This is a genomic window from Bradyrhizobium hereditatis, from assembly GCF_020329435.1.
GTDB lineage: Bacteria > Pseudomonadota > Alphaproteobacteria > Rhizobiales > Xanthobacteraceae > Bradyrhizobium > Bradyrhizobium hereditatis.
The window spans coordinates 55,968-113,343 of record NZ_JAGKJK010000016.1 but is presented as its reverse complement, the minus strand read 5'-3'; the positions used below and the strand labels follow the sequence as shown (position 1 = coordinate 113,343).

Below are 57,376 nucleotides of genomic sequence, written 5' to 3'. Positions count from 1 at the left end.
CGGGATAATCCACCCAGTGATAGAGACAGCGGCGCTTCAGCGCGTCGTGGATCTCGCGGGTGCGGTTCGAGGTGATGATGACGATCGGCGGCTGCGGCGCCTTGATGGTGCCGAACTCGGGGATCGTGACCTGGAAGTCACTGAGGATTTCGAGGAGATACGCCTCGAACGCCTCGTCGGCACGGTCGAGTTCGTCGATCAAGAGCACCGGCGCACCGGCGACGTCAGGCTCCAGCGCCTGCAGCAACGGGCGCTTGATCAGAAAACGCTCGGCAAAGATATCCGAGGACAGTTGCTCGCGATCGGTGTCGCCGGCGGCTTCCGCCAGCCGGATCGCGATCATCTGCGCGGCGCTGCTCCACTCGTAGACGGCGGAGGCGACGTCGAGGCCCTCATAGCATTGCAGGCGGATCAGCTTGCGCCCAAGCGCGGCCGACAGGACCTTTGCGATTTCGGTCTTGCCGACGCCCGCCTCGCCTTCGAGAAACAGCGGCCGGCCCATGCGCAGCGACAGATAGGCCACCGTCGCCAGCGACCGCTCGGCGAAATAGCCGCGCGCGTTCAGGAGTTCGAGCATTCCATCGACGGATTTGGGCAGCGCCGATGTACTCATGGGATAGCCAATCTTGATGGGCCGGAATTCGGCAAATCTACTTCGCCGTCGCCGCTTCGACCGCGCGTCGCGTCAACACGCCGATCAGGTGCGCGCGGTATTCGGCGCTGCCGTGCAGGTCGCTGTTGAGCCCTTCGGGCGAGGCCGTAATGCCGTCCAGCACTTTGTGCGAGAAGCGCTTCTTCAAGGCCTCCTCGAACGCGGTGGCACGGAACACACCTTCCGAGCCCGCGCCGGTCACCGCCACCCGCACGTCCGACGGCCGCTTGGCGACGAACACGCCGACCAACGCATAACGGGATGCTTGGTTGCGGAATTTGACGTAGGCCGCCTTCTTCGGCAGCGGGAACATCACCTTGGTGATGATCTCGTCGCTCTCAAGCGCGGTCGAGAACAGGCCCTGGAAGAACTCTTCCGCCTTGAGGCGGCGCTTGTTGGTGACGATGGTGGCGCCGAGCGCGAGCACGGCAGCGGGGTAATCCGCGGTCGGGTCGTTGTTGGCGAGCGAGCCACCGATCGTGCCCTTGTGGCGCACCGCAGGATCGCCGATTCCGCCCGCGAGTTCGGCGAGCGCCGGGATCGCTTCGCGCACGGTCGCCGAGTTGGCGACGTCAGCATGCGTGGCTGTCGCGCCGATCACCAGCGAACGGCCCTTCATCTCGATGGCGTTTAAGCCTTCGATATGGGAGAGATCGATCAGATGCGGCGGGCTGGCGAGGCGCTGCTTCATGACCGGCACCAGCGTGTGGCCACCGGCGATCACCTTGGCGTCCTCGTTCTTCACCAGGAGATTGGCGGCCTGCCGCACGGTCGCCGGACGATGATATTTGAATTCGTACATGAGAACTTCCTGATCGCGGGTCGCGATGAAAATCGACTAAGCGAACTTTGCGGTTAAGCGGATTTGGCCATCGCCTTGGCGCCGGCGGCGATCGAGGTGACGATGTTCTGATAACCGGTGCACCGGCACAGATTGCCTTCAAGCTCTTCGCGAATGACCTCGTCGGAGAGATCGTGGCCCTTGCGATTGACCAGATCGACGGCGGTCATGATCATGCCCGGGGTGCAGAAGCCACACTGCAAACCATGATGCTCGCGGAAGGCTTCCTGCATCGGGTGCAGCGGCGCGCCGTCGGCAGCCAGTCCCTCGATGGTGCGGACCTCGTGGCCGTCGGCCATCACCGCGAGCGTGGTGCAGGACTTCACCGCCTTGCCATCGAGATGCACGACGCAGGCGCCACACTGCGAGGTGTCGCAGCCGACATGGGTGCCCGTCAGGCGGAGATTTTCCCGCAGAAACTGGACCAGCAGGGTGCGGGGATCGATATTGGCGTTTACGGCATTACCGTTCACGATCAAGGAAATCTTGGCCATCAGCACTCTCTTAGCTGCACTGCCGCATATCGGCGGCGCAGGCGTTTATAGTCATTCCAAAGGTCATAATATGGGCCCTCCCGATAATGAGCAACCTCAGGAGCCCCTCGCCTGGGGCATGGCCTGAGTGACTTGACGGGCCGGATCGGCGGGGCCGGCGCGACGGGAATCAGCCTTGGCCAGGTCGATATCAGCCTTGCACGGCCTTGCCGAAATTGGCGAAGAATTCGTCAGCCAGCTTCTTGGCCGCGCCGTTGATCAGGCGCTGTCCGAGCTGGGCGAGCTTGCCACCGATCTGCGCCTCGACATTGTAGCTGAGCAGCGTGCCGCCATCCTTTTCGGTCAGCGCGACCGTGGCGCCCCCTTTGGCAAAGCCGGCGACACCGCCCTCGCCTTCGCCCGTGATCTTGTAGCCGTTGGGCGGGTCGAGATCGCTCAGCATGACCTTGCCCCTGAAGCGGGCGGAGACCGGCCCGACCTTCATCTTGGCGACGGCGCGGAAGCCGTGCTCGTCGGTCTTTTCCAGCTCCTCGCAGCCGGGAATGCAGGCCTTCAAGACTTCCGGATCGTTCAGCTTGGCCCACACGGCCTCGCGCGACGCCGCCAGCTGGACTTCGCCGTTCATCGTCATGGCCATGGGACTGCCCTCCTGGATCACTCTAACCTGGTCTCTCCAAGTAAAGCACGCCCGCGGCAAAAGGAAGGGCGATAAAGCAATTCAAATTCGCACCTGCAACACGTGCAAAGGCGACAAGGGCATTGGCATGGATAGGCCGGGATGGTTAGGTCGCACAGATGAGCACGTCCCTATCCCCTTTGTTTGCCCCGATGCTGTCAAGCGCCGCGATGCGCGCGGTATGCAATGATACCGCATGCCTGCAGAACATGCTGGATTTCGAGGCCGCGCTCGCGCGCGCTGAGGCCGCGGCCGGAGTGATTCCGGCCAGCGCGGCGATGCCGATCACGAATGCGTGCAAGGCCGAATCATTCGAACTCGCCGCGCTGGCCGAGGCGGCAACCAAATCCGGCAATCTGGCGATCCCCCTCGTCAAGGCGCTGACGTCTGATGTCGCCAAGGCGCATGCCGACGCGGCGCGCTATGTGCATTGGGGCGCGACCAGCCAGGACGTGATCGACACCGGCGCCATGCTCGGCCTTCGCGCCGGTATCGATGTGCTGCTCGCCGACATCGATCACGCGATCGCAGGCTTTGCCGGGCTGGCGCGCGGGCACCGCGATACCCCGGTGGTCGCCCGCACCTGGCTGCAGCATGCGCTGCCGATGCCGTTCGGATTGAAGCTCGCCGAATATGCCGCAGCGCTGCACCGCTCGAAGCTGCGGCTCAAGCGGTTGCGCAGCGAGACGCTGGCGCTGCAGTTCGGCGGCGCCGCCGGCACACTCGCCGCGCTCGGCGACAAGGGACTGCAAGTCGCGCAAAGGCTGGCCGAAGAGCTGAAGCTGCCCTTGCCCGACGCGCCCTGGCACACCCACCGCGACCGTATCGCGGAGGCGGCGTCGGTATTCGCAATTCTTGCCGGCACCTGCGGCAAGATCGCGCGCGACATTTCGCTGATGATGCAGACCGATGTCGGTGAGGCCTTTGAGCCGTCGGGCGAAGGCCGCGGCGGCTCCTCGACCATGCCGCACAAGCGCAACCCCGTCGCGGCCGCCAGCGCGCTCGCCGCAGCCACCATGGCGCCGAATCTCGCGGCCACCATCCTTGCCGCACAAGTGCAGGAGCATGAGCGCAGCGCTGGTCCGTGGCACGCGGAATGGCCGACGCTGCCGACGCTGATGCTCGTCACCTCGGGCGCGCTCGCCGCAATCGTCGACATCGCGGAGGGGCTGGAAGTCGACGCCGCGCGCATGCGCCAGAATCTCGACGCGACCCATGGGCTGATCATGGCGGAAGCGGTGGCGATGCGGCTCGCTGAAAAGATCGGCAAGAGCGATGCGCATCATCTGGTGGAGACGGCGAGCAAGCAGGCGGTCAAGGACAAGAAGCATCTGCGCGACGTGCTGTGCGCGGATGCCAAGGTCATCGCCGAGCTCGGCAACGAGGAAATCGCAAAACTGTTCGAGCCGATGGCCTATCAGGGCGCTTCGCAAGCGCTGATCGACCGTTTGCTTGCTTCACTGGACAACGGTTGATGTCATTGCCGGGCTTGACCCGGCAATCCATCCATCCTGAAATGACTCTTTCTTGGATGGATGCGCGGATCAAGTCCGCGCATGACAGTGGAGGTTTTGGAACATGCCGATGATCAACGCCGACGGGTGCCTGCTCAACGTATCCGTCGAAGGCCGCGACGGCGGACCGACGCTGATGCTGTCGAATTCGCTGGGCTCCACCATGCAGATGTGGGAGCCGCAGATGAAAGCGCTGACGCAAGTGTTCCGCGTCATCCGCTACGACCGGCGCGGCCACGGCAAGTCGAGCGTGCCGCCCGGCCCCTACTCGCTGGAACGCTTCGGCCGCGACGTGCTGGCGATCCTCGACGATCTCAACATTGCGAAAGCGCATTGGTGCGGACTGTCGATGGGCGGCATGGTCGGGCAATGGCTCGGGGCCAACGCGCCCGACAGGTTTGGCAAAATCATCCTGGCCAACACCACCTGCTATTACCCGGATCCGACGCGCTGGAACGACCGCATCAAGGCGGTGAAGGAAGGCGGCATCGCCGCGGTGGCCGATGCCGTGCTGGCGGGTTGGCTAACCGCCGATTTTCGCGAGCGGCAGCCGCAGGTCGCCGCCAACATGAAGGCGATGATGCTGACGACGCCAGTCGAGGGTTACATCGCCTGCTGCGAGGCGCTGTCGACGCTCGACCAGCGCGAGCTGTTGCCCAAGATCAAGAGCCCGACGCTCGTCATCGCCGGACGTCACGACATGTCGACCACGATCGCGGACGGAGAATTCATGCGCAGCCGGATTCCCGGCGCGAGCATGACCATCCTCGACGCCGCGCATATTTCCAATGTCGAGCAGCCGCACGCCTTCACCGAGGCGGTGATCGGTTTTCTGACGCAACGCTGACAACCAAGGACGTCATTGCGAGGAGCGCAAGCGACGAAGCAATCCATTCTATCCCGAGTGGCGATATGGATTGCTTCGCTTCGCTCGCAATGACGGGAGGAGACACTGATGGACGACAACAAGCGCCGCGACGACGGCATGGCTCAGCGCCGCAAGGTGCTCGGCAATGAATGGGTCGACAAGTCGATCAAGAATCGCAACGCGTTCAACACCGATTTTCAGGACCTGATCACCCGTTACGCCTGGGGTGACATCTGGACCCGGCCGCATTTCGACCACCGCACCCGCCGCGTGCTCGTGATCGGCACCATGGTGGCGCTGGGACAGTGGGATGAATTCCGCCTGCATGTCCGCGCGGCGCTGGCGGAAGGCGGCTTCACGCCTGATGACATCAAGGAAATCCTGCTGCAGCAGGCGATCTATTGCGGCGTGCCGGCGGCCAACCATGCAGTCAAGGAAGCGAATGCGATCATCGCGGAACTCGGTCTGATGAAGGGGTAGCTGGGCCACGCGCGTGTCCCGGACGCGGCGCGGCATGAAATGACGCGACGCAGAGCCGGGACCCAGGTGGCCGCATCGGGGTGCCTGTATGGGGGTCCCGGCTCTGCGTCGCACCGCCAAGCGGCGCTGCGCCGCGTCCGGGACACGAAGCGTGCACAAAAGAAAAGTCCCGCCCTTTCGACGGGACCTCTTAAGTCTCTATCCGACCAGTCCGGCTAGCGGTCCTGGCTCGGGTTTTGTCCCTGACGGCCTGGATCCTGCTGCTGCTGGCCCGGCTTCTGGCCGCCGCCTTGCTGCTGCTGACCAGGCTTCTGACCCGGATTCTGGTTCTGCTGACCCGGGTTCTGGTTCATCTTGTTCATCGAGGGACCTCCGTTGTTTAGACGCAGTCGGACTTAACGAAGCCCCGCCGGGATGGTTGCGACGGAACAGCGGTTCCGCTTGCGATGATCGCAAGGCAAAGGCGTGGCCGGACCGTGGCACTGGAACCACTGTCGCAAACTAGCTCTGTACAAGCCGATTAAGCCGCACCTGGCGCTGTTGCCGCCCCCGGTTCCCACCTGTTAGAAAAACGACACGACGCGTCGTCATGGGCTGCCGGAGCTCTCGCCGCGTCCTCAAACAAAAAACGGCAGCGCATGGATTATTTCGCTCAGCAACTGATCAATGGCCTTGTGCTCGGCTCGATCTACGGCCTGATCGCCATCGGCTATACGATGGTCTACGGCATCGTCGGCATGATCAATTTCGCCCATGGCGATATTTTCATGATAGGCGGTTTCATCGCCCTGATCACCTTCCTGATCCTGGTCTCGTTCGGGCTCACCGCCATCCCGCTGATCCTGCTGGTCGTGCTGCTGGTGTCGATGGCGATCACTGCGCTCTATGGCTGGACGGTGGAGCGCATCGCCTACCGGCCGCTGCGGCATTCCTTCCGCCTCGCGCCGATGCTCTCCGCGATCGGTATGTCGTTCGTACTGACAAATTATTCCCAGGTAGCACAGGGTGCGCGCGTCAAGCCGGTGCCGCCGATCATCACCGGCGGCTACACGCTACATGAGGGCGCCGAAGGCTTCATCGTGCAGCTTTCCAACATCCAGATCATCGTCGTCGTCACCACCGTGGTGCTGCTCGCGCTGTTCACCTGGCTGGTATCGAGCACGCGGCTCGGCCGCGACATGCGCGCCTGCGAGCAGGACCAGACCATGGCGGCGCTGCTCGGCGTCGACGTCGACCGCACGATTTCCATGACCTTCGTGATCGGGGCGGCGCTCGCCGCGGTGGCCGGCATGATGTACCTGCTCTATTACGGGCTGGTCGACTTCTTCATGGGCTTCGTCGCCGGCATCAAGGCGTTTACCGCCGCTGTCCTCGGCGGCATCGGCTCCCTGCCCGGCGCGATGCTGGGCGGTCTTCTGATCGGGCTGATCGAGACGCTGTGGTCGGCCTATTTCTCCGTCGAATACAAGGACGTTGCGGCGTTCTCGATTTTGATCGTGGTCTTGATCTTCCTTCCGACCGGTCTGCTCGGCCGGCCCGAAGTCGAAAAAGTCTGACGGGCTGCCGCGTGACCGCGACCCCCGCCGCCCAAACCTCGCGCACCCCTGGCGCCGCTTTCATCCTCAAGAAATCGTTGATCAGCGCGCTGGTCGCGCTGGTACTCTTCTCGCTGATGATCGGCATTCGCACCGAAGCCGGTCCCGACGGACAACTGACCTACTGGACGCGTTTTGGCGACCTCGCCGTCATGGTGGCGGCCGTGTTCGGCGGCAGCATCCTTATCGAATTGCTGCGGCAATGGTGGGGCCCGGTCGATGCCGGCAAGGTGATGCCGGCACCGGTGCAAAACGCGCTGTCGCTCGCCGGGCGGCTGCTGCCCCCGGCCCTGTTGGTGTTCACGTTCCTGGTGCCGGTACTGTTCTACGACGAGCGCTACATTCTCGACCTCGCCATCCTCGTGCTCACCTATGTGATGCTCGGATGGGGACTGAACGTGGTGGTGGGCCTCGCCGGCCTGCTCGACCTCGGCTATGTCGCGTTCTACGCGGTCGGCGCCTACTCCTACGCGCTGCTTGCCACCAATTTCGGGCTGTCGTTCTGGATCTGCCTGCCGCTCGCCGGCATTCTAGCGGCGTTCTGGGGTGTGCTGCTCGGCTTTCCCGTACTGCGGCTGCGCGGCGACTATCTCGCTATCGTGACGCTCGCTTTCGGCGAGATCATCCGCCTTGTCCTGATCAACTGGCAGACGCTGACAGGCGGACCGAACGGGGTCACCGGCATTCCCCGCCCGACGCTGTTCGGCATTCCCCTTACGCCTGCCGACGACGGGCTGGCGGCGCTGCTCGGCATCGAATTTTCGCCGACCCATCGCATTGTATTTTTGTTTTACATCATCCTGGCGCTGGCGCTGCTCACCAACTGGGTCACGATCCGCCTGCGCCGCCTGCCCATCGGCCGCGCCTGGGAGGCGTTGCGCGAAGACGAGGTTGCCTGCCGCGCACTTGGCATCAACACTACCACGACCAAGCTCACGGCATTTGCGACGGGGGCGATGTTCGGTGGTTTAGCCGGCGCGTTCTTCGCGACCAGGCAAGGCTTCATTAGCCCGGAGTCCTTCACCTTCCATGAATCGGCGCTGGTGCTGGCGATCGTGGTGCTGGGCGGCATGGGCTCGCAGCTCGGCGTGGCGCTGGCCGCGCTCACCATGATCGGCGGCTTCGAGCTGTTCCGCGGGCTCGACCAGTACCGCATGCTGGTGTTCGGCATGGCGATGGTGCTGCTCATGATCTGGCGGCCGCGCGGCCTGGTCGGCCATCGCGCACCAACCGTGTTCCTCGCGCGCAAAGAGGCGATCTCGTCCGACCTCGTGAAGGAGGGCCACGGATGAGCGGCGCTCCCATCCTCACCGTCGATCGGCTGGCGATGCGCTTCGGCGGCATCGTCGCCGTCAACGACCTCTCCTTCGACGCCGAGCGGCGCAAGATTACCGCGCTGATCGGGCCGAATGGCGCCGGAAAGACCACGGTCTTCAACTGCATTACCGGCTTCTACAAGCCGACCTCGGGCGCCATCTGCCTGACGCATGATGACGGCAAAGCCGTCCAGCTCGAACGGCTGAACGATTTCCGGATTGCCAAATTGGCCCGGGTCGCGCGCACCTTCCAGAACATCCGCCTGTTTCCCGGCATGACGGCGCTGGAGAATTTGATGGTGGCGCAGCACAATGCGCTGATGCGCGCCTCTGGCTTGACGTTCCTTGGACTGATCGGCGCGCCGTCTTGGCGCAACGCCGAACAGGCCGCAATCGATCTGTCGCGGACCTGGCTCGACCGTATCGGTCTCTTGGATCGCGCCGACGATGCCGCCGGCAATTTGCCCTATGGCGACCAGCGGCGCCTGGAGATCGCGCGCGCGATGTGCACCCAGCCCGCGCTACTCTGCCTGGACGAGCCGGCCGCCGGCCTGAACGCGCGCGAGAGCGCGGCCTTGAGCGAACTGTTGCTTTCGATCCGCGCCGACCATGGCACTTCGATCCTCCTGATCGAGCACGACATGAGCGTGGTGATGGAAATCTCCGACCATGTCGTGGTGATGGACCACGGGTTGAAGATTGCCGAGGGCACGCCAAGAGAGATCCGCGACGATCCCAAGGTGATCGCCGCCTATCTCGGCAGCGACGAGGAGGAAGCGATCGCGGTGATGGAGAGCGGCACGTGAGCGTGTCACGCGATAAACCGACCTCCCCCTGCAAGGGGGAGGTCGACCGCGAAGCGGGCGGGTGGGGGTCACGCTTTTCCCGCACGAAAGCTGTGACCGCGCGCGCACGAAATCTCCGCGCAAACATGACCGACGCAGAAACAAAGTTATGGCTTGCGTTGCGCCGCGCCCAGCTCAATGGCTTTTCTTTCAGGAAGCAGCACCCGGTCGGACCGTTCATAGTCGATTTTTATTGTCCACCGCTCCGCCTGGCCGTCGAAGTGGACGGCGGACAGCACGCCGAACAAATGAAGGAAGCCGACGATCGCCGAACGCAGTGGCTTGCCGAGAGGGGTGTCACCGTTGTCCGCTACTGGAACAATGATGTTCTGTTGAATCTCGAGGGCGTGCTCAGCGACCTGCTCGCGCATACCGAGAGGCTCGCGCAAGCGGCGGCTACCCCCACCCCAACCCTCCCCCTTTCAGGGGGAGGGAGAACCGAGACGTTTGCGCCCGGCGGCAAGGGGGACGAGTCATGACCCAGCCCCTGCTCGCGATCCGCTCGCTGCGCGCGGCCTACGGCAAGATCGAGGCGCTGAAGGGTGTCGACCTCGACATCAATGCCGGGGAAATTGTCGCCCTGATCGGGGCCAACGGCGCCGGCAAGTCGACGCTGATGATGACGATCTTCGGCCGGCCGCGCGCCCGCGCCGGCCGCATCGAGTTCGATGGCCGTGACATCACCGGCGTGCCTACGCATGAGATTGCGCGGCTGCGCATCGCGCAGTCGCCCGAGGGGCGCCGCATCTTCCCGCGCATGAGCGTGGCGGAAAACCTGCAGATGGGCGCTGATGCGACCGACAGCAGCGAGGCCGATCGCGCGAGCGGCCTGGAACGCGTCTTCGCGTTGTTCCCGCGGCTCAAGGAACGCATGACCCAGCGTGGCGGCACGCTGTCCGGCGGCGAGCAGCAGATGCTGGCGATCGGCCGAGCCCTGATGAGCCGGCCGCGCCTTCTGATGCTGGACGAGCCTTCGCTCGGGCTCGCCCCGCTGATCGCGCGGCAGATTTTCGATGCGATCAGAACGCTGAACCGGCAGGACGGCCTCACCGTCCTGATCGTCGAACAGAACGCCAACCATGCGCTGAAACTGGCCCATCGCGGCTATGTCATGGTCAACGGCCTGATCACCTTGTCAGGAACCGGCAGCGAATTGCTGCAGCGCCCGGAGATCCGCGCCGCCTATCTGGAAGGCGGCCGGCGGGAGTAGCGCGCCCACCTCCCCGGAACGTGCTGCGGCAAGATGCGGCGAACGGACTATGGGTTTGCCCGAAATTTGCCGATGACTTCGCGGTAAAATCAGCCGACAATGGGCGTGATTTTCGTACCCGGCCTGCCCGGGTATTTCCCGAAATCGACTGACCTGCGAGGATCTCTCATGAAATCACTGAAACTCATCGGCCTGGCATTGGGCGCATCGTTGGCGCTGTCGACCACCGCGCTGGCGCAGGACATCTCCATCGCAGTGGTGGGCCCGATGACGGGCGGCGAATCCGCATTCGGCCGGCAGATGAAGAACGGCGCCGAACAATTCGTGGCCGATATCAACGCCGCCGGCGGCGTGCTCGGCAAGAAGCTCGCGCTGCAGATCGGCGACGATGCCTGCGATCCCAAGCAGGCACGCTCGGTCGCGGAAAAGTTCGCCAGCGCCAAGATCCCGTTCGTTGCCGGCCACTTCTGCTCGTCGTCGTCGATCCCGGCGTCGGAAGCCTATGCCGACGGCAACGTGCTGCAGATCACACCGGCCTCGACCAACCCGCTATTCACCGAGCGCAAGCTGTGGAACGTGGCGCGCGTCTGCGGCCGTGACGATCAGCAGGGCCTCGTTGCCGCCGATTACATCGTCAAGAACTACAAGGGCAAGAACATCGCCATCCTCAACGACAAGACCACTTACGGCAAGGGTCTCGCCGACGAAACCAAGAAGGCGCTCAACAAGGCCGGCGTCACCGAAAAGATGTTCGAGTCCTACAACAAGGGCGACAAGGACTTTAACGCGATCGTGTCGCGCCTGAAGCGCGACAGTATCGATCTAGTCTTTGTCGGCGGCTATCATCAAGAATCCGGCCTCATTCTGCGCCAGATGCGCGACCAGGGCCTCAAGACGGTGTTGATGGCGGGCGACGCGCTGAACGACAAGGAGTTCGCCTCGATCGCCGGTCCGGCCGCGGAGGGCACGCTGTTCACCTTCGGCCCCGATCCGCGCAACAAGGCGACCGCAAAGGCGATCGTCGAGAAGTTCAAGGGCAAGAACATCGATCCCGAAGGCTACACCCTCTACACCTACGCCGCGATGCAGGTCTGGACGCAGGCGGTGGCGAAGGCAAAGACCACCGAGCCGAAGAAGGTCATGGAGACCATCAAGGCCGGCGAATGGGACACCGTGCTGGGCAAGCTGGGCTTCGATGCCAAGGGTGACATCAAGGTGATCGACTACGTCGTTTACAAGTGGGACGCCAAGGGCAACTACGCCGAAATCCATCCGAAGGGCTCCTAACCACTGGCTGATCCGAACGTCAAACGCCCCGGCGCGCCGGGGCGTTTTCATTTTCGGGTTCCAGATAATTTTACGATCACGGGAACTATTGGGTTCCCGCCGCATTAGCAACGCGGGCTGAGTTCCATGTCATTGATTTCACGACCTTAACCGTTATTCCGGCTTGATCTGCCAACGGGGCAGCGGTTCTATCCGTGAAATCCCATCTCAGCCATGGGACTCGCGCGACTGGCCAAGGAAACACCATGAGTGATTTTTCCCCTGGAGCATCACCCTCCACTCGCCGCGCCAAACCCAAGCCAACCACCGCCAACGGGCAGTCGGATTCACTGCAGGACCTGTTGCACGCGCTGCAGGCAATGCGCGCGGGCGATTTCTCGGTGCGCATGACCGGCGATCACATCGGCATCGAGGGCAAGATCGCCGACACCTTCAACGAAATCGTCGCCGCCAACCAGCGTATGGCGCAGCAGTTGGAACGCGTCGGGCAGGTCGTCGGCCGCGAGGGCAAGACGCGCCAGCGCGTCAAATTCGACCTATCGAGCGGCTCCTGGGCGGACATGGAAGGCTCCGTCAACACGCTGATCGATGACCTGCTTTGGCCGACACGCGAAGTCACGCGCGCCGTCGCCGCCGTGGCTCAAGGCGATCTGCTGCAAACCGTGCAGCTCGATGTCGATGGCCGCCCACTTGGCGGCGAATTCTTGCAGTCCGCCAACATCGTCAACACGATGATCAAGCAGCTCGGCGTGTTCACCTCGGAAGTGACGCGCGTGGCGCGCGAGGTCGGCACCGAGGGCAAGCTCGGCGGCCAGGCCCAGGTGCCGGAAGTGACCGGCGTCTGGAAGGACCTGACCGAGAGCGTCAACTCGATGGCCAACAATCTCACTGGCCAGGTGCGCAACATCGCCGAGGTTACCATCGCGGTGGCCAATGGCGACCTGTCGAAAAAGATCACGGTCGACGTCCGCGGCGAGATCCTGCAGCTCAAGGAAGCCATCAACACGATGGTGGACCAGCTCCGCTCCTTCGCCTCCGAAGTGACACGCGTCGCCCGCGAAGTCGGCACCGACGGCAAGCTCGGCGGCCAGGCGATCGTGCCAGGCGTCGCCGGCACCTGGAAGGACCTGACCGATTCCGTCAACGCGATGTGCGGCAACCTCACCGCTCAAGTGCGTAACATCGCCAACGTCACCACCGCGGTCGCCCGCGGCGACCTGTCGCGCAAGATCACGGTCGACGTGCGCGGCGAAATTCTCGAGCTGAAGGACACCATCAACACGATGGTCGACCAGCTCAACGCCTTTGCCTCGGAAGTCACCCGCGTGGCGCGCGAAGTCGGCACCGAAGGCAAGCTCGGCGGCCAGGCCCAGGTCCCCGGCGTCGCCGGCACCTGGAAGGACCTCACCGACAACGTCAACTTCATGGCTTCCAACCTGACGGCGCAGGTCCGCAACATCGCCGACGTCGCCACCGCGATCGCGGGCGGCGACCTCTCCAAGAAGATCACCGTGAACGTGTCGGGTGAAATCCTTCAATTGAAGGAAACGCTCAACACGATGGTCGACCAGCTCAACGCCTTTGCCGGCGAAGTGACGCGCGTGGCGCGCGAAGTCGGCACCGAAGGACGGCTCGGCGGTCAGGCTAACGTGCTCGGCGTCGCCGGCACCTGGAAGGACCTGACCGAAAGCGTCAACTCGATGGCCTCCAACCTGACGGCGCAGGTCCGCAATATCGCCGAGGTGACGACCGCGGTCGCTAATGGCGACCTGTCCAAGAAGATCACGGTGGACGTGCGCGGCGAAATTCTCGAGCTGAAGGACACCATCAATACGATGGTGGACCAGCTCAACGCCTTCGCCGGCGAAGTGACGCGCGTTGCCCGCGAGGTCGGCACCGAAGGCAAGCTCGGCGGCCAGGCCAACGTGCGCGGCGTCGCCGGCACCTGGAAGGACCTCACCGACAACGTCAATTCGATGGCCGGCAACCTTACCGCCCAGGTCCGCAACATCGCGGAAGTCGCAACTGCGGTCGCCAAGGGCGACCTGTCGAAGAAGATCACGGTGAACGTATCTGGCGAAATCCTTCAGTTGAAGGAAACGCTTAACACGATGGTCGACCAGCTCAACGCGTTCGCTGGAGAAGTGACGCGCGTGGCGCGCGAGGTCGGCACCGACGGCAAGCTCGGCGGCCAAGCCGAAGTGCCCGGCGTCGCCGGCACCTGGAAGGATCTGACCGACTCCGTGAACTCGATGGCGGGCAATCTCACCGCCCAGGTCCGCAACATCGCCGAAGTCGCAACCGCGATCGCCGGCGGCGACCTGTCGCGCAAAATCACAGTCGACGTGCGCGGCGAAATCCTGCAGCTCAAGGAAACGCTGAACACGATGGTCGACCAGCTCAACCGCTTCGCGGGCGAAGTGACCCGCGTGGCGCGCGAGGTCGGCACCGAAGGGCGATTGGGCGGACAGGCCAACGTGCCCGGCGTCGCCGGCACCTGGAAGGACCTCACCGACAACGTCAACTCGATGGCCGGCAACTTGACCGGCCAGGTCCGCAACATCGCCGAAGTGACGACGGCGGTGGCGAAGGGCGACCTCTCGAAGAAGATCACCGTCGACGTCAAGGGCGAAATTCTCGAGCTGAAGAACACCGTCAACACGATGGTCGACCAGCTCAACGCGTTCGCTTCCGAAGTCACCCGCGTCGCGCGTGAGGTCGGCACCGAAGGCAAGCTCGGCGGCCAGGCCCAGGTGCCTGAAGTCGCCGGCACCTGGAAGGACCTCACCGACAACGTCAACTTCATGGCCTCGAACCTGACCGCGCAGGTCCGCAACATCGCCGAGGTCGCGACCGCCATCGCGGGCGGCGACCTCTCCAAGAAGATCACGGTGGACGTCCGCGGCGAAATCCTGCTGCTGAAAGACACCCTCAACACGATGGTCGAGCAGCTACGCTCCTTCGCAGCCGAAGTGACGCGCGTGGCGCGCGAGGTCGGCACCGAGGGTCGGCTCGGCGGCCAGGCGGTGGTGCCCGGCGTCGGCGGCACCTGGAAGGACCTCACCGACAACGTCAACCTGCTGGCGGCCAATCTCACCACGCAGGTCCGCAACATCGCCGAAGTCACTACGGCCGTGGCGCGCGGCGACCTGTCGCGCAAGATCACGGTCGACGTGAAGGGCGAAATCCTCGAACTGAAGAACACCATCAACACGATGGTCGACCAGCTCAACGCCTTCGCCGGCGAAGTGACGCGCGTGGCGCGCGAAGTCGGCACCGAGGGCAAGCTGGGCGGCCAGGCGCAGGTGCCCGGCGTCGCCGGCACCTGGAAGGACCTGACCGACACCGTCAACTTCATGGCGGCCAACCTGACCGAGCAGGTGCGCGGCATCGTCAAGGTCGTGACCGCCGTTGCCAACGGCGATCTGAAACAGAACCTGACGGTGAAATCGAAGGGCGAAGTCGCCGCCCTTGCCGACACCATCAACAACATGACCGAAACGCTCGCCACCTTCGCCGACCAGGTCACCAGCGTGGCGCGCGAAGTCGGCGTCGAGGGACGGCTCGGCGGCCAGGCCAACGTGCCCGGCGCCGCCGGCACCTGGAAGGACCTCACCGGCAACGTCAACCTGCTCGCCGCCAACCTGACCTCGCAGGTGCGCGCGATCGCCGAAGTCGCGACCGCCGTGACCAAGGGCGACCTGACCCGCTCGATCCAGGTCGATGCCCGCGGCGAAGTCGCCGAACTCAAGGACAACATCAACACGATGATCGGTAACCTTCGTCTGACGACGCAGGTCAATACCGAGCAAGACTGGCTGAAGACCAACCTTGCCAGATTCACCAACATGCTGCAGGGCCTGCGCGATCTCTCCACCGTCGGCCGATTGCTGCTGACCGAGCTGGCGCCGCTGGTCAATGCGCATATGGGCGTGATCTATCAAGTAGAGAGCAACGCCGAGAACGCGCAGTTGCGCCTGCTGTCCTCCTACGCCGGCGACGGCGCCAATCCGCATCCGCAGATCGTGCAATTCGGCGAAGGATTGGTCGGCCAGTGCGCGATGGACAAGCGTCAGCGGCTGGTGTCTGACATCCCTGATGATACCGCGCCGATCAATTCGGGGCTGTTGCGCGTGATTCCGAAGAACATCGTCGTGCTGCCAGTGCTGTTCGAGAATCAGGTCAAGGCCGTGATCGAGCTTTCCTCGATCGGCTCATTCACCACCTCGCAAATGACCTTCCTCGAGCAATTGACCGACAGCATCGGCATCGTGCTCAACTCCATCGAGGCCACGATGCAAACCGAGGGCCTCCTGAAGCAGTCGCAACAGCTCGCCGGCGAATTGCAGACGCAGCAGAAGGAATTGCAGCAGACCAACGAGCAGCTCGAACAGAAGGCCCAGCAGCTCGCCGAACGCAACGTCGAGGTGGAAAGAAAGAACCAGGAAATCGAGCAGGCGCGGCGCGCGCTCGAGGAAAAGGCGACGGAACTTGCACTCACTTCGAAGTACAAATCGGAATTCCTCGCCAATATGTCGCACGAGCTGCGCACGCCGCTCAACAGCATCCTGATCCTTGGCCAGCAACTCACCGAGAATCCGGACGGCAACCTGACGCCGAGGCAGGTCGAGTTCGCGCGCACCATTCATGGCGCAGGCACCGACCTGCTCAACCTGATCAGCGACATCCTCGACCTGTCGAAGATCGAATCCGGCACCGTCACAGTCGATGCCGAGGAGATCCTGACCGCCAATCTTTTGGAGACCGTCGGGCGGCCGTTCAAGCATGAGGCCGAGAACCGTCATCTCTCGTTCAACATCAACGTCGATGAGAGCCTGCCCCGCAGCATGGTGACCGACTCCAAGCGCCTGCAGCAGGTCCTCAAGAACCTCTTGTCGAACGCCTTCAAGTTCACCGCGGAAGGCGGCGTGAAGCTGAACGTTTCGGCAGCCGTCGGCGGCTGGAGCGCCGAACACCCGATCCTCAACCACGCGCCCGCCGTCGTCGCCTTCGAGGTCACCGACACCGGCATCGGCATCCCCCTGGAAAAACAGAAGCTGATCTTCGAGGCATTCCAGCAGGCAGACGCCGGCACCAGCCGCAAATACGGCGGCACCGGCCTTGGCCTTGCCATCAGCCGCGAACTCGCAAGCCTGCTTGGCGGCGAAATCCATCTGCGCAGCGCGCCCGGCAAGGGCAGCACCTTCGTGCTTTATCTGCCGCTGAAATATTCAGGGCCTACCATTGCGCCGCGCATCCCTGCCTCGTCGCCCTTCGCCGCCACACCGGCGCTGCAGGTCGCCTCGACGCAGGAGCGCACCATCGAACAACTGCCGGACGACCGCCTCAACCTCGCGCCGGGCGATACGATTCTGCTGATCGTCGAGGACGATCCGCATTATGCGCGGGTGCTGATCGATCTGGCGCGCGACAAAGGCTTCAAGGTCCTGGTCGCCAGCCGCGGCACTGAAGCGCTCGAGCTTGCCAAGCAGTTCCAGCCGACCGCGGTGTCGCTCGACGTGTTCCTGCCTGACATGCTGGGCTGGACCGTGCTGAGCCAGCTCAAGCACAATCCGCTGACGCGGCACATTCCCGTGCAGATCATCACGCTGGACGAAGATCGCCAGCATGCGCTGGCGCGCGGCGCATTCTCCTTCGTCAACAAACCAACGACGACGGAAGGCGTCAGCGAAGCGCTGTCGCAGATCAAGGAGTATGCCAAGCCGCGCCGCAAGCGCCTCTTGATCGTGGAAGACAACGCCGCCGAGCAGATGAGCATCACCGAATTGCTCGGCCATGACGACATCGAGATCCTCACCGCCGACACCGGCGCGGATGCGTTGTCGACGCTGCGGAACCAGCCGTGCGACTGCGTGGTGCTGGACCTGCGGCTGCCTGACATGAGCGGCTTTGAAGTGCTCGACCGGCTGCGCAACGACGAAGCGCTGTCGAACGTGCCGGTCGTGGTGTTCACGGGCCGGGAACTATCGGCCGAAGAAGACGCGGAACTTCACACGATGGCGAGGAGCATCGTGGTGAAAGGCGTCGAATCGCCGGAACGCCTGCTCGACGAAACGTCTCTGTTTTTGCACCGTGTGATCACGGAATTGCCGGTCGAGAAGCAGAGAATGCTCGAAAAGCTTAACAGTTCCGATGAAGACCTTGTTGGCAAGACCGCGCTTCTGGTTGATGATGACGCCCGCAATATCTTCGCGCTATCGAGTGTACTCGAACGGCGCGGCATGAAGGTGCTGACTGCGACGACGGGCCACGAGGCCATCGCGCTGGCCGAATCTAATCCGAATATCGCAATCGTGCTGATGGATATCATGATGCCGCAAATGGACGGATATCAGACCATTGGCGTTATCCGGCAAAACCCGTCCTTCAACCGCCTGCCGATCATCGCGCTGACCGCCAAGGCGATGAAGGGCGACCGCGAGAAATGCCTTGAGGCCGGTGCTTCGGACTATCTCGCCAAACCCGTCAATACCGAGCAGTTGCTGCTCGCGATCCGAATGTGGTTACACCGCTGACGCGGAAGCAGATGATGGACCAAGAGAAGGTAAACATTCTTCTGGTTGACGATCAGCCGGCGAAGCTGCTCGCCTATGAGGTCATCCTGAAGGAGCTCGGCGAGAACCTGGTCAAGGCCTCGTCCGGGCGCGAAGCGCTCGAGTTCCTGCTCAAGAATGACGTGGCCATCATTCTGGTCGACGTCTGCATGCCGGAGCTGGATGGATTCGAACTCGCCGCCATGATCCGCGAACATCCGCGCTTCCAGAAGACGGCGATGATCTTCATCTCCGCGATCCAGGTCAGCGACATCGACCGGCTGCGCGGTTACGAGATGGGCGCGGTCGATTACGTTCCGGTGCCCGTCGTTCCGGAGGTGCTGCGCGCCAAGATCAAGGTGTTCGCCGAACTCTATCGCAAGACGCGCCAGCTCGAGCGCCTCAACCTCGAGCTCGAGGATCGCGTTCGCGCCCGCACCGCCGAACTGGAGGAATCGCACGCCCGACTTCTCGAAAGCGAGCAGCGCCGTAGCCTCGCGATCGCCGCCGGCAAGATGGGATCCTGGGATTGGGACTGGGTCAACGGCGACTGGATGTGGGACGAAGGCCAATATCAGATCCTCGGCCTCGATCCCAAGAAATTCGAACTGACGCCTGCCAATATCCAGGCGCTGTTCCACCCCGACGACGTTCACGAATTGCACGAGGCGTGGGCAAGCTTCGCCCGTGGCGCGAAATCATATGAAGCGGAATTCCGCATCATTCGTCCGAATGGCGAGGTGCGCTGGTGCGCGGGCTCGGCGGCGGCGAGCACCGACAAGTCCGGCCGCGTTATCCGCGTCAGCGGCGTCACTGTCGACATCACCGAACGCAAGCAGGCCGAGGAGCGGCAAAACCTCCTGGCGCGCGAGGTCGATCACCGCGCCAAAAACGCGCTCGCGCTGGCGCAATCCATCGTCCGCCTGACGCGCGGCGAGAACGTGAAGACCTATATCCGTTCGGTTGAAGGGCGGATCAATGCGCTGGCGCGGGTGCACACCGTGCTGTCACTGTCGAGCTGGCAAGGCGCCGAGATACGCAAGCTGATCGATGAGGAGCTGGCGCCCTATTCCACCGGCGAGCAGATCGATCTGTCCGGTCCGGAGGTGAGGCTCGAGCCGGCCACGGCCCAGACCATCGCGCTGGCGCTGCACGAGCTCATCACCAATTCGGCGAAGTACGGCGCCTTGTCGGCACTAACGGGCCGGCTTTCGGTGAGCTGGGAAGACCGGGAAGACCTGCTCAGGATTAAATGGGTGGAGACCGGCGGGCCGCCCGTCGAGAAGCCGATATCGCGCGGATTCGGAACAAGAAGCGTGATCGCCAGTATCGAATCGCAACTCGGGGGCCGAGCGGAATTCGATTGGCGTCGGGAAGGCCTGGTCTGCCGCCTGTCGGTCCCCCTGTCGCAACGGCGGTTTACCGCCGAACCGGTTTCGCTTCACGATGTGGTTGCCGCAGATGGCAACGGTCTGCGGCGGGCCGAACGGTAGCCGGCCGGGTCGGCTCAATGAAAGCCGTTGCACGTTTCCGGATGACCTATCGCGTCAATGCCGTGACGGCACCGTCCGATGGCTGCTCTGAGCGTTGCGCCGCTTGCTGGCGCTTGCCAGTTGAAGCGTTCGCGGCGGCTGATATACCCGAGTGAAGCCTTGAGGCGATGCAGCCACACGGACCGGCGTCTTGAAAAACCTGCTCACAGATATTGCCGGCGTTCGCGTTGGCCACGCCCAGGATGCAGCGATTGCCTCCGGCGTCACAGCGATCCTGTTCGACACGCCCGCCGTAGCATCGATCGACGTGCGCGGTGGCGGCCCCGGCACCCGCGAGGAGGCGCTGCTGAACCCTGTAAGCACAGTCGAGGCGATCGACGGCATCGCGCTGTCCGGCGGCTCGGCGCTTGGCCTTGATGCCGCCGGCGGCGTGCAGGCCTGGCTTGCCGAACAGGGACGCGGCTTTCGCGTCCGAGACGCGGTGATCCCGGTCGTTCCGGGCGCAATCTGTTTCGATCTGCTCAACGGCGGCAACAAGGCATGGGGGCGTTTTCCGCCCTATCGCGATCTCGGCTACGCCGCGGCGAACGTGGCCGCCGCCGATTTCGCGCTCGGCAGCGTCGGCGCCGGCCTGGGTGCGACGACCGCCAATTTCAAGGGCGGCCTTGGCTCGGCTTCCGCGCAGACCGCAGGCGGAGTCATGGTCGGCGCGCTCGCGGTGGTCAATGCTGTGGGCAGCGTCACGGTCGGCGACGGCCCCTGGTTCTGGGCGGCACCGTTCGAGCAGGACAACGAGTTCGGCGGGCGCGGACTGCCCTCCTCGTTCACATCAGACATGCTACGCGCGCGCCTGAAGGGCGGGCCGGCGGCAGCATCTGCGGAAAACACCACGCTGGTGGTCGTCGTCACCGACGCCGTCCTGACGAAAGCGCAGGCCAGGCGCCTTGCGATGATCGCGCAAACCGGCATGGCGCGCGCCATCTATCCCGTTCATGCGCCGCTGGATGGCGACGTGGTGTTTGCCGCCGCGACCGGCAAGAAGGCGATCGATCCGCTGTCCGGTCTCACCGAGCTTGGGATGGTGACCGCCAATACGGTAGCGCGCGCGATCGCTCGCGGCGTCTACAGCGCGACCGCGCTACCCTTTCCGGGTGCGCTACCGGCGTGGAGCGATCGCTTCAGTTAGAGCATGATCCGTAAAAGTGGATATCGCAATCTGAAGAGACCTCGCCGGGTCTTGTGCTCAGGCGCTCAGCGAGAGCGATGCGGTGGCGGCGGAGGAAATCGCCTTGGCCTCGCGCTGGATCATCTGCTCGATGAAATTGTAGGACGATGTCGCTGACGTGGACGAGCTTGCCGAGGCCGGCGAGGTCATCGTTACCTTTGATCCGTCCGCATAGGTCAGCGATGTCGTCACCGAACCATCGCTGTTGGTGACCGTCGTAGTGGTCGCGCCCTGGCGCAACTGCGAGAGCGGATCGGTGCCCGCTCCATCGCTCGCCTTCGCCTCGTCCGGACGGCGGTGACGCTCCTTGTCGAGCCGCAGCGCCGATGCCAGCTCCTTGATGCTAACCGAGCCGTCGCCATCCTGGTCGAGCTTGCCGAACACGCTGTCGGCCTGTCCAAGGTTGGTGCCGCCGGCGCCGAGCGCCTCTTCGAATTCGGCCTTGCTGATCTGGCCGTCGCCGTCACCATCGATCTGTCCGAACAGATCCTTCAGCGCGGCGTGACGGGTCTTCAATGCCGACCCCGATCCTCCCGACGACTGGCTTTGCGCCTCGAGCAGCGCGCTCATTATTTCCGGCGATATCGGCGTAGTGCCGGTGCCGCCCGATCCAGTTCCCGGCCCGATCGAAGCCGACGCATTCGAGGACATGAAGGCGAACGGGCTATCGGAGCTCTGGCTGACGCCGGTAGTTTGCGCCGACGATTTCGACGACGTCAGCGCCTTGAGGGCATCGATCGCCGACGACGCGACGCCGAGAGCAAAGAACATGGTGGAACTCCAACAATGCCGCAGGAGTAGCGGCCAACAACCCCGTGCGCATTCCGCAGCAAGCGCCGTGCCATCAAGAAAAACCCAATAAAATCCGGCTTTCCCGCATCCCGTTCGATCCGCTCAGCCCGGCAATAGCTGCCGGCCGCGGCAGATTTTTCCGCTCAGATGAGCAAGGCTCGCCGCATTGCCCCCGGCACTCCTGCATGTTACGCGAGGCCATTCCGCCCCATGGAAAGGTCTTGGAAAGCGCACATGTCTCAACAATTCGCGTCGCGTCCCCTCGTCATCGCGCCGTCGATCCTGGCGGCGGATTTCGCCAAGCTCGGCGAGGAAGTCCGCGCCGTCGATGCGGCTGGCGCCGACTGGATCCATCTCGACGTGATGGATGGACATTTCGTGCCGAACATTTCCTACGGCCCCGATGTCATCAAGGCGATGCGCCCGCACACCAAGAAGACTTTTGACGCGCATCTGATGATCTCGCCGTGCGACCCGTACCTCGAGGCATTTGCCAAGGCCGGGTGCGATCACATCACCGTCCATGCCGAGGCCGGCCCGCATCTGCATCGTTCGCTGCAGGCGATCCGCGCGCTTGGCAAGAAGGCCGGCGTCTCGCTCAACCCGGGCACGCCGGCCAGCGCGATCGAATATGTGATCGACTTGATCGACCTGGTGCTGGTGATGTCGGTCAATCCCGGCTTCGGTGGCCAAGCGTTCATCAAATCCGCGCTTGGCAAGGTCAGCGACATCAGGGCGATGGTGGCGGGACGTCCGATCGACATCGAGGTCGATGGCGGCGTCGCGCCCGACGTTGCCGGCCAGCTCGCCGCCGCCGGCGCAAATGCGCTGGTCGCGGGATCTGCAGTATTTAAGGGCGGCACGATGGAGTCCTACAAGGCCAACATTTCCGCGATCCGCAACGCGGCGGCGCTGGCGCGCGGCGAAGCCATCTAATCCTTCTGCGTCACACCCGTTCAGACCCTCATCCTGAGGAGCCCGCGAGAACCATCGCGGTGCTATTCTGGTCGCGCACGCCGCGGGAATAACCGGCAAAAAAGCCACAGGGGACGTGCGACGGGCCAGGGAACCTGAAAGTCCACGCTGCAGCCACAAAGCGTCACGCATCTCGCCATAAAGGCAGATCAGCATCCCGCCTTTCACGGGGACGACACTATGATCAAGGCCTTCACCACAGCAGTATTGCTCCTGGCGCTCGCGCCCTCTGCCGCGCTGGCGCAGCGCGCAGGCGACGCTGCCCTCGGCGCCGTGGCCGGTGCCGTCGTGCTGGGACCGATCGGAGCCGTCGCCGGCGCCTTCGTCGGCTATACCGCCGGGCCTTCGATCTCGCGCTCGTGGGGCCTGGAAGGTTCGCGCTCGTCGCGGCACCGCCGGCAGGCATCGCGCGACAGCGTGCGAGGCGCGCGGGCCGAAGCCGTCGGTCCCGCCCCGGCATCCGCCGCTCCAGCCGAACGAAGCAGCCGCGTCACCAGCTATCCCGTGCCAAACCCGCCGCGCTCAAAGACGCCGCCCGTCCAAACACTCGAGTAAGCGCACGCGCCGCCTGATCCGGCGCTAGCCGCCTTCCTGCCCCGGCGCCACTGCCGCCCGCGGTGGCCGCACCACCGTCACCGTGCACGCCGCTTCGGCCGCGACCTTGGCGGAAACGCTGCCGAGCAGCGTGCGCAGCATCGAGTTCTGCCGCGCGCCGATCACGATGTGATCGACATGGTTGACCCGCGTGAATTCCAGGATCGCGGCGGCGGGATCGACGGCCTCCAGCACATGCACCGTGAGCCGGCTCTCGTCGAGCTCCAGCGGCTGGGCCCAGTGGCGTAGCGCGACCATACGGTCGATATGCTTGTTGTTGCCCTGCTCGTCGAGCGTCCTGTCGATGGTGATGCGCCCGAGCCTCAGCACATTCAGGCAGGCGAGCCGCGCCGACGGCAAGCTCGAAAGCAGCTGCGCGGCCGCCCGGCGCAGGCTTGCGTTGATCGTTCCCGAGCCCTGCTCGGTATCAATCGCCACCACTATGATCGGCCCCGACGCCAGTTGCGCCGCGACATCGGATTTCGGCCTCGGCTGGGTCAGGCCGCGATTGAAACGGCGGCGCCATACCGTGCTGAGCGGATCGCGCTGCAGCCGTTCCGATCGGGCCGTCAGCTTGACCTGGTCGGGATGGGCCAATTCGAATGCGAGCTGCGAAGCCGTCGGATGCCGCCACAACGGTTCGATCTCGAGACAGCGCAGCACGATTTCCTGCAGCCATGGCGGATAATCCGACTTAAGCTTGCGCGGCGGATAGGGATCGCGCCATAGCCGTCGGCGCATGCCGCGGAGCGTTTCGCTCTCGCCGAAGGGACGCACCCCCGTGGTGAAGAAATACAAGAGCACGCCGAGCGAAAACAGATCGCTCCGCGGATCGTCGCGCACGCCAAGCAAGCGCTCCGGCGCCATATACGGCGCGGTGCCATAGGGCAGTCGAAATTCTTCCTGCAACAGGTCCGGCAATTGATTGTGATGCGACAGGCCGAAATCAATCAGCACGCATTCGCCTGATGGCCGGAACATGATGCTGCTTGGCTTGACGTCGTGGTGAATGACGTTCTGGCGGTGCAGGTCGGCGAGCGCCGTGGCGATCTTGCCGCCGAGCACCCTCGCCTCTTCGTAGGAGATCGGCAGTTGGTCGATGCGGCTATAGAGCGTCTTGCCGGGAATACGCTCCATGACGACGTAGGCCTGCCGATCGAAATCGCCGGTGCCGAAACAGCCCGGCACATGCGGCCCCGCCAGCCGCGGCAGGATCATCTGCTCCATCTCGAACGAGACGATGGCCGCCGGATCCTCACCCTCGGCAATTCGCGGGACCTTCATCAACAGCGGCACGGGAACGCCGGGATGCGTCACTGTCCACAGCGTCGCCATGCCGCCCTCGTGGACGCACTCCCCGATGGTGAAGCCGTCAAGCTCCGTGCCCGGCTCGATTGCAGGCTTCGCCATCACCTTACCTTCCGACCAGCAGACGATCGGCCAGCCAATGCGGCAGGCCGTTGGCGCGGATCCGCTCCGCAGCCGTCTCCACATCGTAGGGCACGCGGCAATAGGTGATCTCGCGCGAGGCGGTATCGAGCATCACGAACGATGCCGCCGGATCGCCGTCCCGCGGCTGCCCGACGGAGCCGAGCACGGCGAGCCAGCGCCGGCCGCCGAGCAATTGCACCGGCACATCATTGGTAGGAATGAAGCTAGTCATCTTTGCCGCCGAGGACATCGAATAGAGCGCCGGCCGATGGATGTGTCCGCAGAAGGTGACGTGGGCGTCGGTGGCATCCAGGCTGCGCGCAGCCTCCGGCGTTCCGCGCACATAGTGCCATCGCGCCGGATGCGAGGCTTCGGAATGCACGTAGAGGCGATCGTCCTCGCGCCGGGTCAGCGGCAGTTCGGCGAGAAAGCGCCGTTGCTCCACGCTCAACCTGCCGCGCGTCCACTCGATCGCCATCTGGGCTCCGGCGTTCATGGTCTCGGACGGCGTGCTGATCGCATGATCGTGGTTGCCGATCACGGCAATCGCGCCATCATCGACAAGGCCCATGACGGTATCGACCGCCCATTCCGGATCGGCGCCATAGCCGACGATATCGCCGAGGCAGACAATGCGCTCCGCGCCGCGCGAGCGCGCGGCATCGAGGCAGGCGGCAAAAGCCTGCCGGTTGGCGTGGATGTCGGCAAAGATCGCCAGACGCACGTTTTCCTCCCACCCATCATCGCGCCCGCGCCTGCGCGTGCCTTGATGGATATCAAACCTTCTGCCCGGTATGGCGCAACACCAGTCTCAGTCGAGCGCACCACGCCACGCGGCCATGCTTCGGAGCACGGCTACCGTGTTTTATCTACGACGGCAGCCGCGGATGTGGTAAATTGATTTTCCGTCATGCAAGTGCAGCATGAAATGCCCGAAGTGTTGGGCGAATTGCCCGATGATAAACGTGGCAACGCTCATCACGGGTCATTCGTGACCTTGCCTTTTGCGGTTTCAATTCAGAAGTGCCGCGGCGCCGTCTAGGCTCCGATTTTTTCCGATCTGGACTAGCTGACGAATGGATAGTCAGAAACCGTCTATGGGAGGAAACATCATGATCTCACGTCGTCTTGTGATCGGACTGCTAGGGGCAGTCACAGCATTTGCGCTCTATGCCACCCCAGTTGCGTTGGCCTTTTCGCCCGAGGCGCGCAACGCCAAGCTCGATGAAACCCTCCGGGGATTGGTCGAAGGTCGCAGCACTCCGGGTATCGTGGTGCTGATCCTCCAAGACGGACGCCCGGTCTACAGCCGCAGCGTCGGCGTTCGCGAGGTCGGGAGCGCCGCGCCGATCGGCGAGAACGACATGTTCCGCCTCGCCTCAATGACGAAGGCCGTCACCTCAGTGGCCGCGATGATCCTTGTCGAGCAGGGCCAGATCGGCCTCGATGACCCGGTCAGCCGTTTCCTAATCGAATTCGCTAACCTGCGGGTACGTGAGCCTGATGGCACCGAGGTTCCCGCGAGCAGGCCTCCGACGATCCGCGAACTGCTGACCCACACCGCCGGATTCTCCTACAACTTCGTCAACAATCCCCGGCTCGTTGATGCATACCGCGAAGCGCGCGTGACCGATGGGCTAGACCAGCCCGAGGTAACTACGGCAGAGGCGATGCGGCGCCTTGCTTCCGTTCCGCTTGGCTATCAGCCGGGTACGAGCTGGGAATACTCGCTCGCCACTGACGTGCTCGGGGCCGTCATCGAAAAGGTGACAGGCTCCAGTCTGGAAGCTTTTGTAACCGAACGCATTGCAAAGCCCCTGCAAATCAAGAGCTTTGTGTTCAACGTACCTGAAGCCATCCGCTCAAGCTTCGTGCAGGTGACCCGGCCCGCACAGGTCACGGGCGCACTCGGCACGGGCTATGTTCCTGTGGTGGAGCCCGAGGCTGTGCCATTCCCGCCCACCAAGGGCACTGCCAATCTCGACCCGAACCGCGCCTTCGCTCCGACCGCCTATAACTCTGGCGGCGCTGGCATGAGCGGCACTATCGGGGATTACGCGCGATTCCTGCAGATGCTGCTGAACGAGGGCGAACTCGACGGGGTTCGGGTGCTCCGCGCGGAGACGGTCCGTCAGATGACGCAGAACGCGACCGGCGATATGCGGACGATTCGCGGGCCGGGTTGGGGCTTCACCCTGGGCTTTGGGATAGTGACCGATCCGGCTGCGGCCAAGAGCCGTCTTCCGGCCGGCAGCTATGGGTGGGGCGGCATCTATGGCACGCAATTTTGGATCGACCCGGCAAACCGCGTCGTCGGCCTGGTCCTGACCCAGACGGCGATCATCGGCTCCGGCCCGATCGCGAATCTTGTTCGGGAAGCGTTCTATAGGGCCGATTGAGGTTTGATACCCAGCGCTGGGTGCGCCATAGCTCCAGGCGGCCGCCGACACCTGAGCAGAGTTCTTGTTGTCGTGCTCAGCGCAAAGGAGGCGCGTCAGCCCTTGCGCGGCGCTTCCAGTCCCTTGAGCAGGAGCATCAGCAGCGCATCGATCCGCGCCGGGGCGCCCGACTCGTTCCATTCCTCGGCATGGGCGGGATGGTGGAAACGGCTGGTGGCGTCGAAAATGGCGCGCGCGGTCGTCTTGACGTCGGCGACTTCGAAGGCGCCCTGCTTCACGCCATCGGAGAGGATCAGCGCGATCTGATCGACCAGGCAGTCCTTGTGGCAGCTCACGGCCTTGCAGGCCTCGCGCGCCAGCGTCAGGTAGGTCGCGAACATCTCGGGGTCATCGCCAAGTCGCTCATGCTTGAGCGCAAACATCGTGCGCAGCCACTTATCCAGCCGCTCCGGCGCCGGGCCCGCGCTTTCGGCGATCTTCAACAGCGGGGCGCTGAGACGGTCGAGCCAGCGCTTGGCCACTGCCTCACGCAGCGAGGCTTTGCTTGGGAAATGGCGGTAGACGCTGCCGTGGCTGACGTCGAGCGCACGGGCCACGTCGACCACCGTTGCCTTGGCGAGGCCATAGCGGCGCAACACATCCTCGGTGACCTCGAGGATGCGTTCGGGGGTCAGAACCACGACTTCGTTCATGCGCACACCTGCGAAACGATCGGACCTGTGGTCATCATATCCCCCTGTAATGCCCTGAACAGGTTAATGTTTCACCGGCTCCAGCCGCTCGGCCTGGGCGGCGAGATGACGGGCGACACTCTGGTCAAGCCAGCGCTGGATTTGGGCGGCCAAATGAATGAGATGGGCAGTCATGTCGGTAGTCCTTTGCAAGTCCCTGGCTCCAAGACAACGAGCCAAGTGACGCCCTAGTGCCGGCGTCCGCGAAGGATATAGCATCTCTTACTAACAGATTTCAATATCTGTCAGTCAATAATCCGTGACCGACAGAGCCGGCCGAATCCCCCACCGCCACCGGATAGCTATTGCTCGTCCTTCGGCGGCATTCGCGGCGGGAGCAGCGGGGTAAAGGACACCCCGTCGCCGTCGCGGGGCACCGCGAGCATTCCCTCGCCGGTCGAGGGATCGCCGCCCGACGTGTCCAGAATCACGCCAGGCATGATGTACTCCCGGGCGGCCTGAAGCAGGCTGCCCCCGCCATCGCCAAAATCGGCGGCGCGGCCACCCTACGGCCGGCCGGCTGCGATCTCGCCAGCCGCCTTGTCGGTCTTCTGCGCGAGGCTGTCGGTATAGGCAAGGCGATAGGCCCGCGGGACGCCGCTCGGCCGATTGCCGTCGTCGAGCGCCTCGACCCAGAGATAGATCGAGCCCGGATCGCCCTCCAGCGAATGCGGCTCCACGATACGCGCCTGCAACAGCTTGAAGCTGGCCGGCAACGGGTCGATGGTGGCCCAACCCAGCAAGCCACGCACACCGACAAAACTCGCGATGTAGAACGCGCTGGTCACGATCACCGCTGCCGCCTTCGCCGGCCACGGCAGGCGCGCATAGACCAGGACGACCAGTAGCAGCGCGCCGATCAGCGCGTAGCTGATGGATAGCGTGAGGACGACCGATTGCAGACTATTCACGGCGCGGCATCCTGACACCGGTTTTCGGATCGATATCGGCGCCATTGGCGCGGACATTGCGGAACGTCTCCATCAACGATTTGTGCCGCTGCTGGACGTCGACCACCTTGCCCTCGGCATCGAGCCAGAAGCGCAGCGCGGTCTTTTCGTGGCCGGTATGGTCGACCGTCAGCTTGTTGTCGAAGATCACCTGCGCGGTCGGATTGAGCTTCTGGACCTTCACGCTCACCACGACAGGCTGGCCGGTCGTGGCCTGAAAGTGCGAGACGTTGACGGTGTACTCGCCCGGCACGATGCCGCGCACGGTGACGATCTCCTCCCGGATCGGCGAGTGAATCTTCTTGCCGTTGACGAGGATGAAATCGTTGGCGCCGCCGCGATCGTCGCGGTCGAGCGTGAGGAATCCGGCCTCGCGGCGGCGATACCAGGCGATGTTGCCGGCGGGGTCCTGTACGAACAGGTCGAGGTCATCAGGGTGATTGTCGGGCCAGTCCATCGTGATGATGAACTCGGCCTTGGAATCGATCTTGCCGTCCTTGGCGTCCGGCGAGACCGCCAGCAGCGCCAGGAAGAACAGGAACGCGATCACCTGCAGCGCCTTGAACAGCATCACGCCGAGCGGATCAAACGGCTCCTCGCGTGGATAGAGGCCGAAATCATCCATCATGACGGCGTTCCAAGGCCGGCGTGACGTGCGTCTCGGTCAGCATGACGGCGTCGGAAAACACCCGCTGGGTCGCGGCATCCAGCATGTAGTATTGAATCTTCACGAGGATGGAGCCGATCAGGCCGGCCAGCGTCGTATACATGGCGATCGCCATACCGTCGCTCATCAGGCCCATCGACGATTTCATCGCGACCTTGTCGGCCGCATCGAGCGTGGCAATTGGTGCCAGCATGATAATGAAGCCGATGATGGTGCCGAGCAGTCCTAGCTTCATCAGCGTGTCGGAGACGAACGCGCCAAACCCGTTGGAGCCACGCAGCCGGTCGGCGAGCGAACGCAGCAGTAACGTCTGGTCGATCCGCCCCGCCGCCTGCGCCTCCGCCTTCTGCACGAGGTTGCGAATGTGGTCCGGCACCATTCCGGCAGGAAGCGCGCGCACGTCATCAAGGCTCATCGCCCCGCCGGGCGCCGACAGGACGGCGCGGCAGCGTCGCGTGATCTCGCCTTCGCGTGCGATCGCGCGGCTCCGCCAGAAGCAATGGCCGCAGGTGACGATGTAGAGGATGGCGATGACGCTCGAAATATAGGTGCGATCGGAGACGACCATCAGATGAAGCAAGCCGTAGCGCCAGAGAACGACGCCAGCGAAGACCGACAGCCCGGTGAAGATCATCCACAACAGGAGCACGCTGCGCTCCGATGTATCCGCGGATGAAACGGTTACGGCGCTTGCCGTGACACTCATGCTGTGCAGCTCCTGTAAGGTCGCCCCGCCCGGCGCCGGGCGGCGCACCGGACCCTTGGTCTTGTTAGATCAGCCGTCATGGCGCCGTCCAAAGACATATGCCCGGGGTTTGTTGGGAAAGTTTCCCAAGCTGGGCGCCGCAACCCGGCTTGCAATTGGCACCGATCGGCGGTGCTGTTAGGCTCGCAGACACGCCGCGGAGTGATCGCATGCGCCTTGTGCTTCAACTCGTCGCCCGCCTGTTCATCGTCGTCATCCTGTGCCTCGGAGCCGCAACCGTCTGGGCGACGATCGATGCCTATCGCAGCGTCGACCGCGCGACGGCCGCTTCCGCCGAACGCGTCTCAGTGGCGCTGGAAGCGCTGTACTGGCGCGAATTGATGTTGCGCAGCAGCAGGATGCGCGAGCAGCTTCTGCCCGCGCCGGAATGGCGCACCATTCAAACCATGGGCCTGATCTCGCCGGGCATCTGCGTCCGCGTCGAGCCAGCCGGCGCATTCGAAAAGCCGCTCTGCGGGCAGAGCAAGGGCATCGGTCAAACCCCGCCGCGCTGGTTCGCGGCCACCGTGGAAGCGGTGCTTGGAAGCCACGTCCCGGTCGTCCAGCCGATCAGCACGCGCGCTGCCAATGCAGGCAGTGTCGCGGCCACGGCCGATCCCGATGCCGCGATCGCGCTGGCCTGGCAGCATGTCCTCGACAATATCCACCTTGCCCTGCTGATGGCGGTCGCGATCGCGCTCCTGGCATCGCTGGCGATTGCGCATACGTTGGCGCCGGCGCGGCAAATCGTGACCGCGCTGCAGCGCATGGCGCGCGGCCAATACCGGACGCCTCTGCCGCGCTTCCGATCAGTGGAACTTGCGATGATCGGGCAAGCCGTCGGAGAACTCGGCGACCGTCTCGCGCAGGCGATGGAAGAACGCGCCGCGCTGACCCGGCGTTTACTCGAAATCCGCAGCGACGAGCGACGGGCGCTTGCCCGCGAGCTGCACGACGAGTTCGGGCAGAACCTGACCGCGATCCTTGCCTTCGCCAACACGATCGAGGCCGCCAGCGCGCAGGAGAAGGATCAAGGCAACAACGAGGTCGCGCAGGACGCGCGGATGATCTCGCAAGCCACCCATCGCATCATGGCCTGCCTGCGCGATACCCTGAACCGCCTTCGCCATCCGCCCGCTGAGGAACTCGGGCTGGAGGCCTGTCTTGTCGATCTCGTCGATAGCTGGCGTTCGCGAAATGCTGCGCAGCCGATGATCCAGCTCGATCTCAAGGGCGACCTTGCTGACGTCCGTGGCGCCGTCGCCGCGGCGGCCTACCGGGTTGCCCAGGAATGTCTGACCAACTCGCTGCGGCACAGTTCGGCGCGCGAGATCGTGCTCAGGATCGAACGGCGCAGCGGCGCTGAAAACGCGCTGCTGGTCCATGTCGAGGACGACGGCGGCGGCAATGCCGCCAAGGTGGCGGCGTCGACCGGCTTCGGCCTGACCGGCATTCGCGAGAGGATCACCGCGCTTGGCGGCTCGCTGTCGATTGCGGATGCCAACCGCGGGGTGCGCGTGGCCGCCACGATCCCGCTTGCGGCCTGATGACCGCGTCACAGACCCAGGGCATTTCGATTCAAGGCATTTCGATCCTGCTCGTCGACGACCATCCCGTCGTCCGGCAGGGCTATCGGCGCGTCCTCGAACATCAGGGAGATTTTCATGTGGTGGCCGAGGCCGACAACGCAGCCGACGCCTACCGGGCATTCAAGGCGCAAGCCCCCGACGTCGTCGTGATGGACATATCGATGCCGGGCGCCAGCGGGCTCGAGGCTGTCAGGAACATCCGCTCGCGCAGCTCCGCCACACGCATCCTCGTCTTCAGCATGCATAGCGAGGCGGCGCAGGTGAAGGCGGCCTTCAATGCCGGCGCGAACGGCTATGTGACGAAGGGCTCGGCCCCTACCGAGCTGATCCGGGCAATCCGCGCGATCGTCCGCGGCGAGCAGGCGATCAGCGACGACATCGCCCGCGTTCTGGCGATGGAAAGCCTGTCTCCTTCGCATTCGCTGCTCGATCAGCTCGGGGAACGGGAAATCGAGATCCTGAGGCAACTGGCGGCCGGCGCGACCACGGAGCAGATCGCCGCAAACCTCAATCTCAGCATGAAGACCGTGCAGAACTACCACTATTTGATCAAGACCAAGACCGGCATGCGCACGGACGCCCAGCTTGTGCGGCTCGCTGTGGAATGTGGGCTCGCCAGCCTGTAGCGACGGCGGGCCTCCGTTTCCCGACGGCTTTCGGCCCCTGCCGCGGCACCTCGGTTTTCCCGTCTCCGCAGCCCCGTACGGGTGGCCTCCCCCGGCCCGATTTGCTAAAGCGCAGCGTAAAAACAAATCCGCCGGGGATCGCCTCGCGCCCCCTGCTCGTCCGGAGTTTTCGATGATCCCCCGCTATACCCGCCCGGAAATGGCTTCCATCTGGGAGCCGCAGACCCGCTTCAAGATCTGGTTCGAGATCGAGGCGCATGCGGCTGATGCGCTGGCGGAACTTGGCGTGATCCCGAAGGAAGCCGCCAGGACGATCTGGGCCAAGGCCAAGGATGCCATTTTCGACGTCGCCCGGATCGACGAGATCGAGCGCGAGACCAAGCACGACGTCATCGCCTTCCTGACCCATCTGGCCGAAATCGTTGGCCCCGAGGCGCGCTTCGTTCACCAGGGCATGACCTCCTCCGACGTGCTCGACACCTGCCTCAACGTGCAGCTCACCCGCGCAGCGGACCTCCTGATTGCCGATCTCGACAAGGTTCTGGCCGCGCTGAAGAAGCGCGCCTTCGAGCACAAGATGACCCCGACCATCGGCCGCTCGCACGGCATCCATGCCGAGCCGGTGACGTTCGGGCTCAAGCTCGCTTTCGCCTATGCGGAATTTTCCCGCGCCCGCGAGCGCCTCGTCGCCGCGCGCAAGGAGGTCGCGACCTGCGCGATTTCAGGCGCTGTCGGCACCTTCGCGCAGATCGATCCGCGCGTCGAAGAGCATGTCGCAAGAGCGATGGGCCTGGTGCCCGAGCCGATCTCGACGCAAGTGATCCCGCGCGACCGCCACGCGATGTATTTCGCAACGCTTGGCGTGATTGCCTCCTCCGTCGAGCGGCTCGCGATCGAAATCCGCCATCTGCAGCGCACGGAGGTGCTGGAAGCGGAAGAGTTCTTCTCCGAGGGCCAGAAAGGCTCGTCGGCGATGCCGCACAAGCGCAATCCGGTGCTGTCGGAAAATCTCACCGGCCTGTCGCGCATGGTGCGCGCCTATGTGACACCGGCGCTGGAGAACGTCGCGCTCTGGCACGAGCGCGACATTTCGCACTCCTCGGCCGAGCGCATGATCGGGCCCGATGCCACCGTGACGCTCGATTTCGCGCTGATGCGGCTTGCCGGATTGATCGAGAAGCTGATGATCTATCCCGCCAACATGCAGAAGAACCTCGACCGGCTCGGCGGTCTCGTGCATTCGCAGCGGCTTCTGATCGCGCTGACGCAGAAAGGCGCCAGCCGCGAGGACGCCTATAAATACGTCCAGCGCAACGCCATGCCGGTTTGGCGCGGCGAAGGCGACTTCCAGAGCCTGCTAAAGAAAGACGCCGACGTGAAGAAGCACCTGACGGACGCCGAGATCGAGGAGCAGTTCGACCTCGGCTATCACTTCAAGCACGTCGACACGATCTTCAAGCGGGTGTTTGGCGAGAGCTGATTATTCTGCGGGTGTCGCGGCCGGCGTGCCGCGGTGCCCAAATCGGAGAAATTTCAATCGGTGCAATCGATTGGCAGGGCTCTTTCGCATTTCGGTCCACCTGGAAAGCTGGTGCCATGGGCGATTGGTCCAGCAGTTTTCCGGCCTTGCAAAGCCGATTTAAGTCATTCCAAATTGCTGCATCGCCGTCGACAACCTTAGCGTCCTCGCCGGCCACCTCGTAGCAACTTAACGGTAACCGCGGATCGGCTAAGGTTTCAGCGTGTCATCCCCGCCTAAAATTCTCGTCTTCGACTCCGGCCTTGGCGGCCTCACGGTCCTGCGCGAGATCGTTCGGGTACGGCCCGATGCGCATTACGTCTATGTCGCCGACGACGCATTCTTTCCCTACGGCCATCACACCGAAGAGCAGATCATCGCCCGCGTGGTGCCGCTGATTGGCGAGCTGATCGCGCGCCACGCCCCTGTGCTGGTGGTGATTGCCTGCAACACCGCGTCCACGCTGGTGATGTCGCATCTGCGCAGCGCCTATAGCGTGCCGTTCGTCGGCACCGTGCCGGCCATCAAGCCGGCCTGCGCCAGTTCAAAGACCAAACGCGTGTCGGTGCTCGGCACCAAGGGCACCGTCAAGCGCGAATACACCCGCCGCCTGATCGAAGATTTCGCGCAAGGCTGCGACGTGACGCTGGTGGGATCGGCCGAGCTGGCGTCCCTCGCCGAAGCCACCCTCACGGGCAACGACGTGCGCGATGCGGATATCGCAACCGAACTCGCCCCCTGCTTCGTTGGTGATGGCGCCGATCGCACGGACACCGTCGTGCTCGCCTGCACGCATTATCCGCTGCTGCTCGAGCGCCTGGCGCGGCTCGCGCCATGGCCGGTCGACTGGATCGATCCCGCGCCCGCGATTGCGCGGCGCGTCTCTGCCCTGCTCGGCTCGCCCGGCCGGCAAAGCGATGACGCCGGCGCCGAGATGATTTTCACCTCGCAGCGGCCGCACACGCTGAGCCGCGCGCTGATGCCGTTTTTTGGCGGGCGCGTGCTGGCGTAAGGTCGCCGCGGGGCGCGGCACCGCACAACATCGTGCCAGCGCTTGTACGCGGGCGCAGGATGCAATTTCCTATGTAGTGCCGAGGCCGGCCTTGGCGCATTGCTCGTCCTGGTCGCCAGTGACGCCGCTTACCCCCACTCCGCCCGTGACTTTGCCGTCGACCATGATCGGCAATCCGCCAGGCGAGGCAAAGACCCCGGGCAGAGTGGCCGTGGCTGGCCCGCCCTTGTTGATCGTCTCCATGAAAACGCGCGTCGGGCGCCGATAGGTCGCTGCAGCCCTCGCCTTGCCGACGGCGATGTCCATGCTGGCCGTCTGCGTGTTGTCCATGCGCTCGAAGTACACGAGGAAGCCGTGGTTATCGACAACAGCGACAGCCACGTTCCATCCGTTCTTTTGGCATTCGGCGAGAACGCCGGCTGCGATCTTCTTCGCACCCGCGGCATTGACCGCTGTGCCGTAGTCGGGACGCTTGTCCTGAGCGGATGCGCCAACGGTAAAGGCGGCGAGTGCAGCGGCGACCAGAATTGTCCTCATCTTACTCCTCCCCAGGTTTATTGTGCAGCGGGATCATACCGGGGCAGATGAAAACGTCGATATCAATGATGTCGCAAAGCCACGGTGGCTCGCCGTCAGCGAAGCACCCCAGCCGAACTGCGGCGTTGAAGCCTGGCCGGCGCGTGCTGGCTAGTTGCGATAGCGCATGCTCAAAAGCAACCGCCTAGGGCTTCTGAAGATCGCCCACGCCTGGGAAGGTGAGCGGGACGACGCCGGCCTTGCGCGCTGTGAGCTTGCGACCCCAATCGAGCGTCGGCGCTTCGACAAGCAGGTGCAAGACCGCCGCGACGCCGATCGAAAGCAAGATGCTGCCAACGATGATGGCGGCCGGAGAAATCTGCCACAGTTCCGGAAAGTTCGCGATCCATCTGATCAGCAGAAAATGTGAGATGTATAACGAATAGGAGATGCTGCCGAGCCACTGCAGGATGCGCGGAAAGGAAGCGCCGTGGAGTTCGGCAGACACGACGGCGTAGATGAGGAGTGCCGCGCCAAGACCATAGGTCGGCACACGTGCGACTTGCGGATCGCTCGATCCGTGGACGAAAATCCAGTACCAGCCCGCAGCAAATAAGGCTGCTGAAATCGACGCAATGTAGGGCAAACGCGGCAGCGCTCCCTTCACTCGTACAAGGTAGGCGATGAAGACACCGGCGCCGAATTCCAGAATGAGAGGATGCGAATAGATCCCCAGAGGCAGGTGAAAAACGATCGCGACCACCGCAAGGCCAAGTGCTGCGAACAACATTGCAAAAAGGTGGCGCGGTGAAATGGCAAGTATCAGCGCCACAACGGCGTAGAAGTGCAATTCAAAAGCGATCGACCAGGCAGGCGGGATATACCAGTTCGGATAGCCCCACGCGAAGATGTAGCCAAGGTCCAGCGCAGGTCGATCTTCCGGGGCGAGTGCGATCCAGTACGAACTGATAAATGCCGCACCCAATACAAGCCAATACATCGGATAGATGCGAATGGCTCTTCGGAAAGCGAAGTTCAAGGCATCGGTTTGCGACGCGGCCGTACTTGCAATGATGAACCCGGAAATAACGAAGAAAATGTCGACGCCGCTTGCAAAGATGGTGTGCGCCGCTTCAGCGGCACTTCGTATTCCCCCATCGGAACGAGCAATTACCGCGTGTCCGCAGACGACAGCCAACGCGGCGACCCCGCGCATGGCTTGCACACCATGGAATGTCTGCATTACGCCCCGGCACACTCAATTCCTTGGCTCAACCATTGCGGTTATTATGTTAATATATTGTTGTTTAGGTTGATTGATATTCTGTCGACCTGCCCGGTCGCCGGTCTGCCGCTGTTGCATTCAGCGAACCTACTTCGCAGGACGAACGCAGCTCTAACGCACGCCGCAGTGGCCGAAGATGCTGAGAAGCGATAGGTGTTGAGAACTGCGGCAAAGCCTTCAAATCTACCGGGTTTACGTCGACCTCGGCGGCCCGCCCGCCGGCGGAACGGGAACGATCCGGAGGCGAACCCTCTGGCGTCAAAACGCCTTGTTCGTGCTAGATGAGGTCCTGGCAGGTTGTCGAAGCGCGCCTGCTGGCCTTTGATTTACCGATTGCGGAGACCCGGCGGAGCGATGCGCGGAACGGTTAGAAAAATCACGCTGCCACGCCGTCTCGTCGCCGACCTCATGCACGCGTCGATCCGCGTGCCCTTCGTTTCGCTGACCCGGCCCCTTAACCTCCGCGGCCTGTCGGAGGCCCGCGTCCAGGCCGCCCAGCGGCCGGGCTGGGCCGCGATCTTTGCCAAGGCGTTCGCACTGGTCGCGAAGGAAGAGCCGATCCTGCGCACCCTCTACGTCAAATGGCCGCTGCCTGGCTTTTACGAACTGCCCCGCAGCGTCGCGATGGTGGCGATTGCCCGGGTCGAGGATGGCCAGGATTGCGTGCTGCCGCAAAAAGTGGCCGCTCCCGATGAAATGTCGCTTGCCGAGGTCGATGCCCTGATCCGGCACGCCAAGACAGCGCCAATCGACGAGGTGCCCGCGTTCCGCAAGATCCTGCGCACCACCCGCCTGCCGCTGCCCCTGCGGCGCCTATTCTGGGCCGTCGGGCTGAATTTCGGCCGCCAGCGGGCCAATTACTTCGGCAGTTTCGGCGTGACCTCGGTGGCGGCCTATGGCGCCGGCCAGCTCCATGCCATCAGCCCCGGGCCGTTTATCCTGAGCTACGGGGTGGAAAGGCCCGACCAGACCATTGATGTGGTGCTGCGCTGGGATCACCGGGTTACCGACGCCGCCCCAATGGCCAGGGCGCTGAACCGGCTGGAACAGGTGCTGAACGGGGAAATTGCCGCCGAATTGCGAGCCAATCGGCAGCAAACCGAGCCCAAACCGGTCCGGGCTGTCGCGACTTGATCGCCCTTGCGGGGTCATTCCGGGGATGGTCCGCAGGACCAGACCTCAGATGCGCAATTGCGCATCGGGGAATCTCGAGATTCTCAGGGGCGCAAAGACGCCCCATAGTTCGCTACGCGCCCCGAAATGACAGCCCAAGAACCGGCTGTTTTCGTTGACACAACGCCCGTTTCTCCCTAAGAACCCGCTTGCTCGCGGGCCGGTTTCGGCCCGCGATGCGTTTCGCGACCCGTGGTTCTCCCCGAGCTTTCGAGGCGGACCTGTCGGCCCCGGCGATGCCGGTGCACAGGAGGGCGCGTTTCCTCAAAAACCAAACTTAACGCAGAGGACGCGATGACAAAGCGCAGTGAGGCGAAATACAAGATCGATCGCCGTATGGGCCAAAACATCTGGGGCCGCCCGAAGAGCCCCGTGAACCGCCGTGAATATGGCCCGGGCCAGCACGGTCAGCGCCGCAAGGGCAAGCTCTCCGACTTCGGCGTCCAGCTCCGCGCCAAGCAGAAGCTGAAGGGCTATTACGCCAATATCTCCGAGCGTCAGTTCCACGGCATCTATGTCGAGGCCGGCCGGATGAAGGGCGACACCGGTGAGAATCTGATCGGCCTGCTGGAGCGCCGTCTCGACACCGTCGTGTATCGCGCCAAGTTCGTGGCGACGATGTTCGCCGCCCGCCAGTTCATCAACCACGGCCACATCAAGGTGAACGGCCGCCGCGTCAACATTCCGAGCTACAAGCTCAAGCCCGGCGACGTCGTCGAGGTCAAGGAATCCTCGAAGCAGCTCACCCCGGTTCTGGAAGCAACCCAGCTCGCCGAGCGCGACGTGCCCGACTTCCTCGAAGTCGATCACTCCAAGATGACCGCCAAGTTCACCCGCATCCCGGCGCTGTCGGACGTGCCCTTCGCGGTACAGATGGAGCCACACCTGATCGTCGAATTCTATTCGCGCTGATCGGTTTTCAGTTCCGAGACATCAAAGGCCCCGGTTCTCCGGGGCCTTTTTGTTTGCGCGCGAATGGCTGTTCCGTCATGCCCGGGCTTGTCCCGGGTATCCACGCCTTTATGGTCACCGCGGACAGAAGTCGTGGATGGCCCGGACAAGCCCGGCCATGACGCAAGATTGTGAGACTCGCCCATGCACTACACCCCTGCCCCGCGCGATCCAAAGGCCGATCCCATCCGCATCAACCTGTTGTCGGACACGCAGACGCGACCGACGCCTGCGATGCGCGAGGCGATAGCGCGGGCCGAGGTCGGCGACGAGCAGATCGGCGATGACCCGACGGTGAATCTGTTGTGCGAGCGGGTAGCCGACCTGCTCGGCAAGGAAGCTGCCGTGTTCATGCCCTCAGGCACCATGTGCAACGTCGCGGCGACGCTGGCGCATTGCCGGCCGGGCGATGAAATTCTCGCCCATGCCACCGCGCATATCATCGCCCGCGAAGGCGGCGCGCACGCAGCCCTCGGCGGCTTCCAGATCACCCAGCTGCCGGGCGATGACGGGCAGTTCACGCCGGAAACACTCCGCGCCGCCCTGCACCCGCGCTCGCGCTATCAGCCGCCGCAGACCCTCGTCAGCGTCGAGCAGACCGCCAATATAGGCGGCGGCACGATCTGGAAGAAGGCGGCGCTGGACGAAGTGGTAGAGATCGCCAGGGCGAACGGGCTGATCACCCATATGGATGGCGCGCGGCTGTTGAACGCCTGTGTCGCCACCGGAATATCGGCGCGCGACATGGCCGCGGGATGGGATTCAGCATGGATCGATTTCTCAAAAGGCTTGGGCGCGCCGATCGGCGGCGCGATCGCAGGTACCCGCGCCTTCATCGACGACGTCTGGCGCTGGAAGCAGCGACTCGGCGGCTCGATGCGGCAGGCCGGCATTTGCGCTGCGGCCTGCGTCTACGCGCTCGACCATCACGTCGACCGTCTCGCCGACGATCACGCCAATGCGCGCGCGCTGGCGCGGGGGCTATCGCAGATCAACGGCATCGAAGTGCAGGAGCCCGAGACCAATCTGGTGTTCTTCAAGCCGGATGGCGCCGGCGTTCCCGGCGACAAAATGGTCGAGGCCCTCCGCAAGCGCGGCGTGCTGGTTGCGATGATGGACGGCCGCATTCGCGCTTGCACCTATCTCGACGTCAGCGCTGCGATGATCGAGGAGACCATCGGCCTCGTGCGCGAGATTGTACGTGGGGCGTGAGAAGCGTGAACCGGTCCGAGGTCAGGCCGTGGCTGGCATGCGCGCCCGCCACAGCGCACTGCCGAGCAGCAGATATGTCGCGCCGGTCCAGATCGCCTGCCAGTTCTGAAAGCCTTCATTGAAGACGACGTAAACAGCCGAAAGTGCGAACAGCCCGGCGAAAACGGCTTCCGAGAGCGGCCGCTCGCCGGATTTCGAACCATTGAGGAAGGCCAGCGTCCAGAACGGCACCACGGCCATGGTCAAGGCGGCGAACGGGAAATCGCGCCAGCGCGCGTCGAAAATCAGGCTGAGCGCAGTCTGACCGGCAATAAGCGTCGTCACGATCAGCGTGATGCCCAGCATATTGGCCAAGAACAGCGGGGTCAGGCCCTTGGGCGGCCCAAGCACCTCGAGGAACGACGGAAGCGATCTCCCCGACATCAGCGCGTAGGTCGAGAGCAGCGGCGCCGTCACGGCCGCCATCAGCATGAAGCCCTGGACCAGCCAGCCGCCGATCCCGTAGCTTTCGTGCAGCATCTTGTCGACGCTGATGCCCAATAATATCCCGCCGGAGGTCGCGGAGACGGCGACTGCTACCCACGAGGCCAATGGCGGCGACGAGCGGCGCTTCGGCGCGAACATGGCAACAGCGAATATGCAGATGCAAAGAAGGAGCCCGCCTGCCATCTGCAGCTTCCAGAACGGGTAATTGCTGATGGCTATTCCGGCCGGATATTTCAGTTTGCGCTCGGTCCCGTCGAACAGCCCCCAATAACCGCCTACCGTGCCTTCCCAGCGGCGCTTCCACGGCTCGTCATAGGCCTCGAACAGATTGACGCGGAAATTGTCCCGCCTCGCCCGCTCGAGAATCTCGGAAATGAAACGCGCCTGATTGACGCGGGAAGCCAGCGCGCCGTCGCGCATCCGCCCAAAGCTCGGCCAGCCGGTCTCGCCGATCAGGATTTCCTTGCCGGGAAAGGCTGCCACCACCTGCTTGCGGATGTCATCGACATGCGCGGCCGCTTCTTCGGCGCGCGGCGGAACGTCTTCCCAATAGGGCAGGAAATGAGCGGTGATAAAATCGACATCGGCGCCGACTTCGCGGTAACGCAGCCAGAATTCCCAGACATCGGCATAGGTCACCGGCACATTCACGCGCGGCTTGACCGACTGGATCGCCTGACGAAGGTCGCCCACCGTCATGTCGCCGCGCAGCAGCACCTCGCTGCCGACGATGATCGCTGCGACAGTGTCGGGATGGTCCTTCACCAGCGAGACCGCGATGTCGCAGAGTTGGGCATTCTTCGCGCGGTCACGCCCGAGCCAGACGCCAAGCAGGACTTTCAATCCGACCCTGGATGCAAGCTCCGGCACCTTGTCTAACCCGTTGTCGATCGAATAGGTGCGAATGCATTTGGAGACCTTGGCAAGCTCGGCAAGGTCCTCCGCAATCTGCTCCGGGCTGACGATGAGCGTCGGATCATGCGGCGTCTGATCGTTGCGGAACGGCGCGTAGGACACGCATTCCAGCTTCGCCGTTGCGTCGATCGGCGCACGCATCAGCGTCACCGGTGTGGCAAGCCACCACCACACCGCGACAATGATGCCGAGCGATAGAACTAAAAGCGCCAGCGGCGTGCGAATGCCGATTGGTCCTGCTCCCTAACGTAAGTTGATGGGCCTATTTAGCTGCGCGCAACAGCCCTGTCGACCCATCGATGCAGCCCGCATGCACAATTGCGCGCGATCACGGAAGAAGTGATATTAGCTTGCTTCAAACACGAAGCATCGAGCGAAGCCTTGTTTTGAGATTGATCCCGGCGCAGCGAGTGAAATGATGTCATTCAAGAGATTTTCCCGGCGACAATTTGGCAGGATTGCAGGCTGGTCGACGCTCGCGATGTCGATGCTGCCGGCCGGATCCGGACTTGCCCAGTCGGGAGCGGACAACCGCGCGCGAAATCAACCCGCCTCTTCCGCTTTTCCGAGCGGCTTCCTTTGGGGCACGGCGACCTCCGCCTATCAGGTCGAGGGCGCCGTCAACGAAGACGGGCGCAGCCCGTCGATCTGGGATCGTTTTGCCCATACGCCCGGCACCATCGCCGATCGCAGCAATGGCGACACCGCCACAAATCACTATCATCTCTATAAGGAAGACATTCGGTTGATGAAGGAATTGGGCACAAAGGCCTATCGATTCTCGATCGCATGGCCGCGTGTTTTCCCGGATGGGACCGGTTCGCCAAATCCGAAAGGTCTCGATTTCTATAAACGACTTATCGACGAATTGTCGGCGAATGGCATCGAGCCGTTCGCGACGCTCTATCATTGGGACCTGCCGCAGGCGCTGCAGGATCGGTTCGGCGGCTGGACCTCTCGCGATACGCCGAAGGCATTTGCGGATTACGCCGCTTATGTCGCACAGCATCTCGGTGATCGCGTAAAATATTTTTTCACGATCAACGAATGCTCCCGGCTGGTGCATCTCGGCCACGGTCTTGGCGCCGATGCGCCGGGCCTCAAACTGCCTCAATCCGGATTGAACCAGGTCCGTCATCACGTCGCGCTTGGGCATGGACTCGCGGTTCAGGCCATCCGCGCGCATGGACGCATTGGTACGAAGGTCGGTCCGGCGGAAAACGCCGTGAGCTGCATCCCGGCGATCGAAACGCCTGCCAACATCCGCGCGGCCGAAATGGCGACGCGCGAGCTCAATGCCGGCTATCTGACTGTCATGATGGAGGGAAAATATACCGACGCCTATCTGGCAAAGGCCGGCAATGACGCGCCGAAATTCACGCCTGAGGATCTGCGCATCATTTCATCGCCGATCGACTTCCTCGGGGTGAATGTCTATACGCCCGACCATTACGTCATCGCCGCCGACAACGAACGCGGCTTCACGCTGGCGCCATTTCCCGACTCGTTTCCGCACATGAAGGCGAGCTGGCTCAGGCCCGGGCCCGAGGCGATCTATTGGGTACCGCGTCATATCGCCAAACTGTGGAACGTGAAATCGATCTACATCACCGAGAACGGAACGTCCGCGAGCGACCAGCCAGCGGCAGACGGCACCGTCTACGACGTCGACCGCATCATGTATCTGCGCAACTATCTGACGCAGTTGCAGCGCGCGACCGCCGAGGGCGTGCCTGTGCTTGGCTATTTCCTGTGGACCCTGATGGACAATTTCGAATGGTCGGACGGATATGAGCAGCGCTTCGGCATCTATCACGTCGACTTCGAAACCAAGCGCCGGACGCCGAAGCTGAGCGCGGCTTTCTATCGCGAGACGATCGCGCGAAACGCGGTGGCGTAATCAGGTAACTGTCAGTCCTTGCGCAGACCCTTGCCGAGCGCCTCATACATCATCGTCTTCAACGCCAGTTGAATTCGTCCGCCCTGCGTCGGCGCCTGCACCATGAAGACCACGAGCAAGTCGTCCTGCGGGTCGACGAAATAGAAGCTGCCGCCCGCACCATCCCAGCGGTATTCGCCAAGCGGCCATGTCGTATTCGGCGGCGGCGAGGTCCGCACCGCAAAGCCAAGACCAAAGCCGCTGGTCGGTCCCGGAAAATAGAAGGGATCGTGAATGATCCTGGTCTCCGGCCCGATCTGATCCGATGTCATCAGTGCGACGGTCTCAGGCTTGAGATACCGTTTGCCGTCCAATTCGCCGCCGTTCAGCAGCATTTGCAGGAAGCGCGCGTAGTCGCCGGCCGTCGAGACCAGGCCCGCACCGCCGGATTCCCAGCGCCGCGCCTCTGTCGGATCCTTGATTCCGGCTACCCGAAAACGATCGACGGGAAATGGCTGGGCGATGCGCGGCCATTTCGCTTTATCTGCGACATAGTATTCGGTCTCGGACATGCCGAGTGGATCGAACAGTCGCAGCTTCTCGAACTGAAATAATGTCTGTCCTGACACCACCTCGATGACACGGCCAAGCACGTCGGTTGAATGGCTGTAATTCCAGCGCGTTGCCGGCTGATCGGCGAGCGGCAGTGTCGCGATCCGGTCGGCGAATTCGGCGTTGTCGAAATCGCCGGCGTAAAGTTTGGGATCGGCATAGAGCTTCTGCACCGCGGTTTCGCCGAAGAAGCCGTAAGTGATGCCCGAGGTGTGCCGCAGCAGATCCCTGATCGTGATCGGGCGCTTCAGCGGCTCGAGCTTGAGCGGATACTTTCCTGCTTCATCGGAAAGATCGACGCCGACTTTTGCGTCCGCAAAGGAGTGAATGTATTTCGATACGGGATCATCCAGGGCCAGCTTGCCGTCGTCGACCAGCATCATCGCGGCGACCGACGTGATGGCCTTCGACATCGAATAGATCTGGAAGATGGTGTCCGGCGTCATCGGCTGCCTGGTCGCCGGGTCCCGCACGCCGAAACATTCAAGATGGACTAGCTTGCCGTGCTGCTGGATCAGCAGGACCGCGCCAGGAATCTTACCGGTCGCGACCTCGGTGCGGACGTAGTCGCCAATCCGGTCAAGCGCCGCGCGCGAAAAAGTCGGCGCGTCTGGCGTCTTCTCGCTTCCGAACGCATGCGGTGAGCTGCCGAGAAAAAGCATTGCGAGCGCTGCCGCCCCAACAAGGCAGCGCCCGATGGCGCCATCACTTCTCCAGCGCTTCATAAACCAACTGCTTCAGCGTCCGCTGGATGCGCTGGCGTTCCGTTGGCGTCTGCTCGAGCAGCACGAAGAACATGTCCTGCTTGCGGTCGACCACGAAATAGCAGCCGCTGGCGCCGTCCCATTTCAGTTCGCCGAGCGATCCCGGCGGCGGCGGCTTGGCGTTGCCGGGATCGGTGCGGACCGCAAGCCCAAGGCCAAATCCGAAGCCGTCTCCGGGGAAATAGAAATAGTCGCGCGCGACGCCCGACTCCGGTCCGACGTGATCTGACGTCATCAGCTTGAACGTCTCGGGCTTCAGATAGGTCTTGCCCTCGAAAGTGCCGCCATTGAGCAGCATCTGAGTGAAGCGCCGGTAGTCCGCCATGGTCGAATACATGCCGCCGCTGGCGAATTCTATTTTCTTGAAATTGGTCGGGTTGGTGTCGCGGCCGACGCGGAAATTGCTGTCGTTCGGCACCGGCAGCGCGATCAGCTTCTGCTTCTCCGGATCGATCACATAGAATCCGGTATCGACCATGCCGAGCGGATCGAGCAGCCTTTCGCGCATGATCGTGAGCAAGGGTTTTCCGGTCGCGACTTCCATGACCCGCGCCAGGATGTCGGTGGAATGCCCGTATTGCCAGAGCGCGCCTGGCTGATTGTGCAGCGGCAGTTTCGCGATCCGCTCGGCGAACTCGGCCAGATCGAAATCGCCCGCATAGATATTGGCGGCCGCATAGGCCTTGCGAACGAGGGTGTCGCCATAGAAGCCATAGGTGATACCCGAGGTATGCCGCATCAGATCCAGAACGGTCATCGGCCGGGTCGGTGGCACCAGCTCGAGCGTCTTGGTGCCGTCCTCGTTCTTCTTCTCGACGCCGACCTTCACATTCGCGAAGGATGGAATGTACTTTGAGACGGGATCCTCGAGCTTGATCGTACCGTCCTCGACCAATTGCATCGCGACCACCGAAGTGAGTGCTTTGGTCATCGAGAACAGACGGAAGATCGTCTTGTCCGTGATCGGCTTCTTGGACTCCACGTCCTGCACGCCGAAAGTCTGGTGATAGACCACCTTGCCGTGCTGCTCGATCAGGACGTTCGCGCCGGCGATCTTGCCGGTGTCTACCTCGTTCTTGAAGAATGCGGTGATCTTCGCAAGCTTGTCCTGGTTGAAGCGCGCGCCTGCGGGAATATCGAACGTACCCTCGGCGCGGACCGGCGATGCCACCAGCAACAGCGCACCGATGGCCAGCGCGCGCAAGATTTGACGTGAATTCATTGGAACCCCCTCCCGGAATTCACGGCGGAGTGTAGCGGAGACAGGATCAGGGACAAGGGCTGCCAAAGGCGGCCAGCGCCTCTTCGTGCAGCCGGCCACTGTCAGGGGAGAAGCAGCAGAAGATGACTTTTGTCACGTGAGGCGCCGTCGCCAGCGCATCAACGACGGTAGCGACCGCGATTCCAGCGGCGCGGTCGGCGGGAAAACGATAGACGCCGGTAGAAATTGCAGGAAATGCCACCGAGGAAAGACCATTGCCCTGGCAGAGCTCGATCGCGCGGCGATAACAGGACGCGAGTAGTTCATCCTCGCGCGCGTTGCCGCCGTGCCAGACCGGCCCGACAGCGTGGATCACATGCTTCGCCGGCAGCCCGTACCCTCGGGTAATCTTGGCATCGCCCGTGGCGCAGCCATTCAGCGTGCGGCATTCTGCCAGCAGTTCCGGCCCCGCGGCGCGATGAATTGCGCCGTCGACGCCGCCCCCGCCAAGGAGCGACGAATTCGCGGCGTTGACGATGGCGTCAACGCGCAAGCTGGTGATATCGGCAACGATGACTTCGAGCCGCGCCTGGCCGATCTGGCGCGCTGAGGCGGTCAGGCGGAGGCCGCCGCGTTGAGAGTGACGCCCTTGTCGGCAAAGAGCTGCTGCAACTCACCGGCCTGGAACATTTCTCGGACGATGTCGCAACCGCCGATGAACTCGCCCTTGACGTAGAGCTGCGGGATGGTCGGCCAGTTGGAATATTCCTTGATGCCGTTACGGAGTTCGGCGGATTCCAGGACGTTCAGGCCCTTGTAGCCGACGCCGATGTGGTCGAGGATCTGCACGACCTGGCCGGAAAAACCGCACTGCGGAAACTGCGGCGTCCCCTTCATGAACAGCACGACGTCGTTCGACTTCACTTCGTTGTCGATGAATTGTTCGATGCTCATATTTGCTTCCTTTTGGGCCTCAGCCCCTGCGCCTTGGCGGGCCAGCTAGTCCATGTAACCCGGTTACCTCTCATATATGTAGCGCAAACCGTTGTTCATCCAAAGTAAAATGGCGAAGACCTGGCATGCGGGGGCCGGCTCGGCGTGCCGGCAGTCACAGCCCCATAGTCTGACGGCATTAATATCATAGCGGAGGAAGGCTTTTTTCCCGGAACGGAGCCCCTATTTAGGACGGACTGCCCGCCGGGAACCAGTTTCCCGGCCTAACGTTCTCTCCTGCCACCGGAGATGCCCGTGACGAGACCAGTAGCCGCCACCGAGTTCGCGCCCCCCGCGCCGTCACTTTTCTCCGATTCAGGCACCCTCGCCCAGAATTTGGTGGAAGCGTACCTCGCCGTCCGCGGTGAGACCGAGCGGCGCGCCGCGCCCTTGAGCCCCGAGGATCAGCTCATCCAGTCAATGCCCGACGCGAGCCCTGCCAAATGGCATCGCGCCCATACCACCTGGTTTTTCGAGCAATTCCTGCTTGGCGAACATTGCGAGGGTTACCAGCCCTTCCATCCGGACTACGCGTTTCTGTTCAATTCCTATTACGTCAGCGCAGGTCCCCGGCATGCGCGCCACGCGCGCGGCCACCTGACCCGCCCGAGCGCAGACGAAGTCACCGCCTATCGCCGGCACGTCGATGCCGCCGTGGTCAAGTTCTTCCAGACCGCTGGCGAGGAGCGTCTCGCGGGGCTGGTCCCGCTGGTCGAGACCGGCCTCAACCACGAGCAGCAGCACCAGGAATTGATGCTGACCGATATCCTGCACGCCTTCGCGCAGAACCCGATTCCGCCGGCCTACGATGCATCCTGGCGCTTCCCGGCGTCACATCAGGGCGGCGACGAATGGATCAGCCTCAACGAGGGCATCCACACCGTCGGACACGCCGACAACAGCTTCCATTTCGACAATGAAAAGCCCGCGCACCGCGCGCTGGTCGGCCCGGTCAGGCTCGCCCGCAATCTCGTGACCAATGCCGAGTGGCTGGCCTTCATGAAAGACGGCGGCTACGCCACGGCGACGTTGTGGCTCATGGACGGCTTTACCACCGCGACCAACGAGGGATGGCAGGCACCCGGCCACTGGCGCCAGGTCGATGGCGAATGGCGGATCATGACGCTCGGCGGCTTGCAGCCGATCGACCCCTCTGCTCCGGTCTGCCATGTCAGCTATTACGAGGCGGACGCGTTTGCGCGCTGGGCCGGCCGTCATCTGCCGACCGAAATGGAGTGGGAGGTCGCCGCCCGCGCCGGCCAGCTCAACGACGCCTTCGGCATCGTCTGGCAATGGACCCGCAGCGCCTATGCCCCGTACCCCGGCTACCGTGCCGTCGAGGGTGCGCTCGGCGAATACAACGGCAAGTTCATGGTCAACCAATTGGTGCTGCGCGGCTCCTCGCTTGCAACCCCACCCGGCCACAGCCGTATCACCTACCGTAACTTCTTCTATCCGCACCACCGCTGGCAATTCACGGGGTTGCGCCTCGCCGACTACGCCTGATGTTTCCGACCATCAAAGCGCGCCGGAAAGCGCGTTCAGGAGAGTATCATGAATGTGCATGCCGCCGCTTTGGCCCAAACGCAGTTCGATGAGCAGACTTCCGCCTTTGCAGATGACGTGATCGGCAATCTCTCGCGATTTCCCAAGCGCCTGTCGCCGAAATATTTCTATGATGCGGCGGGCTCCGAACTGTTCGAGCAGATCACGGTACTGCCGGAATATTATCCGACCCGGACCGAGCTCGGCATTCTGCGCAGCCGCGGCGACGAAGTCGCCGACATCATTCCGAAAGGCGCAGCGCTGGTCGAATTCGGCGCCGGCGCCACGACAAAGGTCCGCCTGCTGTTGGAGCGCTGCGATTTCGGCGCCTATGTCCCGGTCGATATTTCGGGCGACTTCCTGAACGCGCAGGCCAGCGATTTGCGCAAGGATTTCCCCGACCTCGGCGTTTATCCGGTTGCGGCCGATTTCACCGCACCGTTCGCTCTGCCCGCCGAGATCGAAGGGATGCCCAAGGTTGGTTTCTTCCCGGGATCGACGCTCGGCAATTTCGAGCCGCAGGAAGCGCGCGCCTTCCTGCGCAGCGCGCGCCAAATCTTAGGCGAAGGCGCGCAGATGATCATCGGCGTCGACCTCGAGAAGAACGAGCGTGTGCTGTATGACGCCTATAACGACGCCGCCGGCGTGACCGCGAAGTTCAATCTCAACGTTCTGGTTCGCATCAACCGCGAGCTCGGCGGCAATTTCGACGTTTCCGCCTTCATGCACCGTTCGGTCTATAACCGCGAGCGGCATCGCATCGAGATGCACCTGATTTCCAAGAAGGCGCAGACTGTGCGTATCCTGGGACGGAATTTTTCATTCCGTCCCGGCGAAAGCATTCACACCGAGTCGAGCTATAAATACAGCCTCGATCGCTTCACCGTGCTGGCGCGCGAGTCGGGATGGTCGGTGCGGGAAACCTGGACCGACCGCGACCAGATGTTCTCCGTTCACGCGCTGGTGGCGTCGGAGTGAGGTAATCGTCGCGGCCTCTACGGTTCACGTCTTACAGACCGATCGCCTGCGATCGGGTCGCAGCCGGCGTGTTGGCGCGATCCGGGGCGCGACAGATATCCAGTCATCGGACAATCGGTCTGCGCCGAGCAGCCACGCATGAATGATCCGCCACTTGTCCTGTCCGCGAGACTGGAAGTCCAACAGCGGCGATCCGGCGTCCTGCAGTTCGTGGTAGAATTTCAGCGAGTCTTTCCCAGTGGGTCCGTCCGGCTCGATTGTCTGCGTTAGAATCCAGCGGTCCCACTCCTGAATGATCCGTACTCTTGCTTCACTCTGTTTCATAGGCGCGTATTCCCACCACCACGGTACCCCCCGTGGGCATTGAATGATCGCGCTGGTCAAGGTTCATTGGAAAAGGTGCCTACGCCGCCGCGCGTTCCCCGCACCTTTGCCGGACCGCAGTATAAACAAACTTCTTAACAAGTGTTCATCTTTATCGATCCGCCCGCAAAAGGGTCCATCTGCGCTCTCGTTTGCCCTTCGAAAGGTCCAATTTTTGACGCGGACTCAGCCGTATCTTCTTCGGCATGATGGGGTGAGTTCGTTTCAAGGGATGTCAGTCATGGGGAATGCGTATCCAGCGTCGAGCAGCCACGGGCCATGTGCCGGATCGCCGTCTCACAATGACACGGACTGGGACGACGCAGCGGACACCGAACGCGTCGCGCTTATCGAGGAAAATGCGCGGCTTCGGGCGCTGGTGGTCCAGCTCTCAACCCTCGTTCTCAGAAATGTCGTCGATCAGCACAACTCGCCGCAACTGGCGCCGGTCAGGCGGCCACGGCTGGATTGAAAAGGCCGGATTGACGGCACTGCACTATTCCGCTCGGCTCGATCGCAGCGAGATCGTTTCCCACATCGCGACGACCATCATGATCGCGGTGGTCAGGACCGACAGCAGCAGTGGCGAAAGGTCGCTCGCAAGCCATGCGAGCGCGCAGAGCGCGATGATGCCGGCGCCGTGTGAGAGCTGAAGGAAGCCCCGGAAGCTGTACTTGAACAGGATGGTCCCGAACAGAAACAGCAAGGGACCACCGATCGCGCTCGTCACTGTCTTGAGATCGGAATGTCCACCGGGGTGCTTCAGCACCAGTTCATCCGCCACCGCCGCAATGATGATACCGGCCACGATCGGCATATGCAGATAAGTATAGGCGAGCCGCGCCAGCCTGCCCGGCTCGCTCGATTTTGAAAGCTCTTCGGAGCCGGCTTCGGCGCCGATATGGAAATAAATCCACCACATCGCGATGCTGCCGATGAGGGCCGAGAGGAACGCCAGAACGTTTTCACTCGTCCAGGTGAGTTCGGCGAAGGTCGCGCCGATGACGACGATGGATTCGCCGAGCGCGATGATGATGAACAGCGCGCAGCGTTCGGCCATATGGCCGCCTTCGATCATCCAGTCCGCGACCGAGGACGCGCCATAGCGGGGAATCCAGAACCGCACCGAGGGCGAGATATACTCGATAACGAGCGCAACGGCCCACAGCGTCAAACGCGATTGGCCTTCCATAACCCCGCCGGCGATCCAGAAGATCGCCGAGAGCGAAAGCCAGGCGGCGATCCGGATCGCATTCATGCGAGTCCGCGGGCGCGACGCCGGCGTCGACAACCACAGAAAGATCGTCTTGCCGACCTGCATGGAAGCATAGGCGATGGCAAACCATAATCCCCGCTCTTCAAACGCCTTGGGGATCGAGGTCGACAGCACCAGCCCGCCCAGCATCATCGCAAACAGCAGGAGCCGGACCGGAGTCTTTTCAGGATTAAGCCAGTTGGTGATCCAGGTGGTGAAAACCCACACCCACCACACCGCGAGAAACAGCAGCGTGACCTGCAGCGCGCCTAGAAGCGTAAAATGCGCGAGCAGCGTGTGCGAGATCTGGGTAACCGCAAAGACGAAGACGAGATCGAAAAACAGCTCCACATAGGTGACGCGGCTGTGCTGGTGCGGCACGATCACGCGAAACATCGCGCCGTGCGGATTGTCCGTCATCGGTGCCCCCGCATGGGTCGTTGGGCCTTAGCCCTCCGGCACTCCGGGTCCGCCAGGTACCCCGGTTTGCAGCGCCAGCGCGTGCAGCACGCCGCCCATCTGTCCCCTGAGCGACTGATAGACGATCTGGTGCTGCTGCACGCGTGACTTTCCGCGGAACGACTCCGAGATCACGGTCGCGGCGTAGTGGTCGCCATCGCCTGCGAGATCGCGGATCGTCACCTCGGCATCGGGAATGGCTGCCTTGATCATCGATTCGATTTCGTGGGCGTCCATCGGCATTCCAGCATGTCTCCGTCAGGTGTTTCGAATCACGGCCAGCTCGCAAGGCCGTGACGGCCAAACCTAGCGCGTACGCTCTTCAAGGTCACGCCTGGCACCACTATATTCCGCCCCGATCGCTTTGACACCGCGAGATCGCGTCGCGCCCGCCGACGTCGGGCTGACCGAAAAAGAGGCTTAGAACCATGAAATTGCCCGGTCCCGACCATCCGATCACGATTACGGCAAACCCCCGGCGCGTCCGGGTCTCGGTAGACGGCGTGGTGATCGCCGATACCACCCGTGCGCTGACGCTGAAGGAAGCTAGCTATCCGGCGGTGCAATATGTGCCGCGCGAGGACACCAATATGGCGCTATTGGCCCGCACCGAGCGGACCACGCACTGCCCCTACAAGGGAGATGCGAACTATTTCAGCATCAATGCCAACGGCAAGCGCATCGAAAACTCGATCTGGACCTATGAAACGCCCTTCCCGGCCATGGCCGAGATCGCTGGTCGTCTGGCGTTCTATCCGGACAAGGTGAGGATCGAGGAAGTGGCGTAGGCCGGACTCTACACCCTGAATATCGTTAGCCCGAGGATCAGGAGCACCAGGAAGATTACGACAAAGACATAGAACAGGAAGCGGGCGATGTCGGCGGACGCCGCTGATATGCCGGTGAAGCCGAAAATGCCGGCGACGATCGACACCAGAAAGAAGATCAACGCCCATTTGAGAATTGTCATTGCTTGCTCCGCAACCTCTGCGGGCCGCGCTGACGGCGGCCGATCAATTCATCTGGCCTAACGGCGGCTTGCGCCAGCGGTTCCGAAGCGGCTCGGGGATGGGATTTGCGAGGGCCCGAATGGGCCTTGCTGAATCAGGTTCCGGGCGGCAACATTTGACAGACTTTGCCTGGCCGGGAGGCGCGCATGACATCGATTTCCACCGTGGGCCATGCCGACGTAAGCGCAGTGCCTACAGCCAAATCGCGAAACCTTTCGCTTGATCGCGCCCGCACCTTCCTGACACTGGTGGTGCTGCTCCACCACGCCGTCATCCCCTATACTTATTTCGGTCATACCGATCCGAAGTACTTCTTCGGCTTCGACATGATCGTGCTCGCCACCGACAGTTTCTTCATGGCGATGTTCTTCTTCCTGTCGGGACTGTTCGCCTGGTCCGGTATCGCCCGGAAGGGACCGTTGAGCTATCTGGCAGATCGCCTGCTTCGGCTTGGCTTACCCTTCGTGATCTGCGCCTTCACGGTCATTCCGCTCGCCTATTACGCGATCTCCCTGCGGCACCACCCCGAAATCGGCTTTTCGGATTACTGGTGGAATATGATCACGAAGGGGCCGTGGCCGAGCGGGCCGATCTGGTTTCTCTGGGTCCTGCTCAGTTTCGACGTGGTGGCCTGCATTTTGTATCGGCTGTCGCCCAACCTGCTTGATCCGATCAATCGGCTCTCGCTGTACGGCCGCCGTCGGCCCGCGGTGTTCTTCGCGGTCATGCTTGGCGTTACCGCAGCGTTCTACATTCCCGGGCTGGTTCACTACGGACCAAGCAACTGGTTCGAGTTCGGTCCGTTCTCAGTGCAGCACGGGCGCGTGATGCTCTATGCGAGCTACTTCTTTTTCGGCGCCGGCATCGGCGTTGCGCAAATGGATCGCGGGCTGCTCTCGGCAGACGGCCGGATGGCGAAGGTCAGCTGGGATTGGATGGTGCTGGCGATCGTTCCGTATTGCCTCTTATGGGTGCTGATCTTCATCAAGCGCGAAATACTCGGCAATCCGTCGCCGCTGCCGGACTGGTATGAAGCGCTCTATGCCATCTGCTTCACTGTCTTCAGCGTCGCCATCCTGTTTCTGATCCTGGCCTTTTTCCAGAGGTTCAGGCAATCAGGCTCAGCCAAGCTGCTCGATCCGATGCAGGCGGACGCCTACGGCATGTTCCTGGTGCATTACCCGATCGCACTTTGGCTGCAATACTGGCTGTTCGACTACGATCTGCCGGCGATCGTGAAGGCGACGGTCGGTTTCGTGCTGACGGTCGCGGCGAGCTGGGGGATCACGCGCACGCTGCGGCAGATCCCCGGGGCGAGCAAGGTGCTATGATCGTCATTCAATGACGATGGTGGCCCCAACGCATACTGCGCTCCCTCCCCCCTTGCGGGGGAGGGCTGGGGAGAGGGTTAAGCGGCAACGGTGGTGCGCGTGGCTACCCCTCTCCCTAACCCTCTCCCGTAAGGGGAGAGGGAACGCATCTCCCGAGATGGAGAGAGCGTCGCTACGCCGCCTTGCCGCTCATATACGCCGGCAGCCAGTGCTCGAACGCCGTCTTAAGCGTATTCACCGCCACCTGCCCCTCGCCCTCCACCGCGAGCGCGTCGCCGCCGGTGGTGCCGATGCGCGCGCACGGCACGCTCGCGCCGTTCATCTTGGCGAGCACGAGGCCGGCATCCGCCGCCGGCACGGTCACGATGTAGCGGGCCTGATCCTCGCCGAACCAATAGGCATGCGGCACGATCGCTGCAGGCGCTGCCAATAGCTGCGCGCCGATCCCGCTCGCGATCGCCATCTCGGCGAGCGCGATCAGCAGGCCGCCGTCGGAGACGTCATGAACCGCGGTTGCCGTGCCGGCGTGGATCATGCCGCGCACGACATCGCCGTTGCGCTTTTCGGCGGCAAGATCGACCGGCGGCGGCGCCCCCTCTTCGCGGCCGCAGATGTCGCGCAGGTAGACGGACTGTCCGAGCCAACCGTGAGTGTCGCCGATCAGGAGGATCGCCTCGCCCGCAGCCTTGAATGCGAGCGTCGCCGACTTCGTGAAATCGTCGAGCACGCCGACGCCGCCGATGGAGGGTGTCGGCAGAATGCCGCGGCCGTTGGTTTCGTTGTAGAGCGAGACGTTCCCGGAGACGACCGGGAAGTCGAGCGCGCGGCAGGCTTCGCCGATACCCTTCAGGCAGCCGACGAACTGGCCCATGATCTCAGGCCGCTCCGGATTGCCGAAATTCAGATTGTCGGTGATCGCAAGCGGCCGGCCGCCGACCGCCGTGATGTTGCGCCAGGCCTCGGCGACAGCCTGCTTACCGCCTTCGAACGGATCGGCCTCGCAATAGCGCGGCGTCACATCGACGGTGAGCGCGAGCCCCTTCGGCCCATCCTCGACGCGCACCACCGCGGCATCGCCGCCGGGGCGCTGCACGGTATTGCCGAGAATGACGTGGTCGTACTGTTCCCACACCCAGCGCTTCGAGCATAATTCGGGCGTTCCGATCAGCTTTTCTAGCGCCGGCATGATCGCGATCGGCGGCTCCACGTCGCGCGCGTGCACCACGGGCAGCGGCTGAGAGGCGACATGCGGCCGGTCGTAGACCGGCGCCTCGTCGCCTAGCTCCTTGATCGGCAGATCGGCCATCACGGCACCGCCATGCTTGACCACGAAGCGCTTGCTCGGCGTGGTGTAGCCGACGATGGCGAAATCGAGCCCCCACTTCGTGAAGATCGCCTCGGCCTCTTTCTCCTTCTCGGGCTTGAGCACCATGAGCATGCGCTCCTGGCTTTCCGAGAGCATCATCTCGTAGGCGCTCATGCCGGTCTCGCGCGTCGGCACATTGTCGAGAATGAGATCGACGCCGAGATCGCCCTTGGCGCCCATCTCGACCGCCGAGCAGGTCAGGCCCGCCGCGCCCATGTCCTGGATCGCGATGACGCAGCCCTTTTCCATGATCTCGAGGCAGGCTTCGAGCAGCAGCTTTTCGGCGAAGGGATCGCCGACCTGCACGGTCGGGCGCTTCTCCTCGGAATTTTCGTCGAACTCGGCCGACGCCATCGAGGCGCCGTGGATGCCGTCGCGGCCGGTCTTGGAGCCCAAATAGACGATCGGCATGTTCACGCCGGAGGCCGCCGCGTAGAAGATCTTGTCGGCCTCGGCGAGGCCGACCGCCATCGCGTTGACCAGGATGTTGCCGTCATAGCGGGTGTGGAAACGCACCTGGCCGCCGACCGTCGGCACGCCGAAGGAATTGCCATAGCCGCCGATACCGGCGACCACGCCTGACACCAGATGGCGCGTTTTCGGGTGTTCCGGCGCGCCGAAGGAGAGCGCGTTCAGGCAGGCAATGGGGCGCGCGCCCATCGTGAAGACGTCGCGCAGGATGCCGCCGACGCCCGTCGTCGCGCCCTGATAGGGCTCGATGTAGCTCGGGTGGTTATGGCTCTCCATCTTGAAGACCACCGCCTGCCCGTCGCCGATATCAATCACGCCGGCGTTCTCGCCCGGCCCCTGGATCACCCAGGGCGCCTTGGTCGGCAGCCCCCGCAGATGGATGCGCGAGGACTTGTACGAGCAGTGCTCGTTCCACATCGCCGAGAAAATCCCGAGCTCGGTGAACGTCGGCACCCGCCCGATCAGCTTGAGGATGCGCTCATACTCGTCGGGCTTGAGACCATGGCTGGCGACGAGTTCGGGGGTAATCTGGGGCTCGTTCATGGCTGCCTTAATAGGGAGATCGACTGGGGGCGAAAAGGCCTTTTATGGCGCATTTCCGGCCTGTCCAGAGCTTTGCGAAGGGGCGATTCTCGGGATCGGCGTTTGCACATCCTTCCCGGATCGGATTTAAGAGCGGAAACATCCAATTGAAGGCCATTTTTAGTGAACGAGCTCCCACAAAACGCATTCCACCGCCGCCCTGACCTGCATGTCGAAACCGAGGGCGAATTCAAGGGCTGGCGGACCTGGACCCGCGACAGTTTTGAGACCCATAACGGCCCGTTCTGGCACCGCATGGACGAGAACGGCAAGGTGCGGTGCGCGTTCCGGGTCGAGAAAAAACACCTCAACGGCCAACGTAACGTACATGGCGGCTGCTTCATGTCGTTCGCCGATTACTGCCTGTTTGCGATCGCCTCCTCTGTGCTGGAGGGACCGGGCGTGACGGTGTCGTTCGCCTGCGAGTTTCTCGACGCGGCGCGCGAGGGCGAACTGATCGAATGCGAGGGTGAAATCACCCGCGCCGGCGGCTCGCTGATCTTCCTGCGCGGCGTCTTGAAATCGGGCGAGCGGTCGCTGTTCACCTTCTCAGGGACGATCAAGCGCGTGAAGTGGAAGAAGCCTGCAGGCACGGCCGCCGTTGCCACCTGACGCGCCACAGGTCCGCCGCGGCTGGCGCGATTATCTGCTGCTCCTCGCGCTGGCGTGCTGCTGGAGCTCGACCTATCCGCTAACCAAAATTGGGCTCGGCTCGATCCCGCCGATCACCTTTATTTCGGCACGCTCGCTGGTCGCGGCGGCTTTCCTGTTCGTGATCCTGCGCGCTCGCGGCCTGCGCATCCCGACCGACGTCAAAGCCTGGAAGCTGTTCGCCCAGCAGCAGACCATCAATTCGACGATCCCATTCCTGCTCATTACCTGGGCACAGCAATATGTGCCGGCGTCGAATACCGTGGTGCTGGCCTCGACGACGCCGATCTTTGCCTTT

Annotated in this window: 51 protein-coding genes and 1 pseudogene (2 of these 52 only partly in view); 29 read left to right on the top strand and 23 right to left on the bottom strand. The window is 63.1% G+C overall.

The genetic code is table 11. The features are described 5' to 3' along the window. The 4 genes from J6524_RS30135 to J6524_RS30120 form a co-directional block, all read right to left on the bottom strand. Window positions 1-613: the 5' portion of an AAA family ATPase gene (locus J6524_RS30135; protein WP_225677455.1), read on the bottom strand. Its footprint begins 296 nt before the window's first position; only the first 613 of its 909 coding nucleotides appear in the window; it begins with the start codon at window positions 611-613; the stop codon falls past the left edge of the window. A 37-nt stretch (window positions 614-650) separates the two neighbouring features. Then, window positions 651-1,454, bottom strand: coding sequence for an FAD binding domain-containing protein (locus tag J6524_RS30130; RefSeq protein WP_225677453.1), 804 nt, complete (start codon window positions 1,452-1,454; stop codon window positions 651-653). A 53-nt stretch (window positions 1,455-1,507) separates the two neighbouring features. Beyond that, window positions 1,508-1,987 (bottom strand): (2Fe-2S)-binding protein, encoded by a 480-nt coding sequence (locus J6524_RS30125; RefSeq protein ID WP_225677451.1) that lies wholly within the window; start codon window positions 1,985-1,987, stop codon window positions 1,508-1,510. Window positions 1,988-2,177: 190 nt separating this feature from the next. Further along, complete coding sequence (locus tag J6524_RS30120; RefSeq protein WP_225677449.1) at window positions 2,178-2,624, bottom strand: SRPBCC family protein; 447 nt, start codon at window positions 2,622-2,624, stop codon at window positions 2,178-2,180. A gap of 158 nt (window positions 2,625-2,782) precedes the next feature. On the opposite strand from J6524_RS30120, the gene J6524_RS30115 reads away from it, so the two are divergent. The 3 genes from J6524_RS30115 (at window position 2,783) to J6524_RS30105 (ending at window position 5,525) form a co-directional block, all read left to right on the top strand. Beyond that, entirely contained in the window at window positions 2,783-4,138 is a 1,356-nt protein-coding gene (locus tag J6524_RS30115) for a 3-carboxy-cis,cis-muconate cycloisomerase (RefSeq protein WP_225677448.1), read from the top strand. Window positions 4,139-4,241: 103 nt separating this feature from the next. Next, window positions 4,242-5,024, top strand: a complete 783-nt coding sequence (pcaD, locus tag J6524_RS30110) for a 3-oxoadipate enol-lactonase (protein ID WP_225677446.1) — start codon at window positions 4,242-4,244, stop codon at window positions 5,022-5,024. A 108-nt stretch (window positions 5,025-5,132) separates the two neighbouring features. After that, entirely contained in the window at window positions 5,133-5,525 is a 393-nt protein-coding gene (locus tag J6524_RS30105; RefSeq protein WP_225677444.1) for a carboxymuconolactone decarboxylase family protein, read from the top strand. A 215-nt stretch (window positions 5,526-5,740) separates the two neighbouring features. Here J6524_RS30105 and J6524_RS30100 read toward each other — a convergent pair whose 3' ends face one another. Then, window positions 5,741-5,887, bottom strand: coding sequence for a hypothetical protein (locus tag J6524_RS30100; protein WP_199805515.1), 147 nt, complete (start codon window positions 5,885-5,887; stop codon window positions 5,741-5,743). 276 nt (window positions 5,888-6,163) lie between these two features. On the opposite strand from J6524_RS30100, the gene J6524_RS30095 reads away from it, so the two are divergent. The 9 genes from J6524_RS30095 (at window position 6,164) to J6524_RS30055 (ending at window position 21,011) form a co-directional block, all read left to right on the top strand. Continuing rightward, window positions 6,164-7,081, top strand: coding sequence for an ABC transporter permease subunit (locus tag J6524_RS30095; RefSeq protein ID WP_225677442.1), 918 nt, complete (start codon window positions 6,164-6,166; stop codon window positions 7,079-7,081). 11 nt (window positions 7,082-7,092) lie between these two features. Further along, a complete protein-coding gene (gene livM, locus J6524_RS30090) occupies window positions 7,093-8,412 on the top strand; it encodes a high-affinity branched-chain amino acid ABC transporter permease LivM (RefSeq protein WP_312002507.1) in 1,320 nt (439 codons plus the stop codon). After that, window positions 8,409-9,242, top strand: coding sequence for an ABC transporter ATP-binding protein (locus J6524_RS30085; protein WP_225677440.1), 834 nt, complete (start codon window positions 8,409-8,411; stop codon window positions 9,240-9,242). The genes livM and J6524_RS30085 overlap by 4 nt, the downstream gene beginning before the upstream one ends. A gap of 125 nt (window positions 9,243-9,367) precedes the next feature. Continuing rightward, on the top strand, window positions 9,368-9,760 hold the full coding sequence (locus tag J6524_RS30080) for an endonuclease domain-containing protein (RefSeq protein WP_249789680.1): 393 nt from the start codon (window positions 9,368-9,370) through the stop codon (window positions 9,758-9,760). Beyond that, window positions 9,757-10,491 (top strand): ABC transporter ATP-binding protein, encoded by a 735-nt coding sequence (locus J6524_RS30075; protein ID WP_225677438.1) that lies wholly within the window; start codon window positions 9,757-9,759, stop codon window positions 10,489-10,491. Before J6524_RS30080 ends, J6524_RS30075 begins: the two co-directional genes overlap by 4 nt. Window positions 10,492-10,659: 168 nt before the next feature. Further along, entirely contained in the window at window positions 10,660-11,778 is a 1,119-nt protein-coding gene (locus J6524_RS30070) for a branched-chain amino acid ABC transporter substrate-binding protein (protein ID WP_225677436.1), read from the top strand. 245 nt (window positions 11,779-12,023) lie between these two features. After that, window positions 12,024-18,314: a HAMP domain-containing protein gene (locus tag J6524_RS30065; RefSeq protein ID WP_225677434.1), complete on the top strand. Its 6,291-nt coding sequence runs from the start codon at window positions 12,024-12,026 to the stop codon at window positions 18,312-18,314. A 14-nt stretch (window positions 18,315-18,328) separates the two neighbouring features. Beyond that, window positions 18,329-19,825 (top strand): HWE histidine kinase domain-containing protein, encoded by a 1,497-nt coding sequence (locus tag J6524_RS30060; RefSeq protein WP_225677432.1) that lies wholly within the window; start codon window positions 18,329-18,331, stop codon window positions 19,823-19,825. 190 nt (window positions 19,826-20,015) lie between these two features. Continuing rightward, on the top strand, window positions 20,016-21,011 hold the full coding sequence (locus J6524_RS30055) for a P1 family peptidase (RefSeq protein WP_225677430.1): 996 nt from the start codon (window positions 20,016-20,018) through the stop codon (window positions 21,009-21,011). Between the two features lie 57 nt (window positions 21,012-21,068). Here J6524_RS30055 and J6524_RS30050 read toward each other — a convergent pair whose 3' ends face one another. Continuing rightward, window positions 21,069-21,821, bottom strand: a complete 753-nt coding sequence (locus J6524_RS30050; protein WP_225677428.1) for an EF-hand domain-containing protein — start codon at window positions 21,819-21,821, stop codon at window positions 21,069-21,071. A 255-nt stretch (window positions 21,822-22,076) separates the two neighbouring features. On the opposite strand from J6524_RS30050, the gene rpe reads away from it, so the two are divergent. Together rpe and J6524_RS30040 are read left to right on the top strand one after the other, a co-directional pair. Further along, window positions 22,077-22,778: a ribulose-phosphate 3-epimerase gene (rpe, locus tag J6524_RS30045; protein WP_225677426.1), complete on the top strand. Its 702-nt coding sequence runs from the start codon at window positions 22,077-22,079 to the stop codon at window positions 22,776-22,778. Window positions 22,779-22,997: 219 nt separating this feature from the next. Next, window positions 22,998-23,372: a hypothetical protein gene (locus tag J6524_RS30040; RefSeq protein ID WP_225677422.1), complete on the top strand. Its 375-nt coding sequence runs from the start codon at window positions 22,998-23,000 to the stop codon at window positions 23,370-23,372. 24 nt (window positions 23,373-23,396) lie between these two features. On the opposite strand, the gene J6524_RS30035 is transcribed toward J6524_RS30040, so the two are convergent. Both J6524_RS30035 and J6524_RS30030 read right to left on the bottom strand, forming a co-directional pair. Further along, entirely contained in the window at window positions 23,397-24,821 is a 1,425-nt protein-coding gene (locus J6524_RS30035) for a serine/threonine protein kinase (RefSeq protein ID WP_225677420.1), read from the bottom strand. Window positions 24,822-24,825: 4 nt separating this feature from the next. Next, window positions 24,826-25,566 carry a metallophosphoesterase family protein gene (locus tag J6524_RS30030; protein WP_225677418.1) on the bottom strand — a complete coding sequence of 247 codons (741 nt, stop codon included), beginning with the start codon at window positions 25,564-25,566 and terminating at the stop codon, window positions 24,826-24,828. A gap of 388 nt (window positions 25,567-25,954) precedes the next feature. On the opposite strand from J6524_RS30030, the gene J6524_RS30025 reads away from it, so the two are divergent. Continuing rightward, the gene (locus J6524_RS30025; protein WP_225677416.1) at window positions 25,955-27,241 is read left to right on the top strand and encodes a serine hydrolase domain-containing protein; all 1,287 of its coding nucleotides are present in this window, start codon (window positions 25,955-25,957) and stop codon (window positions 27,239-27,241) included. A gap of 95 nt (window positions 27,242-27,336) precedes the next feature. Here J6524_RS30025 and J6524_RS30020 read toward each other — a convergent pair whose 3' ends face one another. From J6524_RS30020 to J6524_RS30005, 4 genes and pseudogenes are all read right to left on the bottom strand, one after another. Next, a complete protein-coding gene (locus tag J6524_RS30020) occupies window positions 27,337-27,933 on the bottom strand; it encodes a TetR/AcrR family transcriptional regulator (RefSeq protein ID WP_225677414.1) in 597 nt (198 codons plus the stop codon). A 341-nt stretch (window positions 27,934-28,274) separates the two neighbouring features. Beyond that, window positions 28,275-28,883: pseudogene (locus J6524_RS30015) on the bottom strand (hypothetical protein). Continuing rightward, window positions 28,876-29,550 carry a DUF2135 domain-containing protein gene (locus tag J6524_RS30010; RefSeq protein ID WP_225677412.1) on the bottom strand — a complete coding sequence of 225 codons (675 nt, stop codon included), beginning with the start codon at window positions 29,548-29,550 and terminating at the stop codon, window positions 28,876-28,878. Before J6524_RS30010 ends, J6524_RS30015 begins: the two are co-directional and overlap by 8 nt. Continuing rightward, on the bottom strand, window positions 29,540-30,295 hold the full coding sequence (locus J6524_RS30005) for a MotA/TolQ/ExbB proton channel family protein (protein ID WP_225677410.1): 756 nt from the start codon (window positions 30,293-30,295) through the stop codon (window positions 29,540-29,542). Before J6524_RS30005 ends, J6524_RS30010 begins: the two co-directional genes overlap by 11 nt. Before the next feature lie 209 nt (window positions 30,296-30,504). On the opposite strand from J6524_RS30005, the gene J6524_RS30000 reads away from it, so the two are divergent. The 4 genes from J6524_RS30000 (at window position 30,505) to murI (ending at window position 35,080) form a co-directional block, all read left to right on the top strand. Next, entirely contained in the window at window positions 30,505-31,881 is a 1,377-nt protein-coding gene (locus J6524_RS30000; protein ID WP_225677407.1) for a histidine kinase, read from the top strand. Further along, on the top strand, window positions 31,881-32,549 hold the full coding sequence (locus J6524_RS29995) for a response regulator (protein WP_225677405.1): 669 nt from the start codon (window positions 31,881-31,883) through the stop codon (window positions 32,547-32,549). Before J6524_RS30000 ends, J6524_RS29995 begins: the two co-directional genes overlap by 1 nt. 172 nt (window positions 32,550-32,721) lie before the next feature. Beyond that, the gene (gene purB / locus J6524_RS29990; protein WP_225677403.1) at window positions 32,722-34,029 is read left to right on the top strand and encodes an adenylosuccinate lyase; all 1,308 of its coding nucleotides are present in this window, start codon (window positions 32,722-32,724) and stop codon (window positions 34,027-34,029) included. Window positions 34,030-34,291: 262 nt separating this feature from the next. After that, window positions 34,292-35,080, top strand: coding sequence for a glutamate racemase (murI, locus tag J6524_RS29985; RefSeq protein WP_225677401.1), 789 nt, complete (start codon window positions 34,292-34,294; stop codon window positions 35,078-35,080). Window positions 35,081-35,149: 69 nt separating this feature from the next. Here murI and J6524_RS29980 read toward each other — a convergent pair whose 3' ends face one another. Continuing rightward, window positions 35,150-35,617 (bottom strand): GlcG/HbpS family heme-binding protein, encoded by a 468-nt coding sequence (locus J6524_RS29980; protein ID WP_225677399.1) that lies wholly within the window; start codon window positions 35,615-35,617, stop codon window positions 35,150-35,152. A gap of 184 nt (window positions 35,618-35,801) precedes the next feature. Beyond that, entirely contained in the window at window positions 35,802-36,839 is a 1,038-nt protein-coding gene (locus tag J6524_RS29975; RefSeq protein ID WP_283843362.1) for an acyltransferase family protein, read from the bottom strand. A 396-nt stretch (window positions 36,840-37,235) separates the two neighbouring features. Between J6524_RS29975 and J6524_RS29970 the strand changes: the two genes are divergently transcribed. The 3 genes from J6524_RS29970 to J6524_RS29960 all read left to right on the top strand — a co-directional run bounded on the left by J6524_RS29970 (window position 37,236) and on the right by J6524_RS29960 (window position 40,217). After that, entirely contained in the window at window positions 37,236-38,015 is a 780-nt protein-coding gene (locus J6524_RS29970) for an acyltransferase (RefSeq protein WP_225677395.1), read from the top strand. Between the two features lie 333 nt (window positions 38,016-38,348). Beyond that, window positions 38,349-38,966, top strand: coding sequence for a 30S ribosomal protein S4 (gene rpsD, locus J6524_RS29965; RefSeq protein ID WP_225677393.1), 618 nt, complete (start codon window positions 38,349-38,351; stop codon window positions 38,964-38,966). Window positions 38,967-39,149: 183 nt separating this feature from the next. After that, window positions 39,150-40,217: a threonine aldolase family protein gene (locus tag J6524_RS29960; RefSeq protein ID WP_225677390.1), complete on the top strand. Its 1,068-nt coding sequence runs from the start codon at window positions 39,150-39,152 to the stop codon at window positions 40,215-40,217. Window positions 40,218-40,238: 21 nt separating this feature from the next. On the opposite strand, the gene J6524_RS29955 is transcribed toward J6524_RS29960, so the two are convergent. Beyond that, window positions 40,239-41,759, bottom strand: a complete 1,521-nt coding sequence (locus J6524_RS29955) for a glycoside hydrolase family 17 protein (protein ID WP_225677389.1) — start codon at window positions 41,757-41,759, stop codon at window positions 40,239-40,241. 277 nt (window positions 41,760-42,036) lie between these two features. Here J6524_RS29955 and J6524_RS29950 point away from each other — a divergent pair, with 277 nt between their 5' ends. Further along, window positions 42,037-43,518: a GH1 family beta-glucosidase gene (locus J6524_RS29950; RefSeq protein WP_225677387.1), complete on the top strand. Its 1,482-nt coding sequence runs from the start codon at window positions 42,037-42,039 to the stop codon at window positions 43,516-43,518. Window positions 43,519-43,529: 11 nt separating this feature from the next. Here J6524_RS29950 and J6524_RS29945 read toward each other — a convergent pair whose 3' ends face one another. The 4 genes from J6524_RS29945 to grxD are packed head-to-tail and all read right to left on the bottom strand — an operon-like array spanning window position 43,530 to window position 47,028. After that, complete coding sequence (locus tag J6524_RS29945; protein WP_376712094.1) at window positions 43,530-44,834, bottom strand: serine hydrolase domain-containing protein; 1,305 nt, start codon at window positions 44,832-44,834, stop codon at window positions 43,530-43,532. Then, window positions 44,815-46,095: a serine hydrolase domain-containing protein gene (locus J6524_RS29940; protein WP_225677385.1), complete on the bottom strand. Its 1,281-nt coding sequence runs from the start codon at window positions 46,093-46,095 to the stop codon at window positions 44,815-44,817. The genes J6524_RS29945 and J6524_RS29940 overlap by 20 nt, the downstream gene beginning before the upstream one ends. A 46-nt stretch (window positions 46,096-46,141) precedes the next feature. Then, window positions 46,142-46,693 (bottom strand): O-acetyl-ADP-ribose deacetylase, encoded by a 552-nt coding sequence (locus tag J6524_RS29935; RefSeq protein WP_225677497.1) that lies wholly within the window; start codon window positions 46,691-46,693, stop codon window positions 46,142-46,144. Beyond that, a complete protein-coding gene (gene grxD / locus J6524_RS29930; protein ID WP_225677382.1) occupies window positions 46,690-47,028 on the bottom strand; it encodes a Grx4 family monothiol glutaredoxin in 339 nt (112 codons plus the stop codon). The genes J6524_RS29935 and grxD overlap by 4 nt, the downstream gene beginning before the upstream one ends. Before the next feature lie 288 nt (window positions 47,029-47,316). Between grxD and egtB the strand changes: the two genes are divergently transcribed. Next, entirely contained in the window at window positions 47,317-48,573 is a 1,257-nt protein-coding gene (gene egtB, locus J6524_RS29925) for an ergothioneine biosynthesis protein EgtB (protein ID WP_225677379.1), read from the top strand. Window positions 48,574-48,621: 48 nt separating this feature from the next. Continuing rightward, on the top strand, window positions 48,622-49,590 hold the full coding sequence (gene egtD, locus J6524_RS29920; protein WP_225677376.1) for an L-histidine N(alpha)-methyltransferase: 969 nt from the start codon (window positions 48,622-48,624) through the stop codon (window positions 49,588-49,590). A gap of 859 nt (window positions 49,591-50,449) precedes the next feature. Here the strand turns inward: egtD and J6524_RS29915 are convergent. Beyond that, the gene (locus tag J6524_RS29915) at window positions 50,450-51,628 is read right to left on the bottom strand and encodes a low temperature requirement protein A (RefSeq protein WP_225677374.1); all 1,179 of its coding nucleotides are present in this window, start codon (window positions 51,626-51,628) and stop codon (window positions 50,450-50,452) included. A gap of 27 nt (window positions 51,629-51,655) precedes the next feature. Then, a complete protein-coding gene (locus J6524_RS29910) occupies window positions 51,656-51,910 on the bottom strand; it encodes a BolA family protein (RefSeq protein ID WP_225677372.1) in 255 nt (84 codons plus the stop codon). 185 nt (window positions 51,911-52,095) lie between these two features. On the opposite strand from J6524_RS29910, the gene J6524_RS29905 reads away from it, so the two are divergent. Then, window positions 52,096-52,455: a DUF427 domain-containing protein gene (locus tag J6524_RS29905; protein ID WP_225677370.1), complete on the top strand. Its 360-nt coding sequence runs from the start codon at window positions 52,096-52,098 to the stop codon at window positions 52,453-52,455. An 8-nt stretch (window positions 52,456-52,463) separates the two neighbouring features. Here the strand turns inward: J6524_RS29905 and J6524_RS29900 are convergent, their stop codons facing one another. After that, entirely contained in the window at window positions 52,464-52,637 is a 174-nt protein-coding gene (locus J6524_RS29900; RefSeq protein ID WP_225677368.1) for a DUF1328 domain-containing protein, read from the bottom strand. A gap of 186 nt (window positions 52,638-52,823) precedes the next feature. Between J6524_RS29900 and J6524_RS29895 the strand changes: the two genes are divergently transcribed. Then, entirely contained in the window at window positions 52,824-54,008 is a 1,185-nt protein-coding gene (locus J6524_RS29895; RefSeq protein WP_225677366.1) for an acyltransferase family protein, read from the top strand. A 172-nt stretch (window positions 54,009-54,180) separates the two neighbouring features. On the opposite strand, the gene purL is transcribed toward J6524_RS29895, so the two are convergent. Further along, complete coding sequence (purL, locus tag J6524_RS29890) at window positions 54,181-56,388, bottom strand: phosphoribosylformylglycinamidine synthase subunit PurL (RefSeq protein WP_225677364.1); 2,208 nt, start codon at window positions 56,386-56,388, stop codon at window positions 54,181-54,183. Between the two features lie 162 nt (window positions 56,389-56,550). Here purL and J6524_RS29885 point away from each other — a divergent pair, with 162 nt between their 5' ends. Both J6524_RS29885 and J6524_RS29880 read left to right on the top strand, forming a co-directional pair. After that, the gene (locus J6524_RS29885; RefSeq protein ID WP_225677362.1) at window positions 56,551-57,039 is read left to right on the top strand and encodes a PaaI family thioesterase; all 489 of its coding nucleotides are present in this window, start codon (window positions 56,551-56,553) and stop codon (window positions 57,037-57,039) included. Beyond that, on the top strand, window positions 57,029-57,376 hold the start of the coding sequence (locus tag J6524_RS29880; protein WP_225677360.1) for a DMT family transporter. It continues 597 nt past the right edge of the window; the window shows 348 of its 945 coding nt (coding positions 1-348); it begins with the start codon at window positions 57,029-57,031; its stop codon lies off the right edge, out of view. The genes J6524_RS29885 and J6524_RS29880 overlap by 11 nt, the downstream gene beginning before the upstream one ends.

Excerpts from the sequence above, each read along its gene's own strand:
- J6524_RS30130 (WP_225677453.1), bottom strand. The coding sequence starts at position 1,454 with ATGTACGAATTCAAATATCATCGTCCGGCGACCGTGCGGCAGGCCGCC.
- J6524_RS30125 (WP_225677451.1), bottom strand. The coding sequence starts at position 1,987 with ATGGCCAAGATTTCCTTGATCGTGAACGGTAATGCCGTAAACGCCAAT.
- J6524_RS30120 (WP_225677449.1), bottom strand. The coding sequence starts at position 2,624 with ATGGCCATGACGATGAACGGCGAAGTCCAGCTGGCGGCGTCGCGCGAG.
- J6524_RS30115 (WP_225677448.1), top strand. The coding sequence starts at position 2,783 with ATGAGCACGTCCCTATCCCCTTTGTTTGCCCCGATGCTGTCAAGCGCC.
- pcaD (WP_225677446.1), top strand. The coding sequence starts at position 4,242 with ATGCCGATGATCAACGCCGACGGGTGCCTGCTCAACGTATCCGTCGAA.
- J6524_RS30105 (WP_225677444.1), top strand. The coding sequence starts at position 5,133 with ATGGACGACAACAAGCGCCGCGACGACGGCATGGCTCAGCGCCGCAAG.
- J6524_RS30100 (WP_199805515.1), bottom strand. The coding sequence starts at position 5,887 with ATGAACAAGATGAACCAGAACCCGGGTCAGCAGAACCAGAATCCGGGT.
- J6524_RS30095 (WP_225677442.1), top strand. The coding sequence starts at position 6,164 with ATGGATTATTTCGCTCAGCAACTGATCAATGGCCTTGTGCTCGGCTCG.
- J6524_RS30085 (WP_225677440.1), top strand. The coding sequence starts at position 8,409 with ATGAGCGGCGCTCCCATCCTCACCGTCGATCGGCTGGCGATGCGCTTC.
- J6524_RS30080 (WP_249789680.1), top strand. The coding sequence starts at position 9,368 with ATGACCGACGCAGAAACAAAGTTATGGCTTGCGTTGCGCCGCGCCCAG.
- J6524_RS30075 (WP_225677438.1), top strand. The coding sequence starts at position 9,757 with ATGACCCAGCCCCTGCTCGCGATCCGCTCGCTGCGCGCGGCCTACGGC.
- J6524_RS30070 (WP_225677436.1), top strand. The coding sequence starts at position 10,660 with ATGAAATCACTGAAACTCATCGGCCTGGCATTGGGCGCATCGTTGGCG.
- J6524_RS30065 (WP_225677434.1), top strand. The coding sequence starts at position 12,024 with ATGAGTGATTTTTCCCCTGGAGCATCACCCTCCACTCGCCGCGCCAAA.
- J6524_RS30060 (WP_225677432.1), top strand. The coding sequence starts at position 18,329 with ATGGACCAAGAGAAGGTAAACATTCTTCTGGTTGACGATCAGCCGGCG.
- J6524_RS30050 (WP_225677428.1), bottom strand. The coding sequence starts at position 21,821 with ATGTTCTTTGCTCTCGGCGTCGCGTCGTCGGCGATCGATGCCCTCAAG.
- rpe (WP_225677426.1), top strand. The coding sequence starts at position 22,077 with ATGTCTCAACAATTCGCGTCGCGTCCCCTCGTCATCGCGCCGTCGATC.
- J6524_RS30040 (WP_225677422.1), top strand. The coding sequence starts at position 22,998 with ATGATCAAGGCCTTCACCACAGCAGTATTGCTCCTGGCGCTCGCGCCC.
- J6524_RS30035 (WP_225677420.1), bottom strand. The coding sequence starts at position 24,821 with ATGGCGAAGCCTGCAATCGAGCCGGGCACGGAGCTTGACGGCTTCACC.
- J6524_RS30025 (WP_225677416.1), top strand. The coding sequence starts at position 25,955 with ATGATCTCACGTCGTCTTGTGATCGGACTGCTAGGGGCAGTCACAGCA.
- J6524_RS30020 (WP_225677414.1), bottom strand. The coding sequence starts at position 27,933 with ATGAACGAAGTCGTGGTTCTGACCCCCGAACGCATCCTCGAGGTCACC.
- J6524_RS30010 (WP_225677412.1), bottom strand. The coding sequence starts at position 29,550 with ATGATGGATGATTTCGGCCTCTATCCACGCGAGGAGCCGTTTGATCCG.
- J6524_RS30005 (WP_225677410.1), bottom strand. The coding sequence starts at position 30,295 with ATGAGTGTCACGGCAAGCGCCGTAACCGTTTCATCCGCGGATACATCG.
- J6524_RS30000 (WP_225677407.1), top strand. The coding sequence starts at position 30,505 with ATGCGCCTTGTGCTTCAACTCGTCGCCCGCCTGTTCATCGTCGTCATC.
- J6524_RS29995 (WP_225677405.1), top strand. The coding sequence starts at position 31,881 with ATGACCGCGTCACAGACCCAGGGCATTTCGATTCAAGGCATTTCGATC.
- purB (WP_225677403.1), top strand. The coding sequence starts at position 32,722 with ATGATCCCCCGCTATACCCGCCCGGAAATGGCTTCCATCTGGGAGCCG.
- J6524_RS29980 (WP_225677399.1), bottom strand. The coding sequence starts at position 35,617 with ATGAGGACAATTCTGGTCGCCGCTGCACTCGCCGCCTTTACCGTTGGC.
- J6524_RS29975 (WP_283843362.1), bottom strand. The coding sequence starts at position 36,839 with ATGCAGACATTCCATGGTGTGCAAGCCATGCGCGGGGTCGCCGCGTTG.
- J6524_RS29970 (WP_225677395.1), top strand. The coding sequence starts at position 37,236 with ATGCGCGGAACGGTTAGAAAAATCACGCTGCCACGCCGTCTCGTCGCC.
- rpsD (WP_225677393.1), top strand. The coding sequence starts at position 38,349 with ATGACAAAGCGCAGTGAGGCGAAATACAAGATCGATCGCCGTATGGGC.
- J6524_RS29960 (WP_225677390.1), top strand. The coding sequence starts at position 39,150 with ATGCACTACACCCCTGCCCCGCGCGATCCAAAGGCCGATCCCATCCGC.
- J6524_RS29955 (WP_225677389.1), bottom strand. The coding sequence starts at position 41,759 with ATGCGTGCGCCGATCGACGCAACGGCGAAGCTGGAATGCGTGTCCTAC.
- J6524_RS29950 (WP_225677387.1), top strand. The coding sequence starts at position 42,037 with ATGTCATTCAAGAGATTTTCCCGGCGACAATTTGGCAGGATTGCAGGC.
- J6524_RS29945 (WP_376712094.1), bottom strand. The coding sequence starts at position 44,834 with ATGAAGCGCTGGAGAAGTGATGGCGCCATCGGGCGCTGCCTTGTTGGG.
- J6524_RS29940 (WP_225677385.1), bottom strand. The coding sequence starts at position 46,095 with ATGAATTCACGTCAAATCTTGCGCGCGCTGGCCATCGGTGCGCTGTTG.
- grxD (WP_225677382.1), bottom strand. The coding sequence starts at position 47,028 with ATGAGCATCGAACAATTCATCGACAACGAAGTGAAGTCGAACGACGTC.
- egtB (WP_225677379.1), top strand. The coding sequence starts at position 47,317 with ATGCCCGTGACGAGACCAGTAGCCGCCACCGAGTTCGCGCCCCCCGCG.
- egtD (WP_225677376.1), top strand. The coding sequence starts at position 48,622 with ATGAATGTGCATGCCGCCGCTTTGGCCCAAACGCAGTTCGATGAGCAG.
- J6524_RS29915 (WP_225677374.1), bottom strand. The coding sequence starts at position 51,628 with ATGACGGACAATCCGCACGGCGCGATGTTTCGCGTGATCGTGCCGCAC.
- J6524_RS29910 (WP_225677372.1), bottom strand. The coding sequence starts at position 51,910 with ATGCCGATGGACGCCCACGAAATCGAATCGATGATCAAGGCAGCCATT.
- J6524_RS29905 (WP_225677370.1), top strand. The coding sequence starts at position 52,096 with ATGAAATTGCCCGGTCCCGACCATCCGATCACGATTACGGCAAACCCC.
- J6524_RS29900 (WP_225677368.1), bottom strand. The coding sequence starts at position 52,637 with ATGACAATTCTCAAATGGGCGTTGATCTTCTTTCTGGTGTCGATCGTC.
- J6524_RS29895 (WP_225677366.1), top strand. The coding sequence starts at position 52,824 with ATGACATCGATTTCCACCGTGGGCCATGCCGACGTAAGCGCAGTGCCT.
- purL (WP_225677364.1), bottom strand. The coding sequence starts at position 56,388 with ATGAACGAGCCCCAGATTACCCCCGAACTCGTCGCCAGCCATGGTCTC.